This is a genomic window from Pseudonocardia sp. 2-7, from assembly GCF_056341085.1.
The window spans coordinates 2,956,121-3,012,956 of sequence record NZ_CP094507.1 but is presented as its reverse complement, the minus strand read 5'-3'; the positions used below and the strand labels follow the sequence as shown (position 1 = coordinate 3,012,956).

At 75.0% G+C, this 56,836-nt stretch carries 52 protein-coding genes (2 of these 52 cut by a window edge); 34 read left to right on the top strand and 18 right to left on the bottom strand.

Translation table 11 applies throughout. The features are described from left to right. The 3 genes from MTO91_RS14630 to MTO91_RS14620 all read left to right on the top strand — a co-directional run. Nucleotides 1-167 carry the 3' portion of a hypothetical protein gene (locus tag MTO91_RS14630; protein ID WP_476651520.1) on the top strand. Its footprint begins 133 nt before the window's first position, so the window shows 167 of its 300 coding nt (coding positions 134-300); its start codon lies beyond the left edge, outside the window; its stop codon occupies nt 165-167. Between the two features lie 789 nt (nt 168-956). Continuing rightward, complete coding sequence (locus MTO91_RS14625; RefSeq protein WP_405416947.1) at nt 957-2,000, top strand: coiled-coil domain-containing protein; 1,044 nt, start codon at nt 957-959, stop codon at nt 1,998-2,000. Continuing rightward, nucleotides 1,997-2,515 (top strand): hypothetical protein, encoded by a 519-nt coding sequence (locus MTO91_RS14620; RefSeq protein ID WP_405416948.1) that lies wholly within the window; start codon nt 1,997-1,999, stop codon nt 2,513-2,515. Before MTO91_RS14625 ends, MTO91_RS14620 begins: the two co-directional genes overlap by 4 nt. Before the next feature lie 2 nt (nt 2,516-2,517). Here the strand turns inward: MTO91_RS14620 and MTO91_RS14615 are convergent, their stop codons facing one another. Further along, nucleotides 2,518-4,107 carry an alpha/beta hydrolase gene (locus tag MTO91_RS14615; RefSeq protein WP_476651519.1) on the bottom strand — a complete coding sequence of 530 codons (1,590 nt, stop codon included), beginning with the start codon at nt 4,105-4,107 and terminating at the stop codon, nt 2,518-2,520. 143 nt (nt 4,108-4,250) lie between these two features. On the opposite strand from MTO91_RS14615, the gene MTO91_RS14610 reads away from it, so the two are divergent. Together MTO91_RS14610 and MTO91_RS14605 are read left to right on the top strand one after the other, a co-directional pair. Then, a complete protein-coding gene (locus MTO91_RS14610) occupies nt 4,251-5,402 on the top strand; it encodes a sensor histidine kinase (protein WP_251782449.1) in 1,152 nt (383 codons plus the stop codon). After that, on the top strand, nt 5,399-6,073 hold the full coding sequence (locus MTO91_RS14605; RefSeq protein ID WP_308215788.1) for a response regulator: 675 nt from the start codon (nt 5,399-5,401) through the stop codon (nt 6,071-6,073). The genes MTO91_RS14610 and MTO91_RS14605 overlap by 4 nt, the downstream gene beginning before the upstream one ends. Nucleotides 6,074-6,080: 7 nt before the next feature. Here the strand turns inward: MTO91_RS14605 and MTO91_RS14600 are convergent, their stop codons facing one another. Continuing rightward, nucleotides 6,081-6,875, bottom strand: coding sequence for a potassium channel family protein (locus tag MTO91_RS14600; protein ID WP_405416953.1), 795 nt, complete (start codon nt 6,873-6,875; stop codon nt 6,081-6,083). Between MTO91_RS14600 and MTO91_RS14595 the strand changes: the two genes are divergently transcribed. After that, a complete protein-coding gene (locus tag MTO91_RS14595; protein ID WP_476651517.1) occupies nt 6,874-7,440 on the top strand; it encodes a LysR substrate-binding domain-containing protein in 567 nt (188 codons plus the stop codon). The two genes, MTO91_RS14600 and MTO91_RS14595, sit on opposite strands and share 2 nt — an antisense overlap. Before the next feature lie 15 nt (nt 7,441-7,455). Here the strand turns inward: MTO91_RS14595 and MTO91_RS14590 are convergent, their stop codons facing one another. Beyond that, nucleotides 7,456-8,250 (bottom strand): hypothetical protein, encoded by a 795-nt coding sequence (locus MTO91_RS14590; protein ID WP_476651516.1) that lies wholly within the window; start codon nt 8,248-8,250, stop codon nt 7,456-7,458. A gap of 145 nt (nt 8,251-8,395) precedes the next feature. Between MTO91_RS14590 and MTO91_RS14585 the strand changes: the two genes are divergently transcribed. The 3 genes from MTO91_RS14585 (at nt 8,396) to MTO91_RS14575 (ending at nt 11,136) form a co-directional block, all read left to right on the top strand. Continuing rightward, nucleotides 8,396-9,235, top strand: coding sequence for a DUF3097 domain-containing protein (locus MTO91_RS14585; RefSeq protein WP_251782453.1), 840 nt, complete (start codon nt 8,396-8,398; stop codon nt 9,233-9,235). Nucleotides 9,236-9,347: 112 nt separating this feature from the next. Further along, on the top strand, nt 9,348-9,797 hold the full coding sequence (locus tag MTO91_RS14580; RefSeq protein WP_405416957.1) for an NfeD family protein: 450 nt from the start codon (nt 9,348-9,350) through the stop codon (nt 9,795-9,797). A gap of 88 nt (nt 9,798-9,885) precedes the next feature. Continuing rightward, complete coding sequence (locus tag MTO91_RS14575) at nt 9,886-11,136, top strand: SPFH domain-containing protein (protein ID WP_405416958.1); 1,251 nt, start codon at nt 9,886-9,888, stop codon at nt 11,134-11,136. Between the two features lie 161 nt (nt 11,137-11,297). Here MTO91_RS14575 and MTO91_RS14570 read toward each other — a convergent pair whose 3' ends face one another. From MTO91_RS14570 to MTO91_RS14550, 5 genes are all read right to left on the bottom strand, one after another. Next, nucleotides 11,298-12,041: an energy-coupling factor ABC transporter ATP-binding protein gene (locus MTO91_RS14570; RefSeq protein WP_208820854.1), complete on the bottom strand. Its 744-nt coding sequence runs from the start codon at nt 12,039-12,041 to the stop codon at nt 11,298-11,300. Then, a complete protein-coding gene (gene cbiQ / locus MTO91_RS14565) occupies nt 12,038-12,802 on the bottom strand; it encodes a cobalt ECF transporter T component CbiQ (protein WP_062395227.1) in 765 nt (254 codons plus the stop codon). Before cbiQ ends, MTO91_RS14570 begins: the two co-directional genes overlap by 4 nt. Then, the gene (locus tag MTO91_RS14560) at nt 12,802-13,152 is read right to left on the bottom strand and encodes a PDGLE domain-containing protein (protein ID WP_405416960.1); all 351 of its coding nucleotides are present in this window, start codon (nt 13,150-13,152) and stop codon (nt 12,802-12,804) included. Before MTO91_RS14560 ends, cbiQ begins: the two co-directional genes overlap by 1 nt. Then, nucleotides 13,149-13,862: an energy-coupling factor ABC transporter permease gene (locus MTO91_RS14555; RefSeq protein ID WP_174565861.1), complete on the bottom strand. Its 714-nt coding sequence runs from the start codon at nt 13,860-13,862 to the stop codon at nt 13,149-13,151. Before MTO91_RS14555 ends, MTO91_RS14560 begins: the two co-directional genes overlap by 4 nt. Nucleotides 13,863-14,050: 188 nt before the next feature. Beyond that, complete coding sequence (locus tag MTO91_RS14550) at nt 14,051-14,932, bottom strand: glycosyltransferase family 2 protein (RefSeq protein WP_405416961.1); 882 nt, start codon at nt 14,930-14,932, stop codon at nt 14,051-14,053. A 558-nt stretch (nt 14,933-15,490) separates the two neighbouring features. Here MTO91_RS14550 and MTO91_RS14545 point away from each other — a divergent pair. From MTO91_RS14545 to MTO91_RS14525, 5 genes are all read left to right on the top strand, one after another. Next, nucleotides 15,491-16,570, top strand: a complete 1,080-nt coding sequence (locus MTO91_RS14545; RefSeq protein ID WP_405416962.1) for a glycosyltransferase family 2 protein — start codon at nt 15,491-15,493, stop codon at nt 16,568-16,570. Between the two features lie 100 nt (nt 16,571-16,670). Beyond that, nucleotides 16,671-17,048, top strand: coding sequence for a hypothetical protein (locus MTO91_RS14540; RefSeq protein ID WP_062395221.1), 378 nt, complete (start codon nt 16,671-16,673; stop codon nt 17,046-17,048). 13 nt (nt 17,049-17,061) lie between these two features. Then, on the top strand, nt 17,062-18,618 hold the full coding sequence (locus MTO91_RS14535; protein ID WP_226357224.1) for a lipopolysaccharide biosynthesis protein: 1,557 nt from the start codon (nt 17,062-17,064) through the stop codon (nt 18,616-18,618). After that, a complete protein-coding gene (locus tag MTO91_RS14530) occupies nt 18,615-20,684 on the top strand; it encodes a hypothetical protein (protein WP_405416965.1) in 2,070 nt (689 codons plus the stop codon). The genes MTO91_RS14535 and MTO91_RS14530 overlap by 4 nt, the downstream gene beginning before the upstream one ends. Continuing rightward, nucleotides 20,681-21,010, top strand: coding sequence for a hypothetical protein (locus MTO91_RS14525; protein ID WP_476651514.1), 330 nt, complete (start codon nt 20,681-20,683; stop codon nt 21,008-21,010). The genes MTO91_RS14530 and MTO91_RS14525 overlap by 4 nt, the downstream gene beginning before the upstream one ends. Nucleotides 21,011-21,074: 64 nt before the next feature. On the opposite strand, the gene MTO91_RS14520 is transcribed toward MTO91_RS14525, so the two are convergent. Then, nucleotides 21,075-22,547 (bottom strand): NAD-dependent succinate-semialdehyde dehydrogenase, encoded by a 1,473-nt coding sequence (locus MTO91_RS14520; protein WP_476651512.1) that lies wholly within the window; start codon nt 22,545-22,547, stop codon nt 21,075-21,077. Between the two features lie 64 nt (nt 22,548-22,611). On the opposite strand from MTO91_RS14520, the gene MTO91_RS14515 reads away from it, so the two are divergent. Beyond that, entirely contained in the window at nt 22,612-23,811 is a 1,200-nt protein-coding gene (locus MTO91_RS14515; protein ID WP_337826067.1) for an acyl-CoA dehydrogenase family protein, read from the top strand. Continuing rightward, nucleotides 23,811-24,872 (top strand): acyl-CoA dehydrogenase family protein, encoded by a 1,062-nt coding sequence (locus MTO91_RS14510; RefSeq protein WP_337826068.1) that lies wholly within the window; start codon nt 23,811-23,813, stop codon nt 24,870-24,872. The genes MTO91_RS14515 and MTO91_RS14510 overlap by 1 nt, the downstream gene beginning before the upstream one ends. A 10-nt stretch (nt 24,873-24,882) precedes the next feature. On the opposite strand, the gene MTO91_RS14505 is transcribed toward MTO91_RS14510, so the two are convergent. Continuing rightward, a complete protein-coding gene (locus tag MTO91_RS14505; RefSeq protein ID WP_476651509.1) occupies nt 24,883-26,628 on the bottom strand; it encodes a sigma-54-dependent Fis family transcriptional regulator in 1,746 nt (581 codons plus the stop codon). 122 nt (nt 26,629-26,750) lie between these two features. On the opposite strand from MTO91_RS14505, the gene MTO91_RS14500 reads away from it, so the two are divergent. Beyond that, entirely contained in the window at nt 26,751-27,755 is a 1,005-nt protein-coding gene (locus MTO91_RS14500; protein ID WP_476651508.1) for an alpha/beta hydrolase, read from the top strand. Nucleotides 27,756-27,782: 27 nt separating this feature from the next. After that, complete coding sequence (locus MTO91_RS14495; protein ID WP_476651507.1) at nt 27,783-29,402, top strand: flavin-containing monooxygenase; 1,620 nt, start codon at nt 27,783-27,785, stop codon at nt 29,400-29,402. A gap of 58 nt (nt 29,403-29,460) precedes the next feature. Here the strand turns inward: MTO91_RS14495 and MTO91_RS14490 are convergent, their stop codons facing one another. After that, the gene (locus MTO91_RS14490; protein WP_346107315.1) at nt 29,461-29,919 is read right to left on the bottom strand and encodes a pyridoxamine 5'-phosphate oxidase family protein; all 459 of its coding nucleotides are present in this window, start codon (nt 29,917-29,919) and stop codon (nt 29,461-29,463) included. A 71-nt stretch (nt 29,920-29,990) separates the two neighbouring features. Here MTO91_RS14490 and MTO91_RS14485 point away from each other — a divergent pair, with 71 nt between their 5' ends. The 9 genes from MTO91_RS14485 (at nt 29,991) to MTO91_RS14445 (ending at nt 39,699) form a co-directional block, all read left to right on the top strand. Continuing rightward, nucleotides 29,991-31,148: a type III PLP-dependent enzyme gene (locus MTO91_RS14485; protein WP_476654884.1), complete on the top strand. Its 1,158-nt coding sequence runs from the start codon at nt 29,991-29,993 to the stop codon at nt 31,146-31,148. Between the two features lie 11 nt (nt 31,149-31,159). Beyond that, a complete protein-coding gene (gene speD, locus MTO91_RS14480) occupies nt 31,160-32,476 on the top strand; it encodes an adenosylmethionine decarboxylase (RefSeq protein WP_476651506.1) in 1,317 nt (438 codons plus the stop codon). A gap of 193 nt (nt 32,477-32,669) precedes the next feature. After that, nucleotides 32,670-33,653, top strand: a complete 984-nt coding sequence (locus tag MTO91_RS14475; protein WP_476654883.1) for an SGNH/GDSL hydrolase family protein — start codon at nt 32,670-32,672, stop codon at nt 33,651-33,653. 41 nt (nt 33,654-33,694) lie between these two features. After that, a complete protein-coding gene (locus tag MTO91_RS14470; protein WP_476651504.1) occupies nt 33,695-36,034 on the top strand; it encodes an FUSC family protein in 2,340 nt (779 codons plus the stop codon). 9 nt (nt 36,035-36,043) lie between these two features. Then, nucleotides 36,044-36,784 carry an enoyl-CoA hydratase gene (locus MTO91_RS14465; protein ID WP_405416977.1) on the top strand — a complete coding sequence of 247 codons (741 nt, stop codon included), beginning with the start codon at nt 36,044-36,046 and terminating at the stop codon, nt 36,782-36,784. Between the two features lie 186 nt (nt 36,785-36,970). Continuing rightward, nucleotides 36,971-37,522 (top strand): L,D-transpeptidase, encoded by a 552-nt coding sequence (locus tag MTO91_RS14460; protein ID WP_476651502.1) that lies wholly within the window; start codon nt 36,971-36,973, stop codon nt 37,520-37,522. A 74-nt stretch (nt 37,523-37,596) separates the two neighbouring features. Further along, nucleotides 37,597-37,938, top strand: a complete 342-nt coding sequence (locus MTO91_RS14455) for a BlaI/MecI/CopY family transcriptional regulator (RefSeq protein WP_405421806.1) — start codon at nt 37,597-37,599, stop codon at nt 37,936-37,938. Between the two features lie 79 nt (nt 37,939-38,017). Then, nucleotides 38,018-38,923 (top strand): M56 family metallopeptidase, encoded by a 906-nt coding sequence (locus MTO91_RS14450; RefSeq protein WP_405416981.1) that lies wholly within the window; start codon nt 38,018-38,020, stop codon nt 38,921-38,923. Further along, complete coding sequence (locus MTO91_RS14445) at nt 38,920-39,699, top strand: DUF6885 family protein (protein ID WP_476651500.1); 780 nt, start codon at nt 38,920-38,922, stop codon at nt 39,697-39,699. Before MTO91_RS14450 ends, MTO91_RS14445 begins: the two co-directional genes overlap by 4 nt. A 2-nt stretch (nt 39,700-39,701) precedes the next feature. Here the strand turns inward: MTO91_RS14445 and MTO91_RS14440 are convergent, their stop codons facing one another. Then, entirely contained in the window at nt 39,702-40,877 is a 1,176-nt protein-coding gene (locus MTO91_RS14440; RefSeq protein WP_405416982.1) for an oxygenase MpaB family protein, read from the bottom strand. Beyond that, nucleotides 40,874-41,524: a TetR/AcrR family transcriptional regulator gene (locus tag MTO91_RS14435; protein WP_405416983.1), complete on the bottom strand. Its 651-nt coding sequence runs from the start codon at nt 41,522-41,524 to the stop codon at nt 40,874-40,876. Before MTO91_RS14435 ends, MTO91_RS14440 begins: the two co-directional genes overlap by 4 nt. A 105-nt stretch (nt 41,525-41,629) precedes the next feature. On the opposite strand from MTO91_RS14435, the gene MTO91_RS14430 reads away from it, so the two are divergent. Continuing rightward, on the top strand, nt 41,630-43,024 hold the full coding sequence (locus MTO91_RS14430; RefSeq protein ID WP_178373746.1) for a sigma 54-interacting transcriptional regulator: 1,395 nt from the start codon (nt 41,630-41,632) through the stop codon (nt 43,022-43,024). Next, on the top strand, nt 43,017-44,975 hold the full coding sequence (locus MTO91_RS14425; protein ID WP_476651497.1) for a vWA domain-containing protein: 1,959 nt from the start codon (nt 43,017-43,019) through the stop codon (nt 44,973-44,975). The genes MTO91_RS14430 and MTO91_RS14425 overlap by 8 nt, the downstream gene beginning before the upstream one ends. A gap of 152 nt (nt 44,976-45,127) precedes the next feature. On the opposite strand, the gene MTO91_RS14420 is transcribed toward MTO91_RS14425, so the two are convergent. The 3 genes from MTO91_RS14420 to MTO91_RS14410 form a co-directional block, all read right to left on the bottom strand. Beyond that, complete coding sequence (locus tag MTO91_RS14420) at nt 45,128-46,006, bottom strand: NAD(P)H-binding protein (protein ID WP_476651496.1); 879 nt, start codon at nt 46,004-46,006, stop codon at nt 45,128-45,130. A 96-nt stretch (nt 46,007-46,102) separates the two neighbouring features. Beyond that, on the bottom strand, nt 46,103-46,882 hold the full coding sequence (locus MTO91_RS14415) for a transporter substrate-binding domain-containing protein (RefSeq protein WP_476651494.1): 780 nt from the start codon (nt 46,880-46,882) through the stop codon (nt 46,103-46,105). An 11-nt stretch (nt 46,883-46,893) separates the two neighbouring features. Next, entirely contained in the window at nt 46,894-47,769 is an 876-nt protein-coding gene (locus MTO91_RS14410; RefSeq protein WP_253067524.1) for a LysR family transcriptional regulator, read from the bottom strand. Nucleotides 47,770-47,848: 79 nt separating this feature from the next. On the opposite strand from MTO91_RS14410, the gene MTO91_RS14405 reads away from it, so the two are divergent. From MTO91_RS14405 to MTO91_RS14395, 3 genes are all read left to right on the top strand, one after another. Further along, nucleotides 47,849-48,916: a bile acid:sodium symporter family protein gene (locus MTO91_RS14405; protein WP_476651492.1), complete on the top strand. Its 1,068-nt coding sequence runs from the start codon at nt 47,849-47,851 to the stop codon at nt 48,914-48,916. Between the two features lie 189 nt (nt 48,917-49,105). After that, entirely contained in the window at nt 49,106-50,344 is a 1,239-nt protein-coding gene (gene mshC / locus MTO91_RS14400; RefSeq protein ID WP_073574816.1) for a cysteine--1-D-myo-inosityl 2-amino-2-deoxy-alpha-D-glucopyranoside ligase, read from the top strand. A 57-nt stretch (nt 50,345-50,401) separates the two neighbouring features. Beyond that, on the top strand, nt 50,402-50,761 hold the full coding sequence (locus tag MTO91_RS14395; RefSeq protein ID WP_208820900.1) for a DUF2237 family protein: 360 nt from the start codon (nt 50,402-50,404) through the stop codon (nt 50,759-50,761). A gap of 3 nt (nt 50,762-50,764) precedes the next feature. Here MTO91_RS14395 and MTO91_RS14390 read toward each other — a convergent pair whose 3' ends face one another. Then, nucleotides 50,765-51,892, bottom strand: a complete 1,128-nt coding sequence (locus tag MTO91_RS14390) for an MFS transporter (RefSeq protein ID WP_476651490.1) — start codon at nt 51,890-51,892, stop codon at nt 50,765-50,767. 13 nt (nt 51,893-51,905) lie between these two features. Beyond that, nucleotides 51,906-52,796: a PAC2 family protein gene (locus MTO91_RS14385; protein WP_062395159.1), complete on the bottom strand. Its 891-nt coding sequence runs from the start codon at nt 52,794-52,796 to the stop codon at nt 51,906-51,908. A 138-nt stretch (nt 52,797-52,934) separates the two neighbouring features. On the opposite strand from MTO91_RS14385, the gene metH reads away from it, so the two are divergent. Both metH and MTO91_RS14375 read left to right on the top strand, forming a co-directional pair. Beyond that, nucleotides 52,935-56,591 carry a methionine synthase gene (metH, locus tag MTO91_RS14380; protein ID WP_476654881.1) on the top strand — a complete coding sequence of 1,219 codons (3,657 nt, stop codon included), beginning with the start codon at nt 52,935-52,937 and terminating at the stop codon, nt 56,589-56,591. Then, a protein-coding gene (locus MTO91_RS14375; RefSeq protein ID WP_476651488.1) for an HAD family hydrolase crosses the window boundary here: on the top strand, nt 56,584-56,836 show its start. The gene runs 449 nt beyond the window's last position; only the first 253 of its 702 coding nucleotides appear in the window; the start codon lies at nt 56,584-56,586; the stop codon falls past the right edge of the window. The genes metH and MTO91_RS14375 overlap by 8 nt, the downstream gene beginning before the upstream one ends.

Genomic DNA, 56,836 nt, shown 5'->3' with positions numbered 1-56,836 from the left:
AGCACATCACGTCCGCGGGCACGTTCCAGAGCAGATCGGCATGCGAGTCGGCGATCGCTTCCTTCACTGCGACCCCGGTCGGGGGGAAGTACGTCTGCGCCTCGAACGGCAACCCGGCGTCGCAGGCCGAGCCGACGTACACCGCCTACTACCACTACTGGGACTGATCGACGCAATCCCGCCTGCGACGCGGTGCCGGGGTCACGTTCCCCAGAGGGATCGTGTCCCCGGGTCGTCGCGTGGACAACCGCACGGGCCGGAGCGTGTTCGACGTGAAGGTCGATCGGGTCGCGCCCGGACGGCGTCTCCGGGCGCTGCCTGCCCCCGCCCCCCGGCAGGCGCTGGAGGCGCCGGCCCGTCAGCAGGTCCCGCGGTGGACGACACGACCCCGCTCGCGGTCGGGGCGGTCACGGCGCCGGTCGAGCGGGTCGGGCGGTGCCGGGTCGTGGCGCACCGCCGGGGTGGCGGCATCGCCGTCGCGGCCGCGGCGGCCACGCTCGTGCTCGTCGGGCCGCACGGCCTGCCCGACGACGGGGGACCGGGCGGGGTCCCTTGTGTCCGGGGACTTCCTCGACCGGCCCCCGTCGTATCGGCAGCTCCGGGCCCGGGTGGCCGCCCTTCGTCGGGGGAGCGGCCGGGCCCGTCGAGCGCCTGGACCTGCCCGCCGCCGGCCGGGCGGGAACAGCCACATGCCGACGACGGACACCAACAGCGACGTGGTCGCGACGATGATCGCGGAGTGGCCCGGCGCCTCCGTGCCGGCCCGACCGCACACCGCCCCGGCGGTCCCGCTCCACCACGGTTTCCCGCGGGCTCCCGCGCCCCGGCGACGGTCGGTACACCCGTGGTCCTGACAACCCGGGATTCCTTGCATTATCCCGTGTTGTAGGAGTTCAGACGAACAAACCTGAAACCACGTATCTGTTCGTATAACTGGAACCGCTAGCATGGTCGGCGTGACGGACACGGTGGTGCGGTGCGGATACAGCCGGTGCCGGGCGGAGCTGCCCCCGCCCGGGCCGCAGGGCGGCCGTCCGCGGTCGTTCTGCCGGGACACCCGGTGGGAGCAGGGGCGGACGTGCGCGCAGATGGCCCGCGCCGAGCGGGAGGCCCTCGGTGCTCTCGGCCTCGACACCGGGACCGGGGCGTTCGCGCTCGACGCGGACCGGCTCCGCGAGCACGTCGGCGCGCTCGCCGGGCCGGTGGCCGAGCTGTCCGGGGCGCTGGCCGCTGTGCTGGACCGGCTCGACGAGATCGAGCGCGACGCCCTGGCCGCCACCGAGGCAGCCCGCGCGGGCGCCGCCGAGTCCGACGCCGCCCGTCGGCAGGCCGACACCGCCCGGGAGACGGCCGAGCACCGGGCCCGTGAGGCGGACCGGGCCGCGACCGAGGCCCGGCAGGAGCGGGCTGAGGCGGTGACCCGGGCAGAGGAGGCCGCCGCCACCGCCCTCGCGGCGACCGAGGCCCTCGGTGCGGCGCGGCAGCAGGCCGCCGACGCCGTCGCCGCCCGGGACGCCGCCGTCGCCGACGCCCGCGAGGCCCGGGACACCGCCGCGACCGCCATCCGGGACCGGGAGGCAGCGGTGCTCGCCGCCCGGACCGCCGAGCACGAGCGCGATGCCGCCCTCGCCCGCGCCGACGCCGCCACCCGCGACCGGGACCGCCTGGACGCCGACCTGACGGCGCTGCGGGCCGACCACGCCGCGGTCGTCGCCGACCGGGCGGGTCTGGTCGAGACCGTCGTCGAGCAGCGCAGCCGGCTCGCCGCGCAGCGCGACCTGCTGACCGAGGCCCGCGCCGTCGCCGACGGGCTGCGCGCGCAGCACGAGAGCGCCCGCACGGCGGCCGAGGAGCTGACCCGCCGGCTCGACGACACCCGCCGGGAGCGGGACGGGCTCGCCGCGGAACGGGACCGGCTGCGTGCCGCGGCACCGGAGCCGGGCCCGGCCCGGATGCACCCCGACGACCTCGCGGCCCTCGCGGCCGCGGTGCGGGGGTGAGGTCCGGCGGCCGGGCCGGCCGGACTCCCGCCCCGGTCGTGGTGACGGTGCTGCGGGAGCGGCTCTACGGCACGCTGTCCTGCCTGTCGACCCTGCTGGTGCTGCTCGGCCACGGCGGTGAGGGCTCCTCGGCCGGGTCCGCGATCGTCGACGTCGTGGTGGCCGCGGGCGCCCTGTGGGCGGCGAGCCTGCTCTCCGACGTCGTCGCGCACCTCGCCGTGCACGGGCACGGGCCCCGAGGCCACGAGCTCGTCGCCGCGCTGCGCAGCTCGGGGCAGATCCTCCAGGCCTCCGCCGCGCCGGTCGTGCTGCTCGCCGCCGCCGCGGCCGGGCTGCTGGAGCCGACCACCGCGCTGCAGCTATCGACCGGGGTGACGGTGCTGGTGCTGGCCCTGTTCGCCGTGCTGGCGGCCCGACGGACCCCGCTGTCGTGGTGGCGACGGGTGCTGCTGGTCGTCGCGCTCGTCGGACTCGGCGCACTCGTCATCGTGGTCAAGCTGCTCGCGCACGGCTGACCTCAGCCGCCCGGGACCGCCCCGGGACGGGTGGTGGCCCGCGGCGGTGTGCACACGGTGCCCGCCGCCGGCAGCGTGGTGTCGAGCAGCGTGGCCTCCACCGCGGCGTCGACGCAGGGGTCGGTGCCGTACGAGCCGTGCCCGACACCCTCGCGGGTCAGCAGGACCGCCCGGTCCAGGGTGTCGGCCGTCCGCTCCGCCCAGGTGTGGGGCGTGACCGGGTCGAGCCGGCCGCCGACCACCAACGCCGGCGGGGCGCCCGCGCCGGTCAGCGGCGCGGTGACCCGGTCGGTGTTCGGCGCGGGCCACACCGCGCAGGCCAGCGCGCTGTAGGCGGCGCGGGTGCCGATCCGCGGTGCGTGCTCGACCGCCCGCTCGGCGGCCGCGGTGTGCGCGGCGACGTCGGCCGGGGTGGTCCAGTCCGCGCAGCGCACCGCGGTGTGCTGCTCCTGCGTTGCGGTCGGGACACCGAACGGCGAGACCGTCAGGGTGCGGTACAGCAGGTGGGCGAGGGTGCCGTCGCCCTGCTGCGCGGTCGTCAGCGCCGTCGTCAGCACCGGCCAGAGGGTGCGGTCACCCGCCGCGCCGCGGGCGGTCTCCAGCAGCATCGCGCCGTCGACGACGCCGGCCGGGGCGAGACCCTCCACCGCCCGGGCCGGGGCGGGACGGCGTTCCAGACCGGCGACGAGCGCGTCGAACGCGGCGGCCGGGTCGCCGTCGCCGAACGGGCAGACCGCGGCACCTTCCGTGCGGCAGGTGTCGAACCAGGCGTCGAGGGTCCGCTCGCTCGCGACGGCGACCTCGTCGAGGAACTCCAGGGGGTCCCCGGTCCACAGCGTGGTGTCGACGGGCGCGTCGAGGACCATCTGCCGGACCCGGTCCGGGAACAGGGTGGCGTACATCGGGCCGACGACGGTGCCGTAGGAGATGCCGTAGTAGGTGATCGTCTCCTCGCCGAGCGCGGTGCGGAGCCGGTCCAGGTCGCGGGCGACGTTGTCGGTGGACAGGCTCGCCAGGAACGCCGGGGTCCGGTGCGCCGCGCAGCCCTCGGCCAGCGCCCTCGCCTCGGCGAGCAGGGTCGGCAGCGGGGCGCCGCCGGGGACGGCGGGGTCGGCGGCGGTGCTCGCGGCGGCCGTGGCGCGCTCGGCGTCGGTGCGGCAGCGCACCGCCGACGAGGCGCCGACGCCGCGCGGGTCCATCGCGACGACGTCGAAGCGCGCCAGCACCTCCGGCCCGAACGTGCCCGGCGACCCCGGGGTGGCGGGCATCGCGCGCAGCGTGTCGGTCGCGGCGACCCCGGGGCCGCCCGGGTTGAAGAACAGGGTGCCGATCCGGCGCTGGGGATCGGTGGCACGGTGCCGCATCACCGCGAGGGAGACCCGGGGGCCGTCGGCGTCGGTGTACTCCTGGGGGACCTCGAGGGTGCCGCACTCCAGGCCGGGGCCGCACGCGCTCCAGGTGACCGGGTCGGGTGGCGGGACCGCGCGCGCGGACGGCACGGCGGGTGCGGCGGCGGCACAGCCGGTCGGGGTCAGGGCGACCACGGCCGCGAGGACGGCGAGCGGCCGGAGGAGTCGGTGCAGGGCGTGCATGCGGTGGAGTCTGGGGAGGCCGTCCGGCCGTCCGGATCCGTCCGGGGGAGAGTTCTGCCCGGCCGGGGTCCGTCCGAAGGATGAGCGCGTCCGGGTCGTGGGACGGAGGCGTCCGCGCCGGTACGGGTCCTAGCCTCGGCGGCATGACCGATGTCGCGGCGTACCGGCGGTGGGTCGTCGACGGCCTGGTGGTCGTGGTGACGGCCCTGATCGGGCTGCTCATGGCCCGGTTGCGGGTGGTGTCGTCGCCGGGCGGACCCGAGCTGCTGCTGGGTGTCGACGTCGCGGCGGGGATGCTGGCCTGCGTCGCGCTCTGGTGGCGGCGCCGGTACCCGCTGCCGGTGGCCGTGGGCGTCGTCGTGCTGTGCACGTTCTCCGAGGTCGCGTCCGTCCCGGGGCTGGTCGCGCTGTTCGCGGTCGCCGCCCGCTGCCCGGCCCGGGTCTCGGCCGCGGTGTTCCTGGGCAGCTTCGCGTCGTTCGCGGTGTACTACTCCTGGCGGCCCGCGCCGGAGGCCCCGCTGTGGCTGCTGGTCGGGGCGCTGGTGGCGGGACACGCGGCGGTGTTCGGCTGGGGGCTGCTCGTGCGCAGCCGCCGGCTGCTGGTCGAGTCGCTGCGCGAGCGGGCCGCGATGGCCGAGTCCGCCGCGGCGCTGCGGGCCGAGCGCACCGCGCACGAGGCGCGGGAGGCGCTGGCCCGGGAGATGCACGACGTGCTCGGGCACCGGCTGTCGCTGCTCAGCGTGCACGCGGGGGCGCTGGCGTTCCACCGCGACGCGCCGGCGGAGGAGACCGCGCGGGCCGCCGAGGTCGTGCGGGCGAACGCCCACCGCGCCCTGCAGGACCTGCGGGAGGTCATCGGGGTGCTCCGGGCGCCGGTGGGGGAGCTGCCGCTGCCCGGGATCACCGACGTCGGGGAGCTGCTCGAGGAGACCCGCCGGACCGGGACCGCGGTCGTCCTGCACGACGGGCCCGGCGTCACCACCGGGGAGCACCCGGTGCCCGAGACCGCGGGGCGCACCGCCTACCGGCTGGTGCAGGAGGCCCTCACCAACGCGCGCACGTACGCGCCGGGAGCCCCGGTCACGGTGACGGTGACCGGCGGGGCCGGGGACGGGCTCGTCGTCGAGGTGGCGAACCCGGCACCGGCCCGGCCCGCCCGCGCCGACCGGCCGGGGGCCGGGCAGGGGCTGCGGGGGCTGGCCGAGCGGGCGACGCTCGTCGGGGGCCGGCTGGACCACGGCCCGACCCCGGACGGCGGGTGGCGGACCGGGATGCGGCTACCGTGGCCGTCGTGACCGCCTCCGACCCCGTCGCGGTGCTCATCGTCGACGACGACCCGGTCGTCCGCTTCGGACTGTCGATGATGCTGCGCGGCGCCGACGGCCTGACCGTCGTCGCCGAGGCCGGGGACGGTGCCGAGGGGGTCGCGCTGGCCGAGCGGCACCGGCCCGACGTCGTGCTGATGGACATCCGGATGCCGGGCACCGACGGGCTCACCGCCACCGAGACGCTGCGCCGCCGCCCCGGCGCGCCGCAGGTCGTCGTGCTGACCACCTTCGACGCCGACGCCCACGTGCTGCGCGCGCTGCGGGCCGGCGCCGCCGGGTTCCTGCTGAAGGACACCCCGCCCGACGAGCTCGTGCTCGCCGTCCGGCACGCCGCCGCGGGGCGTCCGGTGCTCTCGCCGGAAGTGACCCGCCGGCTCATCGACCGGGTCGCCGAGACCGACCGGGACAGCACCCGGGCCGCGGCCCGGCGACGGCTGGAGCGCCTCGCCGAGCGGGAGCGCACCATCGCCCTCGATCTCGGCGCGGGCCGGTCCAACGCCGAGATCGCCGCCCGTCACCACATCAGCGTGGCGACGGTGAAGACCCATGTCTCGGCGATCCTGACCAAGCTGGACCTGAACAACCGGGTCCAGGTGGCGCTGCTGGTGCACGACGCCGGGTTGTCCCCGCCGGTCTGACCCGGTGTCAGCCGGGCGGCTGCCCGGGGGCCGCCTCCAGCTCGTCGAGGCGGGAGCGCAGCCGGCGGAGCTCGGCGAGGAGCTCGGCCCAGGTGGCCGGGTCGGGGGTGCCCGGCCCGGCGGGGTCGGGCTCGTCGTGGCGGGCGGCCTCCGTACGGGACCGCTCGATCTGCTCGGTGAACCAGCTGGCGATGGTCGCGGTCACGGTGCCCAGCACGGCGATCCCGGCGATCATCAGGCCGGCCGCGACGAGCCTGCCCTCGGTCGTCACCGGGTAGCGGTCGCCGTAGCCGACGGTCGTGATCGTGGTCAGGACCCACCACAGGGCGTCGGCGAAGGTCGTGATCGTTGCGTCGGGCACGTCGCGTTCGGCCTCGTAGACGCCGAGTGCCGCGACGAACCCCAGCAGCGACACGGTGACGACGAGGTAGGCGCTCACCCGGCCGCGCAGGTCGTCCCGCAGCGTCCGGGTCAGCACCGACACCGCGCCGACGAGCCGGACCAGGCGCAGGAACCGCAGGAACGGGGCGAGCAGGACCAGGACGTCGAGCGGGTTGTCGAGCAGGAACCGCCACCGGTCGCGGGCCAGCGACAGCCGGACCGCGACGTCGGCGACGAACACCGCCCAGAGCACCCACAGGAGGGTCTCCAGGGTCCGCCACGCCGGCGACCCGGTGCGGGTCAGCAGCACCTCGCAGGCGTAGAGCAGCAGGAACCCGGCGGAGAGCACCGTCAGACCGACATCGGTCCGTGCTTCCCACGCCCGCAGGCGCGGTTCCGGTCCGGGCGCGGCACGCGTCATGGGCGGAGACTACGAGGCCGGGACACCGCGGGGCGGTCCGAACCGGAACGCCGGGTGCGACCGCCCGCGGGTCGCGCGGGCGGCGAACCCGTCCAGGAGGCTCGACGTCGCCGTGCTGGGGTTTCCGCACGCCCCGCCCGACGACCTCGACGGACGGGTGCTGGTCGAGTCCCCCCTGGTCGCGGCGGTCGCCGCGGACGACCCGTTCGCCGGACAGGCCGCGGTGACCCTGGACGAGCTCGCGGCCCGGCCGCTGATCTGCCTGCCCCGCGGGCACGGTCTGCGCGCCGCGCTGGACGCGGCACTGGCGGCCCGGTCGCTCACCGCCCGGGTGGGGTTCGAGTCCGGCGCGATGACATTGCTGCTGCGCCTGGCCGCGCGCGGGGCGGGGGTGGCGGTGGTCCCGGAACCCGCGCTCGGCGCGGCCGGGGTGGCGGCCCTGGCCCGGCCGCCGGTCGCGGTGCCGATCACCCCGGAGATCCGGACGCGGCTGCACCTGGTCTGGCGCTCGGGCGGGCCCGGCGGACCGGCGGCGCGGGCGCTGCTGGAGTCGCTGCTCCGGTGACGCCCGGCGCGGGCATCAGCGGGGGACCGACACCAGGACCCGGACGGCCTCGGCGACCGCGGCGCGCCGGGCGACCCGCACCGCGGTGGCGATGGGGCGCAGCGCGTCGGAGCGGGCGACGGCCGCCGACGCCGACAGCGCGCCGCCGGGCTCGTCGCCGGAGGCGGCGGACAGGATCGCGTCCACCTCGTCGGCCTGCTGCAGCACCCGCAGCGCCTGCGCGGGCATCCCGCCGGGCCACAGCGCCTGCGGGCGGCGGCGCAGCCAGGCCGCGATCTCCTCGCGCACGCCGGGCCGGTGCCGGGCCACGCCCAGGTCGGTCAGCGCCGCGGCGGCGGCCCGCACCTGGCCGCGCAGCTCCCGTTCGGCCTCGTTCAGCGCCACGTACTCGGGGACCGGGCCGGGGTCGGCGACGGCGTGCGCGGTCCAGCGGACCACCCCGTCGGCGATCGGTGACGGCACGACGCCGAACCCGGCGTCGGCGAAGAGCACGCCCTCGCCCGCGGTGATCGCGGCGTCGGAGAACGGGCCCGGGCCGGGCAGGCCGCGCACGTCCCCGGGGGCCGGCAGCACCAGCCGGGCCTGTCCGCGCGGGGCGCCGCGGCGGACGGCGGCCAGCAGCATCGCCGTCGAGGTCGGCGCCGACCCGGGGCCGGGCAGTCCGGTCGTGGCGGCGGTGACGTCGTCGGCGGCGAGCACGTCGTGCGCCTCCGACCACGGCGCGAGCGCGTCGAGGACGTCGTCGGGTGCGGCGGACCCGGCCAGCCAGGCCGAGGCCCACACGGCGAAGGTCGTGGAGGCACAGGACACGGCGGTCAGGCTAACGGCCCGTCCGGCGTCGCACACCCGGCACGTGGGTGACGCAGCGCTACGAGGGTCACGCTGTGCGTGACCACCGGAGTGTGGGCGTGTCGTGCCGCGGTCACCGACCGGCGTCGACCGATACTGGCTCACCATGAGCCGGACCCACGATTACCGGGGCATGTTCGACACCGCGGGCACCCGTGCGCCGCGGGAGAGCCGGGTGACCGAGGTCGCCGCCGAGCCGGGCCTGGTCGTCGAGGACCCGGCCAGCGGTTTCTGCGGTGCCGTGGTGACCGTCACCGGCTCGGAGGTGACGCTGGAGGACCGCTTCGGCGGCCGGCGGATCTTCCCGCTGCGCCCCGCCGGTTTCCTGTACGAGGGCCGCCCCGCGACGCTGGTGCGTCCGCGGGCCGCCCCCGCGGGCCGCACGTTGTCCGCGTCCGGCTCGGTGCACGTCGCGAACCTGAAGGCGCGCACCGCGCGCGCCGCCCGGATCTGGGTGGAGGGCCTGCACGACGCGACACTGGTCGAGCAGGTGTGGGGGCACGACCTGCGCGTCGAGGGCGTGGTCGTGGAGCCGCTGCACGGCGTCGACGACCTCGCCGCCGCGGTCCGTGACTTCGACCCGGGCCCGCACCGGCGCCTCGGCATCCTCGTCGACCACCTGGTGGAGGGCACCAAGGAGACCCGCCAGGCCCGCGAGGCCTACCGGGCGACCCGCGACGCGCAGCAGCACGTCCTGGTCACCGGCCACCCCTACGTCGACGTCTGGCAGGCCGTGAAGCCCTCGGTCGTCGGGATCCGCGAGTGGCCGGTGATCCCGCGCGGCACCGACTGGAAGACCGGGGTCTGCGCGGCGCTGCGGTGGGGCGAGCCCGCCGACGGTGCCCGCCGGGTGCTCGGCGCGGTCCGCAGCTACCGCGACCTGGAGACCCCGATGATCGGCGCGGTCGAGCGCCTCATCGACTTCGTCACCGCCGAGGGGGCCTGACCCCGACACCGGGGGCGGACTCCGGCACCGACCGGTAACGATCGGGCCAAGCGGTGCGGAGCATACCGACGAAACGCCGACAGGGAATCGGACATTCTGGCACCCTGGGGCGATGGATCCGGCACTGATCTGGCTGCTCATCGGTCTCGTACTGATCGGCAGCGAGGTCGTGTCCGGGGAGCTGTTCCTCGTCATGCTCGGCGGCGGCGCACTCGCCGCGGCGGCCGGGGCCGCACTCGGGTTGACGCTGCTCCCGGCAGCCGGGGTGGGCGGCGCCGTCGCGGTACTGCTGCTGCTGGCCGTGCGACCGGTGGCGAAACGCAGGCTGGCCGAGCACATGGGCACGTTCGAACGCCACCAGGACCGGTTCGTCGGCGCCTCCGCCGAGGTCGTGCAGCGCGTCGACGGCGAGCGCGGGCAGGTGCGGATCGGACACGAGGTGTGGTCGGCGCGGTCGATGGACGGGGTGGAGGTCCTCGAGGCCGGCGCCACCGTCACGATCCTGCAGGTGACCGGGGCGGCCGTGCTCGTCACCGGTCGGGGGGAGCTACCGCCGTCCTGACCGCCACCGCGGCGGGACGGCCACGACGCCCCGGGGACTCCGGGGCGACACGGGCGCCGGTTCTCCGGCGCGCAGGAGGGGAGAGCACATGGGCGCTGAGTTCATCATCGGCATCGTCCTGCTCGTGCTGGTCGTGACGATCGTCGTCAAGTCGGTCGTCATCGTCCCGCAGGAGTGGGCCTACATCATCGAGCGGCTGGGCCGCTACCACAGCATCCGGGAGGGCGGCCCCGCCATCCTGGTGCCGTTCGTCGACCGCACCCGCGAGCGGGTCGACCTGCGTGAGCAGGTCGTGTCGTTCCCGCCGCAGCCGGTCATCACGCAGGACAACCTGACCGTCAACATCGACACGGTCGTGTACTTCAAGGTCAACGACGCCAAGGCGGCGGTCTACGAGATCGCCAACTACATCGCCGGTGTCGAGCAGATCACCACCACGACGCTGCGCAACGTGGTCGGCGGCATGACGCTGGAGCAGACGCTGACCTCGCGCGACCGGATCAACACGGCGCTGCGCGGCGAGCTGGACGAGGCGACCGAGCGCTGGGGCATCCGGGTCGCCCGGGTCGAGATCAAGGCGATCGACCCGCCGCCCTCGATCCAGAACTCGATGGAACAGCAGATGAAGGCCGACCGCGAGAAGCGGGCCATGATCCTCACCGCGGAGGGCCAGCGGGAGTCGGCCATCCGCAGCGCCGAGGGCAACAAGCAGTCCCAGATCCTCACCGCGGAGGGCGCCAAGCAGGCCGCCATCCTCGCCGCCGAGGCCGAGCGGCAGTCGGAGATCCTGCGGGCGCAGGGCCGCCGGGCCGCGCTGTACCTCGAGGCGCAGGGTGAGTCGAAGGCGATCGAGAAGAAGTTCGCCGCGATCAAGGCCGGCAAGCCCACCCCGGAGCTGCTCGCCTACGAGTACCTGCAGACGCTGCCGCAGATGGCCGAGGGCGAGGCCAGCAAGCTGTGGGTCGTCCCGTCCGACTTCGGGAAGGCCCTGGAGGGCTTCACCCGGATGCTGGGTGCGCCCGGCGAGGACGGCGTCTTCCGCTACGAGCCCAGCCCCGACGACGGCACCGTCTCCCGGCCCGCCGAGGACGACGGCGTCGAGGACTGGTTCGACACCTCGTCCGACCCGGAGATCGCCAAGCAGGTCGCGGCGGCCACCGCGGCGGCCCAGCAGGAGGTCCCGCCGGTCGGCTCGGACGTCCCGCCGGTCCCCGGCACCGAGGCCGGCAACGGCGGCGGTGCGGCCCCGGCCCAGCTGGAGGCCTCCCGCGAGGTCCCCGGCATCGGATCCCCGGGCGCCGTGCAGGGCCACCCGAACGGCCAGGAACAGCGCGGCTGAGCCACCCCGGCCGCACGTCACCGTCGACGGTGACCGCACCGCCCCATCCGGTTCGCCGGGTGGGGCGGTGCCGTGTACGACGGCGTCCCGCCGGTCGCCCTCGGCGCACCGGCCGTGACCCTGACGGCGGTGCTCGGGCTGCGCCGCCGGGTGGGCCGGGATCAGGCGAGCACGAAGCCGTAGGGCAGCTCCAGGCGGTGCCGGGCGAGCAGCTCGGCGTCGGCCAGCAGGTCGCGGGTCGGCCCGTCGGCGACGACGGTGCCCCCGTCCAGCACGACGCTGCGCGGGCACAGCTGCAGCGCGTACGGCAGGTCGTGGGTGACCATGAGCATGGTCCGGCCCAGCCCCAGCAGCACCTCGGCCAGCTCACGGCGGGCCACCGGGTCCAGGTTCGACGACGGCTCGTCGAGCACCAGGATCTCCGGGTCGCACGCCAGCACCGTGGCCAGCGCGACCCGGCGGCGCTGCCCGCCGGACAGGTGCAGCGGGGAACGGTCGGCGGCGTCGGCCATCCCCACCGCGGCCAGGGCCTCGTCGACCCGCTCGCGCAGCGCGGGCCCGCGCAGCCCGAAGTTCGCCGGGCCGAAGGCCACGTCCTCGGCGACGGTGGGCATGAACAGCTGGTCGTCCGGGTCCTGGAAGACGATCCCGACCCGGCGACGGATCTCGCGCAGGTGCCGCTTCTCCACCCGGAGCCCGCCGACCTCGACGGTGCCCGCCGCGCCGTCCCCGCCGCCGAGGATCCCGTTGAGGTGCAGCACCAGGGTGGTCTTCCCGGCGCCGTTCGGGCCGAGCAGCGCGACCCGCTCGCCGGGGGCGATCGTCAGGTCGACGCCGAACAGCGCCTGGTGGCCGTCGGGGTAGGCGAAGGCGAGGTCGGTCAGCCGCAGCGACGGCGGGCTCATGCGGCCACCCAGCCGGAGCCGGCCAGCAGCACCGCGACCCCGGCGACGGTCAGCCCGGCCAGCCACTGCCGTGACGTGGTCGGGGCGTCGCCCGACGGCGGCATGGTGCCGGTCCAGCCGCGCGACAGCATCGCCAGGTGCACCCGCTCGCCGCGCTCGTAGGACCGTACGAACAGCGAGCCGATCCCGCGGGCGGTCGCCCCGGCCTGCCACAGGAACCGCGGGTCGTGGCCGCGGGAGATCCGGGACAGCCGCATCCGGCGGGCCTCGCCGGTGATCACGTCGGCGTAGCGCAGCATCAGGGTGGCGATCGTGGTGACGATCGCCGGGGCGTGCAGGCGCTGCAGGCCGACGAGCAGGTCGCGCATCGGCGTCGTCGCCGCGAGGGTCAGCGAGGTCAGGACGCCGAGGGTGCCCTTGACCAGGATGTTCCACGCCCCGAGCAGTCCCGGCTGGGACAGCGTGAGGCCGAGCCAGTCCAGCGTCGGCGCCGGGCCGGTGAACGGCAGCAGCACCGCGAGCACCACGAACGGCAGCTCGATCACCGAGCGCCGCAGGATCCAGCCCGGGCGCACCCCGGCCAGGCCCCACACCGCGGCCAGCAGCAGCGCGAACCCGCCGAACACCGCGAACGCCTCGCGCGGGGTCGCGACCACGCACACCACCACCAGCAGCGCCGAGACGATCTTCACCTCGGGTGGGAGCCGGTGGACGGGGGAGTCGCGGTGCAGGTACAGCGGGTGCGCGTGCCCGGCGCCCATCAGCCGTCCCGGCGGCGCAGCAGCAGGAACACCCCGCCCGCGACGACGACCGTCACCAGCACCCCGGCCACCCCGGCGACGCCGGTGGTGCCCTCGCCGCCCACGACCGAGTACCCGGCGAGCGGGCTCGACGCCATGGCGTGGTCGCTCTCGTGGATCGCGATGCAGGTGCCCTCCAGCCGCTCCTCGCCGTCCGGGGTCGCGACGGCGGTGCAGCCGTCCCGCGCGACGGTGTCCAGGCCGTCGGGGTCGGGGGAGGCGAAGGACGAGACCAGCCCGGCCACGACCAGGGACACGATCAGGAACCCGGCGAAGAACAGCAGCGGGCGACGGCGGGCGGTGGCGCTCATCGCGCACCCTCCTCGGAGGTCGAGCGGCGGGCCAGCGGGCGCCCGGTGCCGCGCAGCAGGTACACCAGGTCCGGCCGGGCGGCGGCCACCGCGCCCACGGTGGCCGCGGTGATCACGCCCTCACCGATGCCGATCAGCACGTGCAGTCCGCCCATCAGCGCGAACACCGTGCCGAGGGTGGCGCCGCCGGCGCCTCCGATCGCGTACTCCAGGACGAAGCCCATCGACGCGACGACGGTGTTGAGCAGGGCCGCGACGAAGGCGACGGCGACCAGCCCGCCGCGGGAACGCACCGCGAACCGGCGCAGCGAGCGCGCCACCAGCCAGCCGACGACCACCCCGATCACGGCCATGTTCGTGATGTTGAGGCCCAGTGCGGTGATGCCGCCGTCGGCGAACAGCAGCGCCTGCACGACGAGCACGATCGAGATCGCGATCATGCCCACCCACGGGCCGACCAGGATCGCGACGAGCGCCCCGCCCAGCAGGTGCCCGCTGGCCCCGGGCAGGATCGGGAAGTTGATCATCTGGACGGCGAAGACGAACGCCGTGACCAGTCCGGCCATCGGCGCGGTGCGGTCGTCGAGGTCCGCGCGGGCGCGCAGGACGGCGACCGTCAGCGCGATCACCGCGACGACGGCGAACAGCAGCGCCGTCGGGCCGTTCACCAGTCCGTCGCTCATGTGCATGGCGACCGCGTGCGTCTGCATCGCGCCCCCTCACCGGTCGGACCGGCCGCCACCCGGCCGGGTGAGGGGATTCAACGCGACGGCCGTGCTGCCGCAAAGGCCTGGCAGTAGATAGGCGACTGCATGTCCCGGATGTCCGGTATCGACCCCGCCGATCGGGGAGTCCGGGATGCCGTCCGTCCGGACGGCGCGCGGTCGGGTGCCCGCGGTCAGCGGGCGTCGGCCGACGCGGCCTCGTCGCGCTCGGCGATCAGCTTGTCGTCCTTGCGGGCGGCGATGCGCGAGACCTTGAACAGCGCCTTGCGCCGGGCCCGGCCCAGCGGCAGGGCGAGCCGGCCGATCCGCACGTCGATCGGACGGACGTCGAACACCCCGGAGTCGCCCAGCTCGTCGAACAGCAGCTGCTGCTCCTCGGAGATCTGCTGCTCGAACTCCGAGGAGACCGAGCCGCGAGCGATCCGGAACGCGGCCAGGGTCTCCGGGACGCCGAGGAAGTCGCCGTACTGGAGCAGGCGCATCCAGAGGTCGAGGTCCATGATGAAGCGCCGCTCCGGGCGCCATCCGCCCGCCGTGACGAACTGCTCGCGCCGGAACAGGACGTTGCCCGGCTCGCCGATCGGGTTCGCGCCGTTGCGGATGACCCGCCGCGCGACCTCGCTGCCCGAGTGCAGCCCGACCAGGCCGCCGCCGAGGCCGCGGCGCGGGACGATGACCCGGCTCTGCTCGTCGATCATGTGCCGGCGCGAGGCCACCACCGACAGCGACGGGTCGTCGCGCATCGGCGGAACCTGCAGCTCCAGGCAGCGCGGGTGCAGCAGGTCGTCGGCGCAGACCAGCTTCACCAGCGGTGCGCGGCAGAGCTCGACGGCGCGGTTCCAGTTGTCGCCCTGCGGCAGTGTCTGCCGGTTGCGCTCGACCCGGATCCGCGGGTCGCGGAACGAGGTCGCGATCTCCCAGCTCGCGTCGGTGCTGCCGTTCTCCAGCACGACGAGCTCGAAGTCCCGCCAGGTCTGCTCCAGCACGCTGCGGATGGTCTCGGCGAGATAGGCCTCGCCGTTGTGGACCGGGATGCAGACGGACACGCTGGGCACAAAGCCGCCGGGCCTCATCGGGTACCTCGCAGGGGTGGAACGGATCGGACGAGCAGGCGGCGAGCCACGCTACCCGCCCCGGTCGGCGGGCCGGACGGCGGCGCGGACGAGCGACGTCCGACCGGGACCATCGGGACGGAACGGATACGCACCGTGATCGTCGGCCGGACGTCCCGCCGCTCGCCGCCCGACGATCACCGCTCGTCGGCCGGGGTCCCGGTGGGCCGGTCCCGCACCGCGGCGGCCCGGACGACGTCCGTAGTATCGGTCGTCGTGTTCGCGTGGTCGTTCCACGCCGCGGCGACGGAGTCCGGAGGCCTTGCGCCGTCCGGGCGACACCCGATGCGGTGCGGGTCACGTAACGCGACCGACGGCGCCGGAGATAAGCCGGATGACCCCCGTTGTGGGGTAACGGATCCGGTCGATGTCGGCATCGTCGTCACGACCGGACACGCACTGCTCGCCAACCGCGCGCCAGGACCGATCGATTCGGGGGAGAGACCGGTGAACAAGCGCCCTGACCACGGACCACGTCGTCCGAACCAACCGAGGGTGTCGGTGATCGTGCCGACCCGCAACGAGGCACGGAACCTCGAGGTGGTCCTGCCGGCCGTCGCGGCCGTGCGTCCCGCCGTGTACGAGGTGATCGTCGTCGACGGCGACTCCAAGGACGGCACCGTCGAGACCGCACGCCGTGTCCTGCCCGGCGTCCGGATCGTCCGCCAGACCCGCAAGGGCAAGGGCAACGCGATGGCCTGCGGTTTCGCCGCGGCCACCGGCGACGCCATCGTCATGTTCGACGCGGACGGCTCGGCCGACCCGCAGGAGATCCCGCGCTTCGTCGCCGCGCTCGTCGAGGGCGCCGACTTCGCGAAGGGCAGCCGGTTCACCAAGGGGGGCGGCAGCGACGACATCACGTTGCTCCGCAAGGGTGGCAACGCCGGTCTGAACCTGATCGCGAACACGCTGTTCGGGACCCGCTACAGCGACCTCTGCTACGGCTACAACGCCTTCTGGGCCGACATCCTGCCGCTGCTGGAGCTGCCCGCGGTCGACATGCCGCCGCACCCGGACGGCGGGATGTACTGGGGCGACGGGTTCGAGATCGAGACGGTCCTGAACTGCCGCGTCGCCGCCGCCGGTCTGTCGATCACCGAGGTCCCCTCGGTGGAGAGGGAGCGGATGTTCGGCGAGACGAACCTGCGCACCTTCGCCGACGGCACCCGCGTCCTGCGGACCCTCGCCGCCGAGCGGCGTCGGGCCGGTCGCGACGACCGGCCCGCCGCACCCGGCGCGGCCGTCCCCGGCCCCGCCGCGGTGGTCCCGCCCGCCGGGCACCCGGCGGTGCCCGCCACCCCGGCCACGGCGCCGGTGCCGCCCGCGGTGCCGGACCGTGCCGTCCCGGCGGCGCAGCCGCAGCGCCCGGCCCCGCGGCCGCACGCCGACGCACCGCGCCCGCACCAGCAGCCGTCGCGTCCGGCCCCGCAGCCGCAGCCCGGGGCGGGCCGGCCCGCCCCGCAGCAGCCGGCCCCGTCGCCGGTCGCCCGCGAGCAGCGCCCCGTCGGCGCCGAGCGCGACGGGTCCGCCCGTCCCGAGCGGACCGGTGTGCGGTACGCATGGGGGGAAGAGGCGTCCTGAGCGCCCCGGGACCGGATCGGGCCGGTCCGTGCCCCACCGGCCCACGCCCCACGAGGGGCGTGGCGCCGGGAGAACCACCAGTGAAGAGGAGTGAGCCGCGGTGAGCGTGCAGTCCGCAGCCGAGCTGACCCGCGCGAGGACCGCGCGGCGGTACGTGGCGATCCTGCTCGTCGCCGCCGGCGTCATCGCCTGCGGCCTGAGCATCGCCGGGATCAGCGGGGGCGCGCTGGGCGAGTTCCGGCTGCTGGTCACCATCGGCTTCCTGCTGCTCGGCCCCGGCTGGGCCGCCGCGGGCTTCCTGCGCCGCGCGCCCGCCGCGCACGTCTGGCTGCTGACGCTGGGGGTCGGCACCGCCGTCACCCTGATCGGCGGCCAGCTCATGGTCAGCCTGGGTCTCTGGTACCCGAGCGTCGCCCTGTTCGTCGTCACGCTCCTGTCGGTCCCGTTCCTGCTGCGCCACGCCGTGGTGGCCCAGTGAGCGGGACCTCCCGGTGAGGCCGGTCGGGCCGGCGCGTCCCCGCCCCGCCGCGGGTACGTCCGGTCCCGGCCCCGTCCCCGGACCGCAGGCGGCGGGTGTCGACCCGGACGCCCCGACCCAGCGTCTCGCCACCGCCCACGCGCGGGCGCACTCGCGCCGCAACGCCGAGCAGCACACCGAGTACCTGCCGCCGCTGGTCGGGCTGCGCGGGCCCGGCGAGAACCCGCCGACCCCGCCGCCCACCCCGCCGCCCGGACCGGGCGGCGGAGACGGCGGCGGTGAGGACGGCGAGCAGGTCCCGGACCGCAACGGCGGCATCGGCGACGGCATCGCCCTGACCCTGTGCTCGGGCTTCGGCTCGGTCGCCGGGCTGCTCGGCGTGCTGATCGCGACCCGGATCATGCCGCAGGCCGAGGTCGGCCGGGCCTCGGAGTTCGTGTCGGCCTTCCAGCTGATCGGCGGCGTCGCCCAGCTCAACCTGGGGCTGGCGCTGCTGCGCTGGCTCCCCGGGGCCGGCCGCAGGTCGGTCCGGCTCACCTTCGGCTCGCTGCTGCTGATCATGCCGCTGTCCGGGCTGATCGGCCTGATCTACGGCACGCTCGTGCCCCGGGTCGCGGAGGCCGCGGGTGGTGGATCGTTCGGCTGGGGCCTGGTCGTCCTGGTCCTGACCTGCGCCGGCTGGTGCGTGTTCGTCGTCCACGACTTCGTCATGGTCGCCATCGGGCGGCCGTGGGTGGCGGTGTGGCGCAACGGCACCTTCGCCGTGACCCGGATCGTGCTGCTGCTGGCACTGGGCACCACGCTCGCCTCCGAGGCGCTGGTGCTGTCCTGGGCGATCCCGGTCGTGCTGTGGATCGCCGCGGGCACCGTGCTGCTCTGGTTCATGGTGCGGCGCTTCGCCCGCTCCGGTGGGCCGGGCACGCTGCCGTCGCGCCCGGAGATGATCGCGTTCCTGGCGCCGACCGCGCTGGCGCAGTGCGGCAACGCGCTGCTCTACAACCAGGTCCCGCTGTTCGCGAACTTCCGGATGGGCAACGAGATCGGCGCGGTCTTCTTCATCTGCTGGCAGGCGGTGACCGTCATCGACCTGGCCGCGACGTTCTTCACCAACTCCCTGACCGTGCAGACCGCCCGGGAGCCGCACCGCGCCGAGGAGTTCGCCCGCGTCGCCCGGCGCCGGATGCTCCTGCTGTTCGTCCCGGCGCTCGGGCTCGGCGCGGCACTGGGCTACCCGGTGCTGTCGCTGCTCGGTGAGGGCTACGCGCCCGGCGCCCCGGCGCTGGCCGTGCTCATGGGCGGCCTGTTCTTCCGGCTGATCGTCGTGTTCGAGCTCGCCCGCCGCCAGGCCGACGGCGACGGGATGGGCTACGCGAAGATCCAGCTGCTCAACACCGGCCTGGTCGTGGTCTTCGCCGGTCTGGTCCCGCTGCCGGACCCCGGAACCGCATCGGTCAGCATGACCATGCTGCCGGTCGTCCTCGGCTACGTCGGCGCGCAGATCCTCTGCGCACTGGCACTCAGATTCGTCCCGGCGTGGAACCGCCGGAGCACACCGGAGGTGAAGTCGTGACGTCGGAGACCCGCCGGACGGGCGGCCCCGACCCGTCCACCCGCGGCCACCGCGGCGAGGAGCCCGCCGTCGCGCGGACCCGCGTCGCGGAGGAGAGCGCGAGCGAGCGGACCCAGTTCGTCACGCCGCCCGGCCCGGACTCGCCGACCATGGCCGTCCGCGGCCCGGTCCCGCGCCCGCCCGGTGACGGCCCGCCGCCGCCCCCGCCGCCCGCACCCGAGACCGCCGAGCCGCTGTCCCCGTTGTGGGTCTGGGGCGCGCCGGTCCTGGCCGTGCTCGCGGTGCTGCTCCTGCCCGTCGCCGCCGCGACGACCGACCTGTCCGACCTGGACGGCTGGGGCCTGGCCCCGGCGCTGAGCCCGTTCGCGTGGGTCGCGCTGCTGCTCGCCATCGGCGCCTGCCTGCTCGAGCTCTGGTCGCGCCGCCCGCGCATCCCGATGCTGGGTGCCGCGACGGGTGTGCTGCTGCTGTGCTCCACCGGTCTGCCCTCGGTCGTGCAGCCCCAGGCCCGGTTCACCACCGCCTGGCTGATCTCCGGGTTCGTCGACGCGGTCGCCCGCAACAACGGCGTCCCGCCCACCGGCGTGGACGCGCGGTTCTACTGGCCCGCGTTCTTCGCCCAGTGGGCCTGGATCCGCGACGCCGCGGGCGCCGACCAGCTCGACACGATCCTGCGCTGGTACCCGCCCGCGGTCACCGCGGTGTGGGCGATCGGCGTCTACGCCCTGGCCCGCTCGATGCTCGGGGGCACCCGCGCGCCGTGGGTCGCGGCCTGGCTGTTCATCGGCCTGAACTGGATCGAGCAGGACTACTTCTCCCCGCAGGCGACCGCGATCGTGCTGCTGCTGACGGTGCTGACCTTCGCGCTCGGCCCGCTGGCGACCCGCCGCGTCGACAACGCCGGGGTCCCGGGCTGGCCACGGGCCCACCGCGGGGCGCCACCGCTGCCCCGGTGGCGGCGCTGGCTGGTGTCGGCGCTGACCCCGCCGAACACGCCGACGCTGCCCGCCCGGCAGCTGCTGCTGATCTACTTCTGCGCGGCGTTGTGCGTCATCGCCGTCGCCCCGGCCCACCAGCTGACCCCGTTCGCCATCATCGGCCAGCTGGCCGTGCTGGCCGTCGTCGGCCGGTTCCGCGGACGCGGGCTGGTGATCGTCGCGATCGCCGCGGTGACGATCTTCGTGCTGATCGGCGCCCGTGACTTCTGGATGAACCAGATCAGCATGATCATCGGTAGCGGCGACGACGGCAGCGCGTTGCAGGCCGGTGTCGCGGACCGCTTCCAGGGCGACACGGGCCAGCTCGTCGGCAAGGGGTTCCGGGTCGCGATGACCGGCCTGACCTACGTCCTCGGCTTCGCCGGTGCCTGGGTCTACTGGCGCCGCCGCCGCGACCTCGTGCCGATCCTGCTGGCGATCATCCCCATGGGGATGGCGGTCGTGCAGAGCTACGGCGGCGAGCTGCTCCTGCGCGTGCTGCTCTACGGCCTGCCGATCCTGTCGATCCTGGCCGTCGACGCGCTGCGGGCCTTCGCCCGCGTCGACCGCAAGCGCGAACGGCTGCTCGCGGTGGGCATGGTGGTCGTCTTCGGTCTGCTGATCTTCATCCGCGGCGGTAACGAGGCCTACACCGACGTCACCACCGAGGACGTCCAGATGACCCGCAAGGCCTACGCCGAGGCGCCGCCCGGGGCGACGGTGCAGCCGTTGTCGACGGTCGGGCCCTACGCCCTGGAGGGCGTCGGCGAGAACAACAACATGGCCTCGGGCGGTCAGGGCTGCGCGGTCCTCGCCGCGGACCCGTTCCGCTGCATCGACCAGGTCCAGCCGCAGACGATCCTGTTCTACCCGGCGATCGAGAAGCAGGGCGTCGTCCTGAACGACCGCGAGCCGGGCTGGACGATCGAGATCCGCAACCAGCTCATCGCGTCGGGCCAGTACCGCGCGACCTACGAGAGCGGCTTCGACGCGATCCTGGTGCGCAACGAGCCGCTCCCGGCGCCGGGCGTCCCGGCACCGGCGACGGCCCCGGCCCCGGCGGCCGGCGGGGAGGTGCCGAACCCGTGAACGGATTCCTCCTGACCTGGCTCGCGTTCGGCCTGATGCTGGCCGTGTTCGCCGCCCGCGCCTGGGTGGTGGAGACCAGCCGTGGCCGGTTGGTCACCAGCGGGTCCGCGCAGCGCGGGCTCACCGCGGCCGCCGTCGCCTCGGTGGCGCTGGTGGTGGTGATGCTGACCCTCAACGGCGGCGTCGAGCTGGTCGAGCTCGTCTCGGGGGGCCGGGCCGACGTGACCCAGCCCGCCGAGCCGCTGCCCGGGCAGGACCCGGCGGTGCCGATCCAGCCGCAGGCCCCGGCCCCGGCGGCGCCCGCGGCCCCGGCCCCGGCCAACTGACCGACCCGCGACACACGAGGGCCCCGGTGCCGTACGGCACCGGGGCCCTCGGTCGTGCGTGGGGTCAGCCGCTGTAGCCGATGGCCACGTACTTGGTCTCCAGGAACTCGTCGATGCCGACGGTGCCGCCCTCGCGGCCCAGCCCGGACTCCTTGACGCCGCCGAACGGGGCGGCCGGGTTCGACACCAGACCGGTGTTGAGCCCGATCATGCCGCTGTCGAGGTTCTCGGCGATGTGCAGCGCCCGGTTCAGGTCGCGCGTGTACACGTAGTTGACCAGGCCGAACTCGGTCGCGTTGGCCGCGGCCAGTGCGTCGTCGGCGCTGTCGACGACGGTGATCGGCGCGACCGGGCCGAAGATCTCCTCGTGGTTGAGCCGGGAGTTCACCGGCACGTCGGTGAGCACGGTCGGCGGGTAGAAGTAGCCCGGCCCGTCCTGGGCCTTCCCGCCGATCGCGACCGAGGCACCGGCGGCGACGGCGTCGGCGACCAGGTCGGTGACCTTGTCCAGGCCCTTCGCGTCGATGAGCGGGCCCACGTTCACGCCCTCCTCGGTGCCGCGGCCGACCTTGAGCGCGCCCATCCGCTCGGCGAGCTTCGCGGTGAACTCCTCGGCGACGCCGCGCTGGACGTAGAACCGGTTGGCGGCGGTGCAGGCCTCGCCCATGTTCCGCATCTTGGCGATCATGGCGCCCTCGACGGCGGCGTCGACGTCGGCGTCGTCGAGCACGATGAACGAGGCGTTGCCGCCCAGCTCCAGCGACGACCGCATGACCTTGTCCGAGGCCTGGGACAGCAGCAGCTTCCCGACCGGGGTGGACCCGGTGAACGACATCTTGCGGGCGCGGCCGTCGCGCAGGATCGGCTCCATCACCGCGCCGGCGTCGGTGGCGTTGATGACGTTCAGGGCGCCGTCGGGCAGGCCGGCGTCGGCCAGCACCTGCGCGAACGCGAGCATGGTCAGCGGCGTCTGCGGCGCGGGCTTGATCACCGAGGCACAGCCGGCGGCGACCGCCGGGGCGATCTTGCGGGTCCCCATGGCCAGCGGGAAGTTCCACGGGGTCACGAACACGCAGACCCCGACGGGCTGGCGGATGGTGAGGAACCGGGTCTGGCCGTTCGGGGCGACCTGGTAGCCGCCGTCGATGCGCACGGCCTCCTCGGAGAACCAGCGCAGGAACTCCGAGGCGTAGACGACCTCGCCCTTGGCCTCGGCGAAGGGCTTGCCCATCTCCAGGGTCATGAGCAGGGCCAGGTCGTCGATCCGCTCGTGGAGCAGGTCGTAGGCGCGGCGCAGGATCTCGCTGCGCTCCCGCGGCGCCATCGCGGCGATCGTGGGCTGCGCGGCGTGCGCGGCGGCGAGGGCGTCCATGCCGTCGGCGGGGGAGGCGTCGGCGACCTCGGTCAGCACCTCTCCGGTGGCCGGGTCCTCCACCTTCGCGGTCGCGCCGTTCTCCGCCGGCCGCCATTGGCCGCCGATGAACAGGCCGGTGGGGACGGCATCCAGCACCCTGCGCTCGTCAGCATTGGTGGTCATGCCCGGAACGTACCCCGGTGAGTCGGCCCATAGACACCGGCGGCGCCGGCGGGGCTGGGTCATGATGAGGCCCGTGGCAGCGACATCGACACCGGCAGCGGCCCTGCCCGAGCTCGTGCCCGACCCGGTCGAGCTCCCCGCCGGGCTGGCGGACCTGCGGGCCGAGGTCCGGTCCTTCCTCGACGACGAGCGCGGCGCCGCCCGCTGGACCCCGCGTGCGGACGTGTGGCTCTCCGGCTGGGACGAGTCGTTCTCGCGGCGGCTGGGGGAGCGCGGCTGGCTCGGGATGACCATCCCCACCGAGTACGGCGGGCACGGCCGGACCGCGCTGGAGCGCTACGTCGTCACCGAGGAGCTGCTCGCCGCGGGCGCACCGGTGGCGGCGCACTGGATCGCCGACCGCCAGATCGGGCCGTCGCTGCTGCGCCACGGCACCGAGGAGCAGCGTCGCGCGTTCCTGCCCGGGATCGCCCGCGGCGAGGTGTACTTCGGCATCGGCATGTCCGAACCGGACTCGGGCTCCGACCTGGCGTCGGTGCGGACCCGGGCGACCCGCGTCGACGGCGGGTGGCGGCTCTCGGGCACCAAGGTGTGGACCTCCGGGGCGCACCACGCGCACGCGTTCTTCGCGCTGGTGCGCACCGAGCCGCGCGACGACGCGCACCGGCACGCGGGGCTGTCCCAGTTCCTGGTGGAGCTGGACTCGCCCGGGGTGGAGATCCGCCCGATCCCGTTGCTCACCGGGGCGCACCACTTCAACGAGGTCCGCTTCGACGACGTGTTCATCCCCGACGCGCGGGTCTTCGGCGAGCTGGGGAACGGCTGGGCCCAGGTCACCGGCGAGCTCGCGTTCGAGCGCTCCGGACCGGAGCGGTTCCTGTCGACCTACCCGCTGCTGGCGTCGCTGGTCGGCGAGCTCGCCGGGGCGGACCGTGCCGACGCCGGCACCCGTCGTCGCGTCGGGTCGCTGGTGTCGCGGCTGTGGACGCTGCGGGCCATGTCGCTGGCCGTCGCCGGGGCGCTGGAGTCCGGCCGGGCCCCCGAGCTGGCCGCGGCCCTGGTCAAGGACCTCGGTACCCGCTACGAGAACGAGATCGTCGACGCCGCCCGGCTGCTGGTCGACATCCCGCCGGACCCGGGTGCGGAGTCCGGGTTCGCCCGGCTGCTCGCCGACGCCGTGCTGCACGCGCCCGGGTTCACCCTGCGCGGCGGCACCAACGAGGTCCTGCGCGGCATCGTCGCGCGGGGGATGGGACTGCGCTGATGGCCCGCAACAGCGACCTGGCCGACCTGGCCGCCTCGATCCTCGCGGCCGGGTCCGACGACCGTGACGGGACCGGCCTGGACACGGCGGCCTGGAAGGCGTGTGCCGGGGCCGGGCTGACCTCGCTGACCGACCCGGACACCGGCGGCACCCTCGACGACGCCGCCGTGCTGCTGGAGGTCGCCGGCGCCGACGCGGCCCGCCTGCCGCTGGCCGAGACCGACCTGCTCGCCGGGTGGCTGGCCCGCGCCGCCGGGCTCGCCGTGCCGGACGGGCCGCTGGCCGCCGTCGTCACCGACGCGACCGGCGGGGACCGCCCGGCCGGGACCGCCGGGGGGACGGTGACCGGCAGCGGCGGCACGGCCGGCACGGTGTCGGCGGCCCTGACCCGGGTGCCGTGGGGGCGTTCGCTGGCCGCGGTCGTCGTCCTCGACGGCGACCGGGTCCTCGTGCTCGACACGGGCGCGGCGGCGGTCACCGAGGGCGCCAACCTCGCCGAGGAGCCCCGCGACGGCCTCACCCTCGACGGGGTCACGCCGCTGGCCACCGGCTCCGCCCCCGCCGGGGCGGCGGCGGAGCTGACCCTGCGGGCGGCGCTGGCGCGGTCGCTGCTGCTCGCCGGCGCGGCCCGCGGCGCACTGGCCCGCTCGGTCGCCTACGCCGGGGAGCGCACCCAGTTCGGTCGTCCCATCGGCCGCTTCCAGGCCGTGCAGCAGATGCTCGCCGAGGCGGGCGCCGAGGTCGCCGCCGCCTCCGCCGCCTCCGCCGCCGCGACCTCGACCGCGCGGCGCGCGGGGTTCGCCGCCCCGGAGACGGCGTTCGCCGTCGCCGCGGCGAAGGCCCGCTGCTCGGAGGCGGCGACGGCGGTCGCACGGATCGCCCACCAGGTGCACGGGGCCATCGGGTTCACCCGCGAGCACGCGTTGCGGCTGGTCACGACCCGGCTGTGGGCCTGGCGCGACGAGGACGGTGACGAGGCGTTCTGGAACGACCGGGTCGGGGCGGCCGCGCTGGACGCGGGCGCCGACGGGCTCTGGCCGTTGGTGACCGGGCGGCCCTGAACGCCGCCGGTCAGGACACCCCGAACTCGCGCAGCTTCCGGTAGAGGGTGTTGCGCCCGATCCCGAGTGTGCGGGCGGCCCGGGTGCGGTTCCCGCCCGCCGCGCGCAGGGCGTCGACCACGGCGTCGCGTTCGGCGGCCTCCAGCAGACCGAGCTCCCGGCCGGCGGTGCGCAGGCGGTCGGGGAGGTCGGCCTCGTCGGCCGTACCGCCGTCGGCGCGGCGGGCCGCCGCCGTGACCACGGTGCGGAGCTCGGCCAGGTCACCGGGCCAGTGCCAGGCCCGGAGCCGGTCCAGGGCCGCGCCGGACAGCCGGGACCCCGACGCGGGCGGGGGCAGCTCCGCGAGCAGCGTCTCCACCAGCGCCGGGAGGTGCTCGCGGCCCGCCGCCAGCGCCGGGAGGCGGACGGTGGTGGCGACCTGGCCGAGGAGGGCGGGAGTGGTGTCGTCGGTGGGGTCGGCGTCGGCGGTGAGGACGAACGGGACGCCGGTCGCGGCCAGGTCCCGCAGGAGCGCCGGGCGCGGCCCCGGTGACAGGTGCACCCGCCGCAGGACGAGCCCGCGACCGGCGGCCAGCGCCGCGCGGGCCGTCTCCCACCACTCGGGCTCCCGGTGCGGCTCGACGACCACGGCGCCGTCGTGGCCCAGGCGGGACAGCACGCGGCGGGCGGTCCGCAGCTTCCCGCTGCCGCCGGGGCCGGTCACGGCGACGGTCTCCCGGTGGGAGACGGCCTCGCGGAGCCGGTGGTCGACCTCCGGGTCGTGGTGGAGCGCGGCTCCCCGGACGGTGGCCGGGGCCGCCACCGCGGGTGCCGCCCGGCGGGGCGCCAGCCGGACGCTGAACGCGGTGCCCCCGGTGCCCTCGACCGGGGCGACGACCGCGTCGTGCGGGCCGTCGGGCATCGGCACCCGCATCCGGCGTGGCCGGTCCGGGCCCCCGTCGCGCAGGAGGTCCCACAGCAGGGTGTGCAGGTCCGGGCCGGCGTGGGCCAGCGCGTGCCGGTCGGCCAGGACGGTGTCGGCGTCGACGACCAGCGCCCCGGTCGTGGCCCGCTCCAGCGCGAGGTAGGCCCGCACCAGCCTGCGACGGTGTTCGCCCGCCTCGTCGAGCAGCCGGGCCTCGATCTGGCGGCCGATGTCGGCGGCCATCACCGCCATGAGCGGGTGCACGTCGCGCACCGCGCAGGCCAGCGAGAGCGAGCCCACCGTCCGGCCGGTCCCGGGCTCGACCAGCGGGGTGCCCGCGCAGGTGAGGTTCTCCAGGAGGGCGTTGTAGTGCTCGGGGCCCCGGACCAGGACCGGGCGTCGTTCGACCAGCACCGTGCCGATGCCGTTGGTGCCCACCGACCGCTCGGAGAAGTCCGAGCCCTCCACCGCGCTCGCCCGGTCCATGAGCGTGCGCTGGCGCCGGACACCGACGTGGCGGCGGACGATGCGCCCGGTCGCGTCGGACAGCACCATGGCCACCGGGACGTCGGCGAAGCTGTCCACGAGCCGCTCCAGTACGGGCGCCGCGGCCCGGCGCAGCGCGGTGTGGTCGTCGCCGGGGTCGGCGTAGCCGATACGCTCCGGCGCCGTCGGCACCGCCTCGCCGATGCAGCGCCGCCAGCTCTGCTCAATCAGCGGCGGCACGCCCGCGTGGCCGGGTGGTAGCGCCAGCAGCCCCCCGTCGACGAGCGTCTCGCGGCTGCGCCGGATGCGCAGGCGCTGCCCGGCCGACAGGGCCGGCACCGCCGTGTCCTCGTCCCGACGCGTCATCGCCCCGATCCGCCCCTCGCCGCCCGTTGCGGACACGTCCACGGTGCCCCAGGTCACACCATCCTGGCCAGGGGGAGTGGCGGGTGGGCGTTCCAGAACGGAACACCCGCGGTGCCTCCGCGGTGCCCACCATCGACGGCCACGCCACCGCCGGCGCGGCGCCCGCCGTCGCTCCGGCCGACCGGAGGAGGACCGCGATGACGACGGCACCACCGACCCGCCCGACGGGCGCGTCCACGGAGTCCGACGCGCTGCGCGCGCTCTACGCCGACTGGTCCGCCGTCATCGCGGCGACCCCGGACCTGACCACGCGGCTGTTCCGCAGCATCTTCGACGAGTGGCACCAGGCCACCCGTGAACCCGAGGACGTGACCTACCGGGAGGAGTCGCTCGGGGGTGTCCCGGGGATCTGGGCGCTGCCGGTCGGGGCGGATCCCGCGCAGGTCCTGCTCTACACCCACGGCGGCGGGTTCGCCGTCGGCTCGGCGTCGAGCCATCGCAAGCTCGCGGGGCACGTCGCGCGGGCCGTCGGCGCCACGGCGTTCGTGGCGGACTACCGTCGCGCGCCGGAGCACCGGCACCCGGCACAGGTGGAGGACACCGTCGCGGTGTTCGAGGCGCTGCTGGCCCGGGGGACCGCCCCCGCGGACGTGACGACCATCGGTGACTCCGCGGGCGGGAACCTGGCGATCGCCACCGTGCTCGCCCTGCGCGACGCGGGCCGACCGCTGCCGGGCCGGGTCGTCGCGTTCTCGCCGTGGCTGGACATGGAGAACACCGGCGCCACGCTCGTCACCAACGCCGCCTCGGACGCCCTGGTCACGGTGCCCCTGCTGGAAGGGATGATCGCCGGCGTCCTGGGGGAGGGGCACGTCGACCGGCGGGCACCGCTGGCGAACCCGTTGCACGCCGACCTCACCGGCCTCCCCCGGCTCTACGTCGACGCCGGGGGTGCCGAGGCGCTCCTCGACGACGCCGTCCGGCTCGCCGACCGGGCCCGGGCCGCCGGCGTCGACGTGACGCTGTCGGTCGTCGCGGGCATGCAGCACGTCTTCCCGTTCCTCGCCGGCACCGCGCCCGAGGCGGACGAGGAGCTCGCCGCCCTCGCCGCCTGGTACCGCGGCTGACCCCTCGACACCCACCGGGAGCACACCATGACCACGTCCACCACCCCCGATGTCGACGCCGTCGTCGTCGGCGCCGGGTTCGGCGGGATCTACATGCTGCACACGCTGCGGGACCGGCTCGGCCTGAGCGTCCGCGCCTTCGAGAAGGGCGACGGCGTCGGCGGCACCTGGTACTTCAACCGGTACCCCGGCGCGAAGTCCGACACCGAGGGGTTCGTCTACCGCTACTCGTTCGACCGGGACCTGCTGCAGGAATGGAACTGGAGCACCCGCTACCTGGACCAGCCCGACGTCCTGGCCTACCTCGAGCACGTCGTCGACCGGTACGGGCTGCGCCGGGACATCACGCTGGGCACCGAGGTGACCGCCGCGGTCTACGACGAGGACGCCGGTCTCTGGCGGGTGCGCACCTCCGGCGGCGAGACGGTGCGCTGCCGCTACCTGGTCAACGCCCTGGGGTTGCTGGCCCGCAGCAACATCCCCGCCCTCCCCGGGCTGGACACCTTCGCCGGGCGCACCGTCCACACCAACGCCTGGCCCGACGACCTCGACATCACCGGGCGGCGGGTCGGCGTCGTCGGGACCGGCTCGACCGGCGCCCAGTTCATCGTCGCGGCGGCCCCGCGCGCAGCTCACCTCACCGTCTTCCAGCGCAGCCCGCAGTACAACGTGCCCTCCGGCAACCGACCGGTCACCCAGGACGAGGTCGACCGCACCAAGGAGCACTTCCCCGAGATCTGGGACCAGGTGCGCGGTTCGGTCGTGGCGTTCGGGTTCGAGGAGAGCGCCGTCGAGGCGATGAGCGTGTCCGCACAGGAGCGCGAGCGCGTCTTCCAGGAGAACTGGGACGCCGGCAACGGGTTCCGGTTCATGTTCGGCACGTTCTGCGACATCGCGACCGATCCCGAGGCCAACGCCGCGGCCGCCGCGTTCATCCGGCGCAAGATCTCCGAGATCGTCGTGGACCCGGAGACCGCCCGGAAGCTCACACCGACCGACCTCTACGCCAAGCGCCCGATCTGCAACGAGGGGTACTACGAGACCTTCAACCGCGACGACGTCGAGCTGGTCTCGATCCGGGAGAACCCGATCGCGGAGGTCACCCCGGCCGGGGTGCGCACCGCCGACGGGGTCGTGCACGAGCTCGACGTGCTCGTCCTCGCGACCGGTTTCGACGCCGTCGACGGCAACTACCGGGCGATGGACCTGCGCGGCCGCGGAGGCCGCCACATCGACGACCACTGGACCGACGGGCCGTCGAGCTACCTCGGTGTGTCGAAGGCGGGCTTCCCCAACATGTTCATGATCCTCGGGCCGAACGGGCCGTTCACCAACCTGCCGCCGAGCATCGAGGCCCAGGTCGAGTGGATCGGTGAGCTGATCGGGCACGCCGAGCGCAGCGGCATCGGCACGATCGAGCCGACGGCCGAGGCCGAGCAGGGCTGGTCCCGGCTCTGCCGGGAGATCGCCGACGCCACGCTGTTCCCGAAGGCCGACTCGTGGATCTTCGGGGCGAACATCCCCGGCAAGCCGAACGCGGTGATGTTCTACATGGCCGGGCACAAGGCCTACCGCGAGGAGCTGTCCACCGTGGCCCGCGACGGGTACCGCGGGTTCGCGATGCACGGCTCGGGAGGCTCCCGGTGATCGCCACCGGTGAGGGGTCCGGTGCCGGATCCGGCACCGGACCCCGCACACCCGGTGATCACATCTTGCGGAAGTCCCAGCTGGTGATCTTCTCCGGGCGCAGCCGCAGCCACGCGTGCCGTCCGTCGATCACGACCTGGCCGCCGGTGTAGCGGGCGGCGAAGGCCTGCTCGACCCGCTCCAGCTCCGGGTTCGGCTCGCCGGTGCGGGGCACCTCGCCGACGACCTCGACGGAGCCGCGCAGCTCGACCCCGCGCAGCTCGGCGTAGTCGTGCCCGGCGTCGACGACCACGGCGATCCGCGGGTCGCGCTGCAGGTCCACCCAGCGCTGCGAGCGCGAGAGCGAGGTCAGCCAGAGCGCCTCGCCGTCCCACAGGTACCAGAGCGGGGTGGCGTGCGGGCCGTTCACGCCGTTGGTGGCGACCCGGCAGGTGCGCTCGGCGTCGAGGAAGGCGGTGACCTCCTCCGGGGTCATCGCGATCTTCCGGGCGCGGCGCTGCGGCTTCGGTGCGGTCATCGTCCGAACCTAGATCAGACCCCGGCCGGTGCGGGTGGTGCGGCCGGGGAGAGCATCACCACGTGCACGACCTGAGCCCCGCCCTGGAGCAGCTGCTCGCCACCGACCGTCCCACGCCGTACCTGGCGCTGGACCCCTCCGTCGCCGGCGAGCGGTACCGCGCGCTGGCCGCCGCGTTCGGCGACGCCCGGATCCTCTACGCCGTCAAGGCCTGCCCGGAGCCCGCCGTGCTGCGCGTCCTCGTCGCGGCCGGGGCCGGGTTCGACGTCGCCTCCCAGGCCGAGATCGACCTGTGCCTGGCCGCCGGTGCGGACCCGGCGACGCTGCAGCACGGGAACCCGGTGCGTGGCCCCGGTGCCGCCGCCCGGGCCGCCCGCGACGGCGTCACCCGGTTCGTCACCGACAGCGCCGAGGACGTCGACGCCCTCGCCGCCGAGGTCCCCGGCGCCCGGGTGCAGGTCCGGCTCTCGGTCGACGACACCGGCTCGGCGACGCCGTTCCACGGCAAGTTCGGGGCGCCGCCCGACGCCGCCGTCGCGCTGCTGGGGCGGGTCGCCGACCGCGGCCTGGTCGCCGCCGGGGTCACCTTCCACGCGGGCTCCCAGCAGACCCGCCCCGCCACCTACGCCGGGGCCGTCGCGCTCGCGCTGGCGACCGCCGGGCGGGCCGGGCTGCGCCGTCCCGAGCTCGACCTGGGCGGCGGCTGGCCGGTGGCCTACCGCGCCGCCGTCGCCCCCGCGCAGGACTACGTCGCGGCCGTGCGCGCCGCGGTGGCCACGGCCGTCGACGCCGGGCACGTGGACGGCGCGACGCTGCTGCTGGAACCGGGCCGCGCGCTGGTCGCCCCGGCCGGGGTGCTGCGCGCCCGGGTGCTGCGCGTGTCCCGCCGCCCGGGCGTGGACCACCGCCGCTGGGTCTACCTCGACGTCGGCCGCTACCAGGGACTCGCCGAGACCGAGGGCGAGGCGATCGCCTACCCGCTGCGCGTGCCCGGGCGCAGCGGCCCGCGCGGACCGGTCGTCGTCGCGGGCCCCACCTGTGACGGCGACGACGTCCTCTACCGCCGCACCCCGGTCGCGCTGCCGCTGGACCTGGCCGCGGGCGACGTGGTCGACCTGCTCGGGGCCGGCGCCTACACCTCGAGCTACGCCTCGGTCGGGTTCAACGGGTTCGGCCCGCTGGAGGTGCTCGTCGCGGGGGAGGGGGCGTCGCTCCCACATCCCGGTTAACGTGTCCGGACGTGTCATCCTCCATCTCGCCGATCATGTCCGTGCCCGCCGCCGCGGCCGGAGAACTGCATCCGGCCGTCGGGCTCGGGACGGGCGCACCCGCGCTGCCCAGCACGTCGTCACCGGTCGGCAGACACGTCCTGGCCGAGCTCGGCGGCATCGCCCCCGAGGTCCTCGACGACTGCGACCGCCTGCGCAGCGACCTGACCGCCGCGCTGACCGAGGCCGGGGCCCAGGTCCGCCAGGTGGTCGTCGAGCGGTTCGAGCCGCAGGGGGCGACCGTCGTCGCGGTCCTGGCCGAGTCGCACGCCTCGATCCACACCTGGCCCGAGCACGGCGGCATGCACGTCGACGTGTTCACCTGCGGCGAGAGCGCCGACCCGGTCGACGCCGTGCGCCGCCTCGCCGAGCGTGTCGGCGCGACCGACACCGCGCTGCAGGTCGTGGACCGCGGCGGCGCCCCGCGCACCGTCACCGAGCCCCTCTCGCCCGGCCTGACCCGGCGCTGGGACCTCGGCCGGGTCCACCACGTCGCGCACACCGGGTTCCAGCACGTCGTGGTCGCCGACACCGCGCACGGCGTCACCCTCTTCTGCGACGACGAGCGCCAGTCCACCGAGCACACCCAGCTCACCTACCACGAGGCGCTGGTGTGGCCCGGCGCCCTGCTGGCCCGTGAGCTGGACCGGGTGCTGATCGTCGGCTCCTCCGAGGGTGTCGCGTCGGAGATGGCGGTCGCTGCCGGTGCGAGCCGGGTCGACCACGTCGACATCGACGCCGAGGCCGTCCGGATCTGCGCCGAGTACCTGCCCTACGGCTACACCCCCGAGTCCCTCGCCGCGGCCGAGCGCGGCGACGGCCCGGTGCACCTGACCTACGGCGACGGTCGGCAGTTCGTCCTGGAATCCGACGAGCACTGGGACCTGGTGGTCGTCGACCTGCCCGACGAGCGCCCCGACGAGCCCGACGCCCAGATCAACCGGCTCTACGAGGAGGACTTCGTCCGCGCCTGCGCGCAGCGGCTCACCCCCGGCGGGGTCCTGGTGTTCCAGGCGGGCAGCCCGGCGGTGTGGCGGGACGCGACGCTGCGCTCGGCCTGGCAGCGCTTCGCCGCGGTGTTCGGCGAGACCGGCGGGCGCGGGGTCTACATCGGCTGCGAGGAGCACGAGTGGGCCTTCCTCGCCGGTGTCCGCGAGCCGATGGACGACCCCGGCGCGGTCGCCGCCGGGCGGCTCGCGTCGATGCCGTCGCAGCCGGAGCTCTGGGACGCGACCGCGCTGCGGCACCGCCTGGTGGCACCGCTGTCGCTGCGCAGGCTCACCGACTGAGCGAGCCCCGCCCACGGTGCGTGACGGGCCGGGTCGGACCCGGCCCGTCACGTGCGCCGAACGGGGCGTAACCGGTCGGCGACGATGATCGTTGGTCGGTCAGGACCGGCGTGCCCACGCCGGCGACGTCCGACCGGAGGTCCGAGAGCCCGTGCGCCGTCCCCGTCCGTCCCGGTGGCTCGCCGTGGCGACCATGACCCTGCTGAGCTCGGCGGGGATGAGCGCCCTCGCGCCCGCGCAGGCGGAGGCGCCGACCACGTTCGCCGAGACCACGCTGTCCGCGCGCAACCTCGACACCGCCCCGGTCGGGCGCTTCGTCGCCCTGGGCGACTCCTACGCCGCGGGCCCGCTGGTCCCGGTGCAGCAGGGCACGCCGTCCGGGTGCCTGCGCTCGAACCAGAACTACCCGTCGGTGCTCGCGCGCTCGGCCGGCATCGGCCGCTTCACCGACGTGTCCTGCAGCGGCGCGACGACCGAGGACATGACCGCCCCGCAGCAGGTCCAGGCCGGCCCGAACCCGCCGCAGCTCGACGCCCTCGACGGTTCCGAGTCGCTGGTCACCCTGACCATCGGCGGCAACGACATCGGCTTCTCCGGGATCATCGGCGAGTGCGTGCGCCGCTCCTCGGCGAACCTGTTCGGCGCGGCCTGCGAGGACTTCTACACCGCGGGCGGCACCGACCAGCTCGCCGAGCGGATCGACGACACCGAGTCCAAGGTCTCCGACGTGCTCGCACGGATCCGCGACCGGTCGCCCGCCGCACGGGTCACCGTCGTCGGGTACCCGTCGATCCTGCCGGACACCGGTCCCGGCTGCTACCCGGTCATCCCGTTCAGCCCGGGCGACACCGCCTACCTGCGCGAGACCGAGAAGAAGCTCAACGCGATGCTGGCCGACGCCGCCCGCGACGCCGGGGTCGACTACGTCGACACCTACACCCCGACCATCGGTCACGACGCCTGCACGCTGCCCGGCGTGAAGTGGGTCGAGGGCCTGGTCCCGACCTCGCCCGCCGCGCCGGTGCACCCCAACGCCCAGGGGATGCGCGCGATGGCCGCGGCCGCCGGTGACGTGCTCGGCATCCGGGTCGCCCGGCCCACCTCGCAGCCGGTCCCGGGGGCGACCAACCCGGTGCCGACCGCGTCGCTGCCGCCGCAGGCCCGCACCGCGAACTGAGGTAGGGACCTCCGGGCCGCGGTGCGTGTCAGACTCGCACCGTGACGGGGACGGTCGAGCGGGGGCGCCGCCTGCCGGTGCCGGCCCGGTGGGGCGAGCTGCGGACGTGGGCGGCCGCGGTCGACCCGGGCCACACCCGGCTGCACCTGGCCTCGGTCGCGACCGCGGCGATGCTGCTGGCCGCGGTCGCCGCGAGCGTGCTGCGTGCGCTGACCGGGCAGCCGGTCACGATCGTGCTGTTCTCCGTGGTGCTGGCGATGATCAGCAACCTGGCGGTGAACGAGAACGACCTGCGGCGACGGCGGGTCACCACCGCCCTGATGGTCGTGCCCGCCGCGGCGTCGGCGACGGTGTCCGCGCTGCTGTCGACGGACCGGGTCGCGGCCGACGTCGTGTTCGTCCTGGTCATGATGGTCGCCGTCGCGGTCCGGCGGTACGGGCCGCGCGGGGTTGCGCTCGGCATGGCGGCGTTCATGCCGTTCTTCTTCGTGCAGTTCCTGCACGCCGGCCCCGGCGAGCTGCCGTTCCTGCTGGCCGGGGCGGTGATCGGCATCGGCAGCACCTTCCTGCTGCGCTGCCTGGTGTTCACCCGCCGCTCCGAGGCCGTGCTGGACGCGCTGTTCCGGGCGTTCGAGGCGCGGCTGCACGCGCTGCTGCTCACCGCGGTCGAGGCGGTGGAGACCACCGCCGGTGAGCCCGACCTCGACCCGCTGGTGCGTGCCCAGGCCCGGCTCAACGAGACCGCGCTGCTGGTGACCGACCGGCTCGACGACACCGACGACGACACCGACGACGGCCCCGACGGCGCGGCCGGCCCCGTCGCGGGCCTGCGGCAGTGGATCATCGACTCCGAGCTGGCCGCCGAACGGGTCGCCATGTCGGTCCGCCGGTCGGTCGAGCACCACGACCCGATCCCCGACGACGACCGCGCCGAACTGGCCGAGGGGCTGCGGGCCCTCGCCGCGGCCACCGCCGTCGGGACGCCCGGCGCGATCGCCGCCCGCCTCTACGACGCCGCACGGTCCGCCGTCGCCGACATCGTGGACCGGCCGGCCGGGGTCGGGCCCGCCGCGCGCGAGCAGCGCATCGGGTTCGCCGTCGTCCGGCTCGCCGACGCGATGCAGACCACCGTCGAGCAGGCCCGTCTGCGGATCGCCGAGCACCACGACACCGACCGGGAGACCGCGGGCGGCGACCCGGCACCCGAGCCCGTCCCCGCACAGCTGCCGCCGCCGGCGGGCCGGGACCGGTTCGGCGGGCTCGCGCTGCACACCCGCCAGGCCGTGCAGGTCGGCGTCGCCACCAGCCTCGCGATCGTCGTCGGCGAGCTGGTCTCCCCGGCGCGCTGGTACTGGGCGGTGATCGCCGCGTTCGTGGTGTTCGCCGGCACCGCCAGCCGCGGCGACGTCCTGAGCCGCGGCTGGGCCCGCGCGGTCGGCACCGCGGGTGGGGTCGTGGCGGGGATGCTGCTGGCGCTGCTGGTGGGCGGCAACGTCGTCGCCAGCCTGGCGCTGCTGTTCGTCTGCGTGTTCCTCGCCCTGTACCTGGTGCGGATCTCGCAGGCGATGATGGCGTTCTGGATCACCGCGGTGCTGGCCCTGCTCTACGGAGTGATCGGCCAGTTCAGCGTGCAGACCCTGGTGCTGCGGGTCGAGGAGACCGTGGTCGGCGGCGCGCTGGGCATGCTCGCCGCCTACCTGGTCCTGCCCACCCGGTCGCGCACGGCCTTCGCCGAGGCCCTCGACGACGCCCTCACCGCCGTCGACGTCTCCCTGCGCACCTCGGTCGACGCGGCGCTGGGCCGCCCCGGCGCCGGTGACCCGCTGGAGAAGGCCCGCGCCGTGGACACCGCGGTGGCCACCGTGCGGACCCGCGCGGTGCCGCTGCAGCACCCCGTCGCCCGCAGGCCGCTGCGCCGCGGGGTGCACCACACCGTGCGGGTCGTCGGCGCCGTCGACCACTACACCCGCCAGCTCGCCGCCCAGGCCGCGACCGCGTCGGTGCCCGGCTGGGCCGCGACCCTGGAGCCCGCGGCCGAGCGGGTCCGCGCCGACCTCGACGGCCTGCGCCGCATCCTCGACGACGCCTGGGGCCCCGCCGACCGGCGTGAGCACCCGAGTGGCGCGGGCCCCGCCGACTACGGCGTCGGCTCCGCGGAGGAGCTGCTCGACGCCGCCGAGGCGGACGCGGCGTCACGGACCGCCGCCGGTCCCGGTACCGAGCGGACGCGCCGGCTGACCGCGGCGCGGCTGCTCCGCCGGATCGACCAGCTCGCCGTCGGCCTGGCCCGGGAGCTGTGCGGGCAGACCTGGAGCGAGCCCGCCCCCGCCGCGCGCGGCGCCGGTCACGCGGACGGGTCCGGGGCCGCGGCGGCGGGTTAGGGTCCGGCCGTGATCTCCGTGAGCACCCACGACGACGTCGGTCTGATCGAGCTGAACCGCCCCGAGCGCCGCAACGCCCTGGACATCGCGACCTGCCGGCAGCTGGTCGACGCCGCGGCCGAGGTCCGCGCGGCCGGCGCGCGGGCGGTGGTCGTCGCCGGGAACGGGCCGGCGTTCTGCTCCGGCGCCGACTTCGGCGAGGTCTACACCGACGAGTTCCTCGACGCGCTCTACACCGGGCTGCACGCGGTCGCCGACCTGCCGATGCCGACCGTGGCCGCGGTGACCGGGCCCGCGATCGGCGGCGGGCTGCAGCTGGCCCTGGCCTGCGACCTGCGGGTCGCCGCCCCGGAGGCGGTGTTCGGGCTGCCGACCGCGCGGCTCGGTCTGGCCGTGGACCCGTGGACGATCGAGCGCCTGGTGCAGATCGCCGGCGGCGGCACGGCCCGCAGCCTGTTGCTGGCCTGCGCCACCGTCGACGCCGTCACCGCCCACGCCCGCGGTCTCGCCGACACCCTCGGCGACCGCGACGCCGCACACGCCCTGGCCCGTGACATCGCGACCATGGCCCCCCTGACCCTGGCCTACAACAAGCGTTCGGTGGACGCGTTCGGCCGTGGCGGCCACACCGACCCGGCGGTGGTCGACGGCCTCACCGAGGAGTTCCGCGGATGCTGGGCAGCCGAGGACATCGCCGAGGGGCGCGCCGCCCGGACCGAGAAGCGCGCACCGGCGTTCCGGGGCCGCTGACCGCGGGACCGGACGGCGCAGCGACCGTCCGACGCATCTCGTGCACCGCCGATCGGCGGTATCGAATCACCCTTTCAGCTCAAGATCATGTTGGGCTACCGTGGGGAACCATCCGGTGGCACTGTGCATCCGGTCGGGCCCGACGGGCCGAGGACGAGGGCCGTGCGCCCGACGGAGGGCGGACGGATGCGGGCACGGGGACGGAGCCGGACCGCCGGGCTCCTCGCGGTGGGCGTAGCCCTGACCGGTGCCCTGACCGCCGGGCTCCTGGCGGGCCCCGCCCTGACCGGCGCCCTGACCGCCGGGCTCCTGGCGGGCCCCGCCCTGGCCGAGCCGTCGGAGCAGCCCGATCCCACCGACCGGCAGGTCGCCACCGGCGAGCTCGTCCCGGGCACACCGTGCACCTCCTCGGCGCGGACATGTGTGGATCTGGAGAGCCGCTCCACCTGGCTGTTCGACGCCGGTCAGGTCGTCGCCGGACCGGTCGCGATGCGCCCCGGCGACCCGGAGGCCCCGACGCCGACCGGGACCTTCGCCGTGCAGTGGAAGGCCGAGCAGTGGACCAGCCGGGAGCGGCTGACCCAGATGCCGTGGTCGGTGTTCTTCGCCCAGGGCGGTATCGCCTTCCACCAGGGCGACCTCTCGACCCCGTCGGCCGGCTGCGTGAAGCTCGCCGAGACCGATGCGCGCCAGTGGTTCGACTACCTGCAGGTCGGCGACCAGGTGCAGATCCACTGAGCCGCACCGCGGGTGTGAGCCATCTCCCGCAGGGGTTCTACGCGCAGTAGAAAGGTTCGCGTAGGATGACCTTCGTGACGAGTCTGGGCGAGTTGGAGCGGGCGGTCATGAACGTCCTCTGGGAGACCGACCGGGACATGACAGCCCGTGAGGTGCAGGATCAGCTCGCCGACCGCGACCTGGCCACGACGACCGTGCTCACCGTCCTCGGTCGGCTCGAGCGCAAGCAGCTGGTCCGGCGGATCCGCGACGGCCGGGCCCACCACTACCGCCCGGTGGCCAGCCGGGAGGACCACGTGGCCGAGCTGATGACCGACGCGCTCGACGACGCGTCAGACCGGGGTGCCGCCCTCGCGCGGTTCCTCGGCTCGATGTCGGAGGATGAGCGGTCGCGGTTGCGCGACCTGCTCGGCTGAGCCGCCGGCGTTCCACGAGCCCGTCCGGTCGCGGGGGTGATGCAGCGCCGCGCCGCGCGCTCCGCGACGATGTGAGGCGATGCAGCTGACCGCGCTCGGACTCGGACTGCTCGGCGTACTGCTCGCCGAGCCGGTCAGTCGTGCCCTGGCCCGGGCGCGCTGGCCCGGCCGTGATCCCGTCGGAGCGCTGCTGCTGTGGCAGGCCGTCGGGCTCGGCGGCGGGATCTCGCTGTTCGGTGCGGGGCTGGCCTACGGGCTCTCGCCGATGGGGCACAGCCTGCCCGCCGCGGCGGCGGCGCTGTCGGCATCGGTGGCGGCGGGCGAGTGGCCGGACCGGATGGACCCGCTGCACGTGGGTGCCCTGTTGATCGCGCTCGGGGTGCTGGTGCGGCTGCTGTCGGTCCTGGTGATCACCACGGTGCGGACGCTGCGGGCCCGCCGTCGCCACCGCGACCTGCTCGATGTGCTCGCCACGCCGTGGCCGCACGCCTCCGGTACGCGTGTCCTCGACCATCCCGTCCCGGTCGCCTACTGCCTGCCCGGGCGCAGCTCCCGGCTCGTGGTGTCGGCGGGGGTGCTGGACGCTCTGGACACCGCCGGGGTCGTCGCGGTGCTGGCCCACGAGCGGGCGCACCTGCGTGAGCGGCACGACCTGGTCGTGCTGCCCTTCGTCGCGTGGGGGGCGACGGCGCCGTTCGTGCGCGGCATGGTGCACGCCCAGCTCGCGGTGGCCCGGCTGATCGAGATGCGGGCCGACGACGTCGCCCGCAGGCTGTGTGACCCGACCGAGCTGGCGACCGCGCTCAAGGCCGTCGGCGGGTCCGCGCCGGCGGCGGCGCTGTCGTCGTTCACCGACGCGTTGGAGGCCCGCATCGACCGGATCACCGCCCCGCCCCCCGCGCTGCCCCGCGTCGTGCACGGGCTGATCCGGCTGGTCGCCCTCGCGCTGGTCGCGGTGCCGGTGTGGCTGCTGGTCGCCCCGTGAGCACTCCGGTGCCCGGCCCGGTCCGTGCGTTCCCCGGGGCGGAGGCGCTGCTGCGGGTGCACGCGGCGTCGCTGCCCCAGCCCGACCAGCTGGCCGGGCCGTTCGTCGCCCGGCTGCTCGTGGCCGCGCTGTCGTCGCTGCCGGCACCGACGGTGGCCGCCTTCGCGCACGCGGCGGGCACCCGGGTGCGGCCCGGCGACGACGTGTCGTCGCGGCCGCCCGGGGCGCCGGCGGACACCGGCTACCTGCGTGGCCTGCCGGTCGCCGCGGACGACGAGCAGGCGGGCACCCCGGTGGCCGGTCTCGGTCGTGCGGTCGAGGAGTTCTCCGGGGAGTCGCTCGCCGCGGTCCCGGCCGCGGGGGACTGGACGGCCGCGCGCCTGAGCGCGCTGCTCGACGCCGTCACCGCCGACGGCCCGGTCGGCGTGCTGGCCGCGCTGCGGACCGGGGAGCTGGTCGCCGCGGCCACCCCGGCCGCCGACCTCGACGCCGGGGGCCGGCCGGGGCCGGACTGGTCGGTCGCGCACGTCGTCGCGCTGTGGGGGCGCCGGGACGGGCCGGGCGGGCCACTGCTCGCCGTCGCCGACACCTACCCGCAGCTCGGCTCGCCGGACCTCGGGCCGGGGCTGCACCTGCAGCCGACCGACCGGGTCGCGGTGGCGCTGGGCCCCGGCGGCGGCCTGGTCCTGGTGGGGCCGGACCGGCGCCGCGACGCGCTGACCGCGGCCGTCGGGGCCGCCGGGCTGTCCCCGTGCTGGTGGGACGACCCGGCCTGACCTCAGGCGCCGTGCGTCTCGAACAGGGAAGGGCCGCCGCGGTCCTCGGCGAGCAGCGCCCGGGTGGCGGCGATGTTGCGGATCCGCGCGGCCTCCAGCGACGCCGGGCTGCGCCGGACCCACCGGCGCTGCACCGCGACCACCCGCCCCAGGACGGCGACGGCCACCTCCCAGCCGGGGCTGCGCCGCAGGCCCAGCCCGGTGGTCACCGCGGCGCCGTGGAAGCGCCGGGCCAGCGCCTGCAGCAGACGGCGTCCCTGGGGCACGGGCAGACGCAGCGGCTGCACGAGCAGCGCGGCGACGGCCCCGATCAGCGCCCCGGCCAGCGCGCGTGACTCGGGGGCCGGCGGTCCGGTGACGGCGGTGACCAGCGCGTCAAGCTCCTCGGCGTCGGCGTGCGAGGCGACGTCGCGGACCAGCTCGGGATCGATGCCGAGCTGGTGGGCCAGCAGCTGCCAGCAGGCGTAGACCTCGGCGGTCTCGGCGGGGGTGAGCCCGAACCCGATCGTCGCCTCGGCCCGCATCGAGACGAGGGTGAAGTCCAGCCAGGTCCGGACCAGGTCGACCTGGTTGACCGGGGTGCCGTGCACGGCCTCGTCGAGGCCGCGGTCGCGGGCGAGCACGCGCATGTGGGCGTGCAGCATGCGGACCTGCAGGGTGCCGACGTAGCCGGGGCTGCCCGGGCGCATGCCGCCGGGCAGGGTGGCGGCGAGCAGCCAGGTGCCGGTCTCGGTGAGGCGGCGCTCGGCGGACTCCACCAGCCGTCCGGTGGTGCCGAGCAGCACCGCGATCGACGGGGAGCCGTAGGTGCGCAGCAGCGCCCCGGCCGACAGGGACAGGGTGTGCACCGCGGGCGGTGCGGTGAACATGGGCCGGATCCCGGTGTCGAGGATCGCGGGGTCGGTGCCCGCGGGCACCGATTCGGCCGAGGTGAGCAGGGCCGCGAGGGCGGGGGAGGGCCCGGTCAGCGAGGCGAGCCCGTCGCGGATGCCGCGCTGCAGCGCCGCGGTGAGCGCACGGCCGCCCTCGCGGCCCGCGGCGCGGATCTCGGCGACCACGGCGTCGGCGAGCGGGTCGCCCGCGGTCCGGGCGCGCACCGCGAGGTCGGCCCGCCGGGGCCCGAAACGGGCGGCGAGGGCGTCGCGGTCGGGCGCACCGGGGGGTCGGGTGGCGGTCACGGGAACCGGTCCTCCTGGGTCTCGTGCGGGGTCTCCTGCGGGACGGCGCGGTCGTCGTGGGTGGTGAGCCCGGCTCCGGCGAGCAGCCGGGCCATCCGGGCCCGCAGCTCGGGCTCGCCCGGTGGGACGGGGGCGAACACGGCCAGCGCGGACAGCCCGAAGACCCCGGCGAACAGCTCGCGGGCCCGTTCCCGGTTCCCGACGTGGTCCTGGATGAGGTCGACCAGCGCCGCGTCGGGTTCCGCGGCGGCCGGGCCGGTGGCGGTGCCGCCGTGGCCCCGGGCGACGCGGACGCGCAGCTCCAGCATGGTCAGGAACACCGGGCGGCGGGGGCCGAGCAGGTCGACCAGGTAGGCGGTGCAGGCGTCGAGCAGCGTCAGGTCCCCGGAGCGGGCCCGGCGGGTCAGCTCGCCCAGCCGTGCGACGGCGTCGTGCTCCAGCTCGACGGCGACCGCCTCCAGCAGCGCGTCGACGGTGCCGAAGTGGTAGGTCGCCGACGCGGCCGAGACACCGGCCCGGTCCGCGACCTGGCGCAGCGTCAGCCGGTCGAAGCCATGCGCGGTGACGACGTCGACGGCGGCCCGCACCAGCGCGCGACGGGTGTCGGCGCCGCGTCGTCGTCGCCCGTCGGGGGTGGGATCGGCCATACCCGACAAACTATCTGTACAACCAGACAGATTCCAGGTCCGGTCCGCGGAACACGGTTCCGCGACGACGCGCTGCAGTCCGGAACCGGGCGTAGCGTGGAGATCGTGCCCGTCACACCTGACCTTCCCCGTACCGTCGGTGCGCTGCGTGCGTCCGGTCATGTACAGCGCCCCGTGAAGCACGAGATCCGCGACAACCTCCTGGTGGCCCTGCGCGAGGGCCGCGACCCCTGGCCCGGCATCGTCGGCTTCGACGACACCGTCGTCCCGCAGCTCGAGCGGGCCCTCATCGCCGGTCACGACCTCGTCCTGCTCGGTGAGCGGGGCCAGGGCAAGACCCGCCTGCTGCGGTCGCTGGCCGGCCTGCTCGACGAGTGGACCCCCGTCATCGAGGGCTCCGAGATCGGCGAGCACCCCTACGAGCCGATCGTGCCCGCCTCGATCCGGCGCGCCGCCGAGCTCGGCGACGACCTGCCGGTCGCCTGGGTGCACCGCGACCACCGCTACACCGAGAAGCTCGCGACGCCCGACACCTCGGTCGCCGACCTGATCGGCGACGTCGACCCGGTCAAGGTCGCCGAGGGCCGCTCGCTGGGCGACCCCGAGACCATCCACTTCGGGCTCGTCCCGCGGTCCCACCGCGGCATCGTCGCCATCAACGAGCTGCCCGACCTGGCCGAACGCATCCAGGTCGCACTGCTCAACGTGATGGAGGAGCGCGACATCCAGGTCCGCGGCTACACGCTGCGGCTGCCACTGGACGTGCTGCTCGTGGCCAGCGCGAACCCCGAGGACTACACCAACCGCGGGCGGATCATCACCCCGCTCAAGGACCGGTTCGGCGCCGAGGTCCGCACCCACTACCCGCTGGAGCTGGCCCCCGAGGTCGAGCTCGTCGCGCAGGAGGCCGACCTCGTCGCCGAGGTGCCGCGGCACCTGCTCGAGGTCGTCGCCCGGTTCACCCGGCACCTGCGCGACTCGTCCGCGGTCGACCAGGGGTCCGGCGTCTCGGCCCGGTTCGCCGTGGCCGCGGCCGAGACCGTCGCCGCCGCGGCGTTGCGCCGTGCCGCGCTGACCGGCGAGGAGACCCCCTACGCCCGGCCCGTCGACCTCGAGTCGGTCCCCGCGGTGCTCCGCGGCAAGATCGAGTTCGCGTCGGGGGAGGAGGGTCGCGAGGACGAGGTGCTCGAGCACCTGCTGCGCCGCGCGACCGCCGACACCGCCCGGTTCGCGCTGCGCGGGGTCGACCTCGACGAGCTGGCCGTCGCGGTCTCGACCCGCCCGGTCCGGACCGGCGAGCGGATCCCGGCGAAGGACGTCGTCGCCGCGCTGCCACAGGTCGACGCCCTCACCGAGATCGCCGCGAAGCTCGGCGCCGCGGGCACCGAGGACCCGGGCCCGATGGCCTCGGCCGCGGAGCTGGCGCTGGAGTACCTGTTCCTGACCCGCAAGCTGGCCAAGGACGAGTCCGACGACGGTGACACGGTGTCGTATGGCTGATCCCAGGCGTCGTCGCCGCCGGTACGCCTACGGCCCCTACGCGGGCGGGCCCGACCCGCTGGCGCCGCCGTACGACATCCGGGCGGCGATGGACCAGATCGGCCGCGACGTCATGGAGGGCTCCTCGCCGCGCCAGGCGCTGCAGGAGCTGCTCCGTCGCGGCCTCGACGGGCGGCGCGGGCTCGACGACCTCACCCGCCGGGTGTGGGAGCGGCGCCGGGACCTGCAGCGCGACAACCGCATCGACGGGACGCTGCAGGAGGTCCGTGAGCTGCTGCAACGGGCGCTGGACGCCGAGCGCGAGGCGCTGGGCAACGAGGACTCCGACGACGCGCGGTTCCGCGAGATGCAGCTCGACGCCCTGCCGCCCGACACCGGCGGCTCGGTGCGGGAGCTGAACTCCTACGACTGGCGGTCCTCCGACGCCCGCGAGGCCTACCAGGAGATCCGCGACCTGCTCGGCCGGGAGCTGCTCGACCAGCGCTTCGAGGGCATGAAGCAGGCCATGCAGAACGCCACGCCGGAGGACGTCGAGCGGATCAACGCCATGCTCGACGACCTCAACGACCTGCTCGACCGGCACGCACGCGGCGAGGACACCACCGAGCAGTTCGCCGAGTTCATGGGCAAGCACGGCGAGCACTTCCCGGAGAACCCGCAGAACACCGAGGAGCTGGTCGACGCGCTCGCCGCCCGGTCCGCCGCGGCCCAGCGGATGATGAACTCGATGTCGGCCGAGCAGCGCGCCGAGCTGGCCGAGCTGGCCCAGCAGGCGTTCGGCGACCCGCGGCTGTCGCAGTCGCTGGCCCGGCTCGACGCCCAGCTGCAGGGCCTGCGCCCGGGCGAGGACTGGTCGGGGGAGGGCGACTTCCGCGGCGAGAACCCGATGGGCATGGGCGAGGCGACCCGCGCGATGGAGGAGCTGGGGCAGCTCGACGCCCTGGCCGAACAGCTCGCGCAGAGCTACCCCGGCGCGCGGATGGAGGACATCGACCTCGACGCGCTCACCGAGATGCTCGGCCCGGAGGCCGCCGCCGACGCCCGCACCCTCGCCGAGCTGGAACGCGAGCTGCAGCGTCAGGACCTGTTCCGCCGCGCCCCCGACGGCTCGCTGATGCTCTCGCCCAAGGCGCTGCGCACGCTCGGGCAGTCGGTGCTGCGCGATGTCGCCGACCGGATCTCCGGGCGCCAGGGGCAGCGCGACACCCGGCGCTCCGGTGCCGCCGGCGACGCGACCGGGGCGACCCGGCCGTGGGCCTTCGGTGACACCCAGGCCTGGTCGGTGCCGCGGACCCTGCTCAACGCCCAGCTGCGCCGCGCCGGCGGCGACGACCGGGCACTCGACGTGTCCGACGTCGAGATCGTCGAGACAGAGCAGCGCACCCGGGCCGCGGTGACGCTGCTGGTCGACACGTCGTGGTCGATGGTGGCGGAGGGCAGGTGGGTGCCGATGAAGCGCACCGCGCTGGCGCTGCACCAGCTCATCTCCACGCGGTTCCGCGGCGACGACCTGTCGCTGATCACCTTCGGGCGGCACGCCCAGACCGTGGACCTGGCCGAGCTGATCGGGCTGGAGGGCGTGTACATGCAGGGCACCAACCTGCACCACGCGCTGCTCCTGGCCCGGGAGCGGCTGGCCCGCCAGCCCGACGCGACACCGGTCGTCCTGGTGGTGACCGACGGCGAGCCGACCGCGCACCTGGAACCCGACGGCGAGGCGTTCTTCGACTACCCGCCCAGCCCGCACACGCTGCGGGCGACGGTGGACGGCCTGGACCGGCTGATCGGGATGGACGCGGCGTTCACGTTCTTCGTGCTCGGCGACGACCCGGGGCTGCTGTCGTTCGTGAACCGGCTCGCGCGCCGCGCCGGGGGACGGGTGGTGCAGCCCGACCTCGACGGCCTCGGCGCGGAGGTGGTCTCGGACTACCTGCGCCGCCGCACCGGCTGACCGCGTGGCGACCCGTCGCGTGCCGTGGCACCCCACCCGTGGGTCGCCGCGGTACGCGACAGGGCGCCACGGCACGTGACAGGTCGCCACGGCACGTGACAGGTCGCCGCGGGACACGACGGGACGCTGCGGGCACCGGGGGATCCGTGGGATCAGGCGGGACCGGGGGTCAGGTGTTCCGCGGCCCAGGCGCGCAGCGTCGTCGGGGTCGTCGACACCGCGTCGCGGCGCTGCTCGGGGAGGTACCCGGGGGCCGAGAGCCCTTCGGCCATCCCGGCGACCGCGTCGATCTCCGGTGCCGTCATGCCGAGGCCGGCCAGCATCGACCGGAACCCGGCGCGGGGCAGGTGCACCGCGCGGACCGGGTGGCCGAGTACCCCGGTGAGCACTGCCGCGGCGTCGTCGAACGTCAGGTTCGCCGGCCCGTGCACGGCCTGCACCAACCGCCCCGACCACACCGGCCCGAGCAGCCGCACCGCGGCGACGGCGGCGACGTCACCGGGTGCGACCCAGGGCAGCGGGTGGTCGAGCGGCCACGGCGTCGACAGCGTCCCGCCGGCGATCTCGTCGGCCGACATCAGCAGGTTCGACATGAAGTAGCCGCACCGCAGGTGCAGCACCGGGGCGCCGGTCGCGTCGAGCGCCTGCTCGGTCGCGGCCAGGCCGTCGATGTCCCCGGCGCCGCGGCGCAGCTCCGCGCCACCGCTGCTCTGCAGCACCGTCGCGCCGATCCCGTTGCGGCGCACGGCCTCCGCGACGACTGCGGCGCAGGCTCCCTGGTGGGCGAGCGGGTCGGTGCCGGGCGGTGCGGGCGGGTTCACCCAGTACAGCCGGTCCGCGCCGAGCGTGGCGCCGACGACGGCGTCGGCGTCGGTCTGGTCCGCGACCACCGGCTCGACCAGCCCGGCGAGGTCCGGGGGCAGCCGGGCCGGGTCGCGGAGCAGGGCCACCGGGTGCAGCCCGGCCTGTACGAGCAGGCGCAGCAACCGGGAGCCGACGGTGCCGGTCGGTGTCGTCACCACGATGCGCATGCCCGCACCGTCGCACAGGGGGTCCGACAGCCACACCCGTTCACCGGCGACCACACCTGGCGTGACGGGTGTGGCCGCCCGGCAGGGGGTGTGGACTCAGCCGAGCCAGGGACGGGCGAGGCGGTCCCAGGTGCCGTCGGTGCGCGCCCCGCGCAGCCAGGTGTTCACCCGCTCGGTGAAGGACGGGTCGCCGGCCGGGGTCAGGTAGGCCTTCTCCGACGCGGTGAACGGGGCGTCGGGGTGCACCGCGCACAGCACCCCGGGGTTCTGTGCGGCCTGCCAGCGGGTCTCGATCGCGTCGGTGACCATCAGGTCCGCGCGGCCGGCCACGATCTCGTCGAAGATCGTGGAGTTGTCCGGGTGGTCCACGATCGTCGCGCGGGTGAAGGTCTCCCGGGCGAAGCGCTCGTTGGTCCCGCCCGGGTTCACCACGACCCGGACGTCGGGCCGGTCGATGTCGGCGACCGTGCCGTAGCGGGCGACGTCGGGGCAGCGCGCGATCGGCGTCTTGCCGTCGCGCAGGTAGGGCTCGGTGAACACGGCCCGCTCCGCGCGGTCCGGAGTGACCGAGACGCCGCCGACGGCGATGTCGCAGCGCCCGGCGACGACGTCGTCGAGCAGGGTCGCCCAGGTCGTGCGGACCAGCTCCGCGCGAGCACCGAGCTCGGCGGCGAGGTCGCGGGCCATGTCGACGTCGATCCCGGACCAGGTGCCGTCCGCGGCCAGTGCGGTCAGCGGCCGGTAGTCCCCGGTGGAGCAGACCCGCAGCACGTGCGACGACGCGACCCGGTCCAGCGTCGGGGACCCCGGTGCGGCGGGCGAACCGCACCCGGCGACCAGCATCGCGAGCAGCAGGACGATCGGCAGGCGGCGCACGGCCCGGGACCCTAGCCGCCGTTCGGGGGTGTCCACGACTCCGGACGGAGGTCTGCGGTGCGGATGCTGCGGACCAGTGCCTCGGCCGGGTCGCTGTGCCGCCGCCCGTGCGCGAGCACCAGCTCGACCGGGCCCAGCTCGGGCAGCCCGGCACGGTCCCCGACGACCTCCAGCCCGTCGGGGACCAGCGTCGCGGCGTGCGCGAGCACACCCAGCCCGGCGAGGGCGGCGGCCCGCAGGCCGGACAGGCTGCCGCTGGTGCAGGCCATCCGCCACGGCCGCCCGACCGCCTCCAGGGCCCCGACGGCGGCGGTGCGCGACAGGCTCGGCGGGGGATAGGCGACGACCGGTACCGGGTCGCCGGGGCCGAGCGGAAGTCCGGGCGCCCCGACCCAGACGAAGCGGTCGCGGCGGACGACCAGCCGGCCGTCGTCGGGGCCGGGGAGACGCTTGGCGAACATCAGGTCCAGTTCCCCGGCGTCGAGGCGGTGTTCGAGCCCGCCGGCCAGACCGACGGTCAGCTCCAGGTCGACCTCGGGGTGGCGGCGGCGGAAGTCCGCGAGCACCGCGGGCAGCCGGGTCAGGACCAGGTCCTCCGACACCCCGAACCGCACCCGGCCGTGCACCCGCGACGCCCGGAAGTGCGCCATCGCCCGGTCACCCGCGTCGAGGATGGTGGCGGCGAACTCCAGCATCGCCTCGCCGTCGACGGTGAGCGACACCGAGTGGGTGTCGCGGTCGAGCAGCGGGCGGCCGACCGTCGCCTCCAGGCGCCGCACGTGCTGGCTCACGGTGGACTGGCCGACGCCGAGCGTGGCGGCGGCCCGGGTGAAGCTGCGGGCACGCGCGACGGCGGCGAACGACCGCAGCCGGACGGGGTCGAGCACCCGGTCATCATAGATCGCGGACACAGTCATGGTGATCAGTCGGTTTCCCGATGGGCGGACGGCTTGCAGGATGTAACCCATGCGAGTCCGTCCCGATCCGTTCCTGGCCTTGCTCCTCGTGACCGTCGGCGTCGCGTCGCTCTTCCCCGCGCGCGGCGCGGCGGTCGGGGTCGTCGACGTCGCCGTCACCGCCGCGATCGCCCTGCTGTTCTTCCTCTACGGCGCCCGCCTCTCCGCCGCCGAGGCGCTGGGCGGGCTGCGGAACTGGCGGCTGCACGGCACCGTCCTGGCGGCGACGTTCGTGCTGTTCCCACTGCTCGGCCTGTCGGTGCTGCTGCTGCCGGAGTGGCTGCTGCCCGCGCCGCTCGCCGCCGGCGTCGTGTTCCTGTGCTGTCTGCCGTCGACCGTGCAGTCCTCGATCGCCTTCACCGGCATCGCCCGCGGCAACGTGCCCGCCGCGATCGTCGCGGCGTCGGTGTCGAACGTGCTCGGGGTGGTCCTCACCCCTGTGCTGGCCGCGCTGCTGCTGGCCACCAGCGGCGGGTTCGACGCATCGAGCTTCGGTGACATCGCGCTCCGCCTGCTGGTGCCCTTCCTCGCCGGGCAGGCCGCACGGCCGCTCATCGGCCGGTTCGTGGCCCGGCACAAGAAGCGTCTGTCGCTGGTGGACCGCGGGTCGATCCTGCTCGTCGTCTACGCCGCGTTCAGCGAGGGCGTCGTCGCCGGGATCTGGGGACGGCTCACCCCGGTCTCGCTGCTCGTGCTGCTCGGGATCTGCCTGCTGCTGCTCGCGCTGGCGCTCGTGGTGACCTCGCTCGGGGCCCGCGCGCTCGGTTTCGACGACGCCGACCGCATCGCGATCGTGTTCTGCGGGTCGAAGAAGTCCCTGGCCAGCGGGCTGCCGATCGCCGGTGTGCTGTTCGGCGGCCCCGCCGGGGCGCTGGTGGTGCTGCCGCTGATGCTGTTCCACCAGATCCAGCTGATGGCGTGCGCGATGATCGCCGACCGGGTCGGCCGGCGCCGCGCGGCGCTCGACACCGACCGGGCCGCCGGAGCACCATCGCGGGCGCTACGCCGTCCGCCTGCCGTCTCTGCGGCGCCCCCGGTCCCGACGACGCCGGGGTCGCCGCCGTCGCGGGCTGGGTGACCGACCGCGACGAGCGCGGCCGCGACGGCCGGCTGTGCCCGGCCTGCGCACGCCGGCACGTCCGCGACATCGAGGCCAAGCTCGACGTCGAGTGGTGGTGACCGGCACCCCGTCCCGCACCGGAATCTGCGACGGACGCCGCGCGTTCGCATGCGTGACCGCTTCCGAGAGCTAGGTAGGTTTGACCGCATGGAGACCTGGGCCCCGACCGACGTCCCGGCACTGGAGGGCAGCGGCCCGCCGCTGCGCCTGCACGACACCGCCACCGGCCGGGTCCGGCCCACGGCGCCGGGCCCGGTCGCGACGATGTACGTCTGCGGGATCACCCCCTACGACGCGACCCACCTCGGCCACGCCGCCACCTACCTGACGTTCGACCTGGTCAACCGCTACTGGCGCGACCTCGGCCACGACGTGCACTACGTCCAGAACGTCACCGACATCGACGAGCCGCTGCTGGAGCGCGCCGAGCGCGACCAGGACGACTGGGTCGTGCTGGGCCTGCGCGAGACCGCCCTGTTCCGCGAGGACATGGAGGCGCTGCGCGTTCTGCCGCCCCGCCAGTTCGTCGGTGCCGTCGAGGCGATCCCCGAGATCGCCGAGCTGGTCGAGAAGCTCGTCGCCGCCGGCGCGGCCTACCGGATCGACGACCCGGAGTACCCCGACGTCTACCACGACGTCACCGCCACCGGGCACTTCGGCTACGAGTCGAACTACGACCTCGACACCATGCTGAGGTTCTCCGCCGAGCGCGGCGGCGACCCGGACCGGCCGGGCAAGCGCAACCGGCTCGACCCGCTGCTGTGGCGCACCGCGCGCCCCGGCGAGCCCGCCTGGGACTCCGGCCTCGGCCGCGGCCGCCCCGGCTGGCACGTGGAGTGCGCCGCGATCGGCCTGAACCGGCTCGGCCCGCAGATCGACCTCAACGGCGGCGGCTCGGACCTGATCTTCCCGCACCACGAGTGCGGCGCCCTGCACACCGAGTCCCTCACCGGTGAGCACCCGTTCGCCCGGCACTACGTGCACACCGGCATGATCGGCCTCGACGGCGAGAAGATGTCGAAGTCCAAGGGCAACCTGGTCTTCGTCTCCAAGCTGCGCAACGCCCGCGTCGACCCGAACGTCATCCGGGTCGCCCTGCTCGACGGGCACTACCGCACCGACCGGTCCTGGACCGACGAGGTGCACGCGAAGGGCGACCGGCGGGTGACCCGCTGGCGCGAGGCCGTCGGCCTCGACGCCGGGCCGGACGCGGCCGAGCTGGTCGCGAAGCTGCGGACCCACCTCGCCGACGACCTCGACACCCCCGGTGCGCTCGCCGCCGTCGACGCCTGGGCCGAGGAGGCGCTCACCCGCCGCGGTACCGACACCGCGGCCCCGCAGCAGGTGCGCACCGCGCTGGACGCGCTGCTCGGGGTGACCCTGTAGCCGGTCCGGTACCCGTCCCGACCGGCAGGGCGGGCGCCCGGCCGGGACACTCCGGGGATGGCCCTCAACGTGCTGGGCGGTGAGCTGGAGACCTGCGGGACCGATCCGCTCACCGGCTTCTACCGCAACGGATGCTGCGACACCGGGGGCGAGGACGCGGGCGTGCACACCGTCTGCGCCCGCGTCACCGCGGAGTTCCTCGACTTCTCCCGCGAGCAGGGCAACGACCTGACGACCCCGAACCCGCGCTTCGGGTTCCCCGGCCTGGTGCCGGGGGACCGGTGGTGCCTGTGCGCGAGCCGCTGGGCCGAGGCGCTGCGCGAGGGCGTCGCACCGCCGGTGGTGCTCGAGGCGACGCACGCCCGCACCCTCGAGTGGGTCGACCTCGACGACCTGCGGGCGCACGCCGACGGGTGAGACTCAGGCGCGGCGCGTCCGGTCGACCGCGAGGACGGCCGGCACGCCCGCCGCGAGCAGCGCCGCGGGCGCGAAGAACGCCACCAGCGGGTCCGTGTGGTAGACCGGCGTCAGCGCCACCGGCGATGCGGCCGTCCCGGCGAAGCGCACCGCCTGCACCACCGACACCGCCCCGCCCCCGCCCCCTCCGGCCGGGCCGAGGACCAGTGCGTTCACCCCGACCAGGATCAGCTGGCTGCACACACCGCCCAGCGCCCACAGTGCGACGACCACGCCCAGCACCGGCACCAGTCCGATCAGGGCGACGAGTACGCCGCCCCCGACGGCCCCGGTCAGCACGCAGCGGCGCGGGCCGAGCCGGTCCACCGCGCCGCCGATCAGGCGCGCGGTGAGGATCCCGGCCACCCCCAGCGCGGTCAGCACCAGCCCGCGCGGCCCAGCACCCAGCCCGAACTGCTCCTCCAGGCGCAGGGCGAGCAGGAAGTTCAGCCCGGCCAGACAGCCCCAGCCGATCGCCGCGACCAGCCCGAGCCGCAGCACCGGACCGGTCCACGCCGAGCGCAGCCGGGGGCGGGCGTCGCCGGTGGCGCGGGCCGAGCCGCCGGGGATCCCGACCACGCCGAGCAGCAGCGCGACGCCGGCCGCACCCCAGAAGGCCCACCGCCAGTCGACCTCGGCGGCCAGCCCGCCGAACAGCGGCGCCGAGGTCTGCCCGGCCGCCTGCAGCGACCCGAACCAGCCCAGCGCCCGGCCCAGCCGGTCCGGCTCCACCGCGGCGGCCAGCGCCGCCAGCAGAACCGGGGTGGTGAACGCGTTCGCGACACCCTGCAGCGCCCGCCCGGCCAGGAAGACCGGCCAGGACACCGCAAGCACGCAGGCCAGCGAGGCGACGACGTAGAGCGCGTACCCGGCGACGACGGTGCGCCCCCGTCCCCACCGGTCGCCGAGGGTGCCCGAGACGAGCATGACCCCGGCGAACGGCAGAAGGTACGTGGTGATCGACACCGACGCCGTCGCCGTCGGGACGCCGAAGTCGGCGCCCAGCTCCGGCAGCATCGCCGCGGTCAGGCCACCGCCGAAGGGCCCGAGGAAGGCACCCAGGAACAGCGCCGCCCGGCGCAGCGCCACCACGAGCCGCGGCCCGTCAGGAGTTGGGGCCGCGGCGGCGCAGGTAGCGCTCGAAGTCCGCCGCGATGGAGTCGCCGGAGGTCTCGCGCAGCTCGGTGCGGGCCTCCTCGTCGTCGGACTCCGAGGCCTGCTCCTCCAGCTGGCGCACGTACTCGCGGACCTCGTCGTCGGCGTCGGCCATCTCCGACACGGTCCGCTCCCACTCCTCGGCCTTCTCCGGCAGGACGCCGAGCGGCACCTCGACGTCGAGGGACTCCTCGATCCGGTGCAGCAGCGCGACCGCGGCCTTCGGGACCTGGGCCTGCGAGACGTAGTGCGGCACCTCGGCCCAGTAGGAGACGGCCGGGATGCCGGCCTGCACGCAGGCCTGCTGGAAGACCGCGACGATCCCGGTCGGGCCCTCGTAGTTCGACGGCTCGGTGCCCATCGCCTTCTGCGACTCCGCGTCCCAGGAGGTGCCGTTCACCGGCGTCGGTCGGGTGTGCGGGACCTCGGTGAGCAGGGCTCCCAATGTGATGACCTTCGTCACGCCGAGACGCTCCGCGTGGCCCACCAGTTCCGCGCAGAACGTCTTCCAGCGCAGGTTCGGCTCGATCCCGTTCACCAGGACGACGTGCCGGTCGGTGCCCGGCAGCGTCGCCCACGACAGCCGCGTGGTCTGCCACTCGATCCGCCGGGTGACGCCGTCGGAGAGCTTGACGTGCGGGCGCGTGACCTGGAAGTCGTAGTATTCCTCGGGATCGATCGAGGTCAGAGGCTTCGCGTCCCAGCTGAGCTCGAGGTGCTCCAGCGCGGTGCTCGCGGCCTCACCGGCGTCGTTCCAGCCCTCGAACGCCGCGATGAGGACCGGGTCGACCAGGTGCGGAGTGCTGTCGCCGCCCGTGGTGCTCGGCTCTCGGTCGGTCATCGCCCCAGCCTACGACCCCGCGGGCGCACGGCCGGGTTCCCTCCCCGTCACCAGGTACCGTGGTTGATCGTGTCAGCTACGACGGGAGCGGATCACTCGGTGGGCATCTCTTCGGACGACCACAGCACGACCCGCCCGATCGACCCCGAACGGGTCGATCGAGCGGCCCGGCGGACCGAGCAGCTGACGGAGCTGCTGGGTCGGCGCATCGGCGTCATCGACGGGGCGTGGGGCACCGTCATCCAGGGCCTCGGCCTGACCCCGGAGGACTACTCCGCGGACTGGCTGCACGGCCACCGCAAGGACACCAACGGCGACCCGGACCTGCTCAACCTCACCCGTCCGGACCTGATCCTGCAGGCGCACCGCAACTACTTCGACGCGGGCGCCGACCTGACGACGACCAACACCTTCACCGCGACCACGATCGGCCAGGCGGACTACGGCCTGGAGTCGAAGGTCGACGAGATGAACGTGGCCGCGGCGCGGCTGGCCCGCGAGGCCGCCGACGAGGCCGAGAAGGCCACCGGCGAGCCCAAGTGGGTGGCCGGCTCCATCGGTCCGCTGAACGTCACGCTGTCGCTGTCGCCGAAGGTCGACGACCCCGCCTACCGTGCGGTGTCCTACGAGCAGGTCTACGACTCCTACGCCCAGCAGATCGCCGCGCTGGACTCCGGCGGCGTCGACGTCCTGCTGATCGAGACCATCTTCGACACGTTGAACTCGAAGGCCGCGTTGCAGGCCGCGCACGACGTCGCCCCGCACCTTCCGGTGTGGATCTCGGTGACCATCGTCGACCGCTCCGGGCGCACCCTGTCCGGGCAGACCGTCGACGCGTTCTGGACCTCCGTGCGCCACGCCGCGCCGCTCGTCGTCGGGCTGAACTGCGCGCTGGGCGCCGACGAGATGCGCCCGCACGCCGTCGCGCTCGCCGAGATCAGCGACGCGTTCGTCGCGACCTACCCCAACGCGGGCCTGCCGAACGCCTTCGGCGGCTACGACGAGACCCCCGAGCAGACCGCGGACTTCCTCAAGGAGTTCGCCGAGTCCGGGCTGGTGAACATCGTCGGCGGCTGCTGCGGCACCGGGCCGGAGCACATCCGCCACATCGCCGACCGGGTCAAGGGGCTGCCGCCGCGGGTGCCGACCGAGGCCCCGCAGCGCACCCGCTTCTCCGGCCTGGAGCGCTTCGAGATCGGCCCCGACACCGGTTTCGTGATGATCGGCGAGCGGACCAACGTCACCGGCTCCAAGCGGTTCCGCAGGCTCATCGAGTCGAAGGACTACAACGGCGCGCTCGACGTCGCGCTGGACATGGTCCGCGGCGGCGCGAACATGCTCGACGTCAACATGGACGCCGACCTGCTCGAGTCCGCCGACGAGATGCGCACCTTCCTCAACCTGCTGGCCACCGAGCCCGAGGTCGCCCGACTGCCGATCATGATCGACAGCTCGCGGTGGTCGGTGATCGAGGCGGGCCTGCAGTGCGTGCAGGGCAAGGGCGTCGTCAACTCGATCAGCCTCAAGGAGGGCGAGGAGCCCTTCCTGGAGCAGGCCCGCAAGGTCAAGGCCTACGGCGCGGGCGTGGTGGTCATGGCCTTCGACGAGACCGGCCAGGCCGACACCGCCGACCGCAAGGTCGAGATCTGCGGCCGCGCCTACGACCTGCTCGTCGAGAAGGCCGGGCTCGACCCGCACGACATCATCTTCGACCCGAACATCCTCGCCATCGCCACCGGCATGGAGGAGCACAACGACTACGCGAAGGACTTCATCGAGGCCTGCCCGCGGATCAAGGAGCGCTGCCCCGGCGCCCACATCTCCGGTGGTGTCTCGAACCTGTCCTTCGCCTTCCGCGGCAACAACGTCGTCCGCGAGGCCATGGACTCGGCCTTCCTGTTCCACGCCATCAAGGCCGGCCTGGACATGGGGATCGTCAACGCCGGCCAGCTCGCGGTCTACCAGGACATCCCGGCCGACCTGCTCGAGATGGTCGAGGACGTCCTGTTCAACCGCCGCCCCGACGCCACCGACCGGCTCGTGGAGAACGCCGACCGGTTCAAGGGCGAGGGCACCCAGCGCAAGGTCGACCTGTCCTGGCGGGAGGCCGACGTCCGCGCCCGCCTGTCGCACGCGCTCGTGCACGGCATCGTCGACTTCGTCGAGGCCGACACCGAGGAGGCCCGCGCGCAGGCCACGCGGCCGCTCGACGTCATCGAGGGCCCGCTGATGGACGGCATGAAGGTCGTCGGCGACCTGTTCGGCGACGGCAAGATGTTCCTGCCCCAGGTCGTGAAGTCCGCCCGCGTGATGAAGCGCGCCGTCGCCTACCTCGAGCCCTTCATGGAGAAGGAGAAGGAGGAGGCCAAGGCCCGCGGCGAGATCGACGCCCGCGGGCACGGCAAGGTCGTCATGGCCACGGTCAAGGGCGACGTGCACGACATCGGCAAGAACATCGTCGGGGTCGTGCTGGGCTGCAACAGCTACGAGGTCATCGACCTCGGCGTGATGGTGCCCGCGCAGACCATCCTCGACACCGCCGTCGCCGAGGGCGCCGACGTCGTCGGGCTGTCCGGCCTGATCACCCCCTCGCTCGACGAGATGGTGAGCGTGGCCACCGAGATGGAGCGGCGCGGCCTGAAGCTGCCGCTGCTCATCGGCGGGGCCACGACCTCCCGCCAGCACACCGCGGTGAAGATCGCCCAGCAGTACCAGGGCGACGTCCTGCACGTCCTGGACGCCTCCCGGGTCGTCGGGGTCGTGTCGGACCTGCTCGACGACGACCGCGCCGAGGTCCTGTCCCGGCGCAACGACGCCGACCAGCAGCGGCTGCGCGAGCAGCACGAGGGCCGGCAGGCCACGCCGCTGCTGCCCTTCGCCGACGCCGTCGCCAACCGCGAGAGCATCGACTTCGGTGAGCTGCCCGTCCCCGAGTTCACCGGGGCCCGCCCGTGCGAGCCCACGATCGCCGAACTCCGCGAGCTGATCGACTGGCAGTTCCTGTTCCTGGCCTGGGAGCTGAAGGGCAAGTTCCCGCAGATCCTGAACTCGCCGGTCGCCAAGGAGCTCTACGACGACGCCAACGCGATGCTCGACCAGATCATCGCCGAGGACCGGTTCACCGCCCGCGGCGTCTACGGCTTCTGGCCGGCCCGCGCCGAGGGCGAGGACATCGTGATCTCACCCGACGGCGGTGACGTGCGGCTGCCGATGCTGCGCCAGCAGACCGTCAAGCCGAAGGGGCGGGCCAACCGCAGCCTCGCCGACTACGTGGCGCCCGACGGGGACCACCTCGGCGCGTTCGCGGTGTCCATCCACGGCGCCGAGGACATGGCCGCCGAGTTCGAGACCGCGCTCGACGACTACAAGGCGATCATGGTGAAGGCGCTGGCCGACCGGCTCGCCGAGGCCTTCGCCGAGTACGCCCACCGGCAGGCCCGCCGCGAGTGGTTCGAGCCCGACGCGAACCAGGCCGTCGAGGACCTGCACGCCGAGCGGTTCCGGGGCATCCGTCCCGCGTTCGGCTACCCGGCCTGCCCGGACCACACGCTCAAGCGGCCGCTGTTCGACCTGCTGGGCGCCGAGGAGACCGGCGTGGGGCTCACCGAGTCCTTCGCCATGACCCCGGCGGCCGCGGTCAGCGGCATGATGTTCGCCCACCCGGAGTCGCGGTACTTCACCGTCGGCCGGATCGGGTCCGACCAGGTCGCCGACTACGCCGACCGGCTCGGCGTGGACGTCGCCGTCGTCGAGAAGTGGCTGCGCCCGAACCTGGGGTACACCCCCGATGCCTGAGCCGACGACGACCCGGCCCGCGGGCGTGCTGCTGGACATGGACGGCACCCTGATCGACTCGGAGAAGGTGTGGGAGGTCGCCCTCAACGACCTCATGAAGCACCTCGGCGCCCCGGAGCTGAGCCTCGAGGCCCGGCTGGAGTCCGTCGGCGGCTCGCTCGACTCGTCGCTGCGGATCTGCTTCCGGGAGGCCGGGCGCGACCCCGACACGATCCCCGCCGACGAGTACCGCGAGACCGGCGAGT

Bases quoted from the DNA above. Each gene is read 5' to 3' on its own strand.
- MTO91_RS14615 (WP_476651519.1), bottom strand. From the start codon at position 4,107: ATGCACGCCCTGCACCGACTCCTCCGGCCGCTCGCCGTCCTCGCGGCC.
- MTO91_RS14610 (WP_251782449.1), top strand. From the start codon at position 4,251: ATGACCGATGTCGCGGCGTACCGGCGGTGGGTCGTCGACGGCCTGGTG.
- MTO91_RS14595 (WP_476651517.1), top strand. From the start codon at position 6,874: ATGGGCGGAGACTACGAGGCCGGGACACCGCGGGGCGGTCCGAACCGG.
- MTO91_RS14600 (WP_405416953.1), bottom strand. From the start codon at position 6,875: ATGACGCGTGCCGCGCCCGGACCGGAACCGCGCCTGCGGGCGTGGGAA.
- MTO91_RS14585 (WP_251782453.1), top strand. From the start codon at position 8,396: ATGAGCCGGACCCACGATTACCGGGGCATGTTCGACACCGCGGGCACC.
- MTO91_RS14580 (WP_405416957.1), top strand. From the start codon at position 9,348: ATGGATCCGGCACTGATCTGGCTGCTCATCGGTCTCGTACTGATCGGC.
- MTO91_RS14575 (WP_405416958.1), top strand. From the start codon at position 9,886: ATGGGCGCTGAGTTCATCATCGGCATCGTCCTGCTCGTGCTGGTCGTG.
- MTO91_RS14570 (WP_208820854.1), bottom strand. From the start codon at position 12,041: ATGAGCCCGCCGTCGCTGCGGCTGACCGACCTCGCCTTCGCCTACCCC.
- cbiQ (WP_062395227.1), bottom strand. From the start codon at position 12,802: ATGGGCGCCGGGCACGCGCACCCGCTGTACCTGCACCGCGACTCCCCC.
- MTO91_RS14560 (WP_405416960.1), bottom strand. From the start codon at position 13,152: ATGAGCGCCACCGCCCGCCGTCGCCCGCTGCTGTTCTTCGCCGGGTTC.
- MTO91_RS14555 (WP_174565861.1), bottom strand. From the start codon at position 13,862: ATGCAGACGCACGCGGTCGCCATGCACATGAGCGACGGACTGGTGAAC.
- MTO91_RS14520 (WP_476651512.1), bottom strand. From the start codon at position 22,547: ATGACCACCAATGCTGACGAGCGCAGGGTGCTGGATGCCGTCCCCACC.
- MTO91_RS14515 (WP_337826067.1), top strand. From the start codon at position 22,612: ATGAGGCCCGTGGCAGCGACATCGACACCGGCAGCGGCCCTGCCCGAG.
- MTO91_RS14510 (WP_337826068.1), top strand. From the start codon at position 23,811: ATGGCCCGCAACAGCGACCTGGCCGACCTGGCCGCCTCGATCCTCGCG.
- MTO91_RS14505 (WP_476651509.1), bottom strand. From the start codon at position 26,628: ATGACGCGTCGGGACGAGGACACGGCGGTGCCGGCCCTGTCGGCCGGG.
- MTO91_RS14495 (WP_476651507.1), top strand. From the start codon at position 27,783: ATGACCACGTCCACCACCCCCGATGTCGACGCCGTCGTCGTCGGCGCC.
- MTO91_RS14490 (WP_346107315.1), bottom strand. From the start codon at position 29,919: ATGACCGCACCGAAGCCGCAGCGCCGCGCCCGGAAGATCGCGATGACC.
- MTO91_RS14475 (WP_476654883.1), top strand. From the start codon at position 32,670: ATGACCCTGCTGAGCTCGGCGGGGATGAGCGCCCTCGCGCCCGCGCAG.
- MTO91_RS14460 (WP_476651502.1), top strand. From the start codon at position 36,971: ATGCGGGCACGGGGACGGAGCCGGACCGCCGGGCTCCTCGCGGTGGGC.
- MTO91_RS14450 (WP_405416981.1), top strand. From the start codon at position 38,018: ATGCAGCTGACCGCGCTCGGACTCGGACTGCTCGGCGTACTGCTCGCC.
- MTO91_RS14435 (WP_405416983.1), bottom strand. From the start codon at position 41,524: ATGGCCGATCCCACCCCCGACGGGCGACGACGACGCGGCGCCGACACC.
- MTO91_RS14425 (WP_476651497.1), top strand. From the start codon at position 43,017: ATGGCTGATCCCAGGCGTCGTCGCCGCCGGTACGCCTACGGCCCCTAC.
- MTO91_RS14420 (WP_476651496.1), bottom strand. From the start codon at position 46,006: ATGCGCATCGTGGTGACGACACCGACCGGCACCGTCGGCTCCCGGTTG.
- MTO91_RS14405 (WP_476651492.1), top strand. From the start codon at position 47,849: ATGCGAGTCCGTCCCGATCCGTTCCTGGCCTTGCTCCTCGTGACCGTC.
- mshC (WP_073574816.1), top strand. From the start codon at position 49,106: ATGGAGACCTGGGCCCCGACCGACGTCCCGGCACTGGAGGGCAGCGGC.
- MTO91_RS14395 (WP_208820900.1), top strand. From the start codon at position 50,402: ATGGCCCTCAACGTGCTGGGCGGTGAGCTGGAGACCTGCGGGACCGAT.
- MTO91_RS14385 (WP_062395159.1), bottom strand. From the start codon at position 52,796: ATGACCGACCGAGAGCCGAGCACCACGGGCGGCGACAGCACTCCGCAC.